Raw genomic sequence first — 57,671 nt, forward strand, 5'->3', positions numbered from 1 at the left:
CTGGCCTATAATAACGATTATGGGTGAGCAATAAACCCAATAGCCTCATAAACCTTATCTAAGGTTGTTTGAGCGCGCGCTTTCGCCTTATCGGCACCTTCTTTCATGATTTTATTTAATAGTGCTTCATCATTACGGAAGGTGTTAAAGCGTTCTTGAATATTTGTCAGCATATCTGATACAGCCTCAGCAACCGCGCCTTTTAGATGACCGTACATTTTGCCTTCAAATTCAGCTTCGAGTTCAGGGATAGTTTTACCTGTTACACCCGCTAAAATATCTAATAAGTTAGAGACACCGGCTTTGTTTTCTAGATCATACGCAACGCGAGGTGGCTCTTCTGAGTCTGTAACAGCACGTTTTATTTTTTTCGCCGCCGCTTTGGGATCTTCAAGTAAAGCGATAACATTATTGCGGTTATCATCAGATTTAGACATTTTCTTAGCGGGATCTTGTAGTGCCATCACGCGTGCGCCACCTTTTGGAATAAAAGGATCGGGTACGGTGAAAATGTCCCCATAGATGGCATTAAAGCGTTGGGCAATATCACGGCTTAATTCAAGATGTTGTTTTTGGTCAATGCCAACCGGTACTTGGTTGGTTTGATAAAGGAGGATATCGGCTGCCATTAAGACGGGGTAATCAAATAATCCTGCATTGATATTTTCAGCATGACGAGCTGATTTATCTTTAAATTGGGTCATACGGCTTAATTCACCAAAGTAGGTGTAGCAGTTTAGCGCCCAGCCTAATTGTGCATGTTGTGGAACATGAGATTGTACAAAAATTGTGCTTTTTTCAGGATCAATGCCACAAGCGAGATAAAGAGCCAGTGTATCTAAGGTTCTTTTTCGCAGTTCGGTAGGATCTTGGCGTACAGTGATGGCATGTTGGTCAACGATACAGTAAATGCAATCGTAGTCATCTTGCATTTGTACCCACTGACGTAGTGCTCCCATATAGTTCCCGATAGTTAACTCACCAGAAGGTTGTGCACCACTGAATACAATAGGCTTTTGAGCCTTTTTTTCTACTGAAGTCGTCATGTTAGTTCTGTTCCACTGTTGTCATTGACGTAATATCAAGGATAGAGAGCAAATCAGCAAAATCGTCGAGTATAAAATCGGGTTTGCTATCTGCAATGGGTTCACCGTAGTTATAACCATAAGTTAACCCCACACAAGGGCACTGTGCTGCTTGAGCGGCGATAATATCGTTACGGGAATCTCCGACAAAAAGAAGCTCTTCTTTTTTAACACCAAACGTGCCCATTGTTAAATATAATGGTGCTGGATGGGGTTTTTTTTGTTTTACATCATCACCACCAAGCACCAATGAGAAGTCGTTGTCTATACCTAATTGCTTTAACAGTGGTTGGATAAAAGGAGTGGGTTTATTCGTCACTATGCCTAAGGAGAGAGAATACGAAGCAAGTTTTTCTAGTGTCTCTTTAACGTGTGGAAATAGATTGCTTCCTGTTTTGACAGAGTTTGCATAGCACTCATCAAAGAGATCACGTACCTCTTTTAATAAAGTATCGGTGACATCTTTAACACCACTATGGTGCAGGGCGCGCTTTAATAGCATATCAACACCATTACCAACCCAAATGGTGACATGGTGTTTATCCACTGTTGGGAAGCCTTTTGCTTTTAGTGCATAGTTTGTGGCTTCTGTTAGCCCAACAGCGCTGTCAGTTAGTGTACCATCAAGATCAAAAGCGATAGCACGAATACCTTTGAGTTTTTTTTCTGTCATTTCGATACCTTATCTAATTCTCGGCGCATATTGTCGATAACCTGTTTATAATCTGGCTGATTGAAAATAGCAGAGCCAGCAACAAACATATCCGCACCTGCTTGAGCAATTTCGGCAATATTATCAACTTTGACACCGCCATCAATTTCTAAACGAATGTCATAGCCACCATCATCAATCATCTTGCGAACTTGACGTAATTTATCGAGTGTCTTTGGTATAAATGATTGACCACCGAAGCCAGGGTTTACTGACATCAGAAGAATAAGATCTAATTTATCCATTACATAATCGAGATAGTTGAGAGGCGTGGCAGGATTAAGGACTAAACCTGCTTTACAGCCACAATCTTTGATTAATTGAATAGTGCGATCAACATGCTCACTGGCTTCGGCATGAAATGAAATATAGGTTGCTCCTGCTTGTGCAAAATCAGGAATAATACGATCAACCGGTTTTACCATTAAGTGGACATCAATAGGTGCTGTGATCCCGTAGTTGCGTAGCGCTTTACAAATTGGTGCACCGAACGTTAAGTTAGGGACATAGTGATTATCCATTACATCAAAATGAACCACATCAGCACCTGCAGCGAGCACTTTCTCCGTATCTTCACCAAGGCGGGCGAAATCTGCAGATAAAATAGAAGGGGCAATCAGAAAATCTTTCATCGCGTTCTCCTGACAACACTCCCATTGTCGGGAAGTGTTAACGATTATTTATATAAGGCTAGTAATTCGTTCACTTTGCTACGACCTAGTGTGTTGCTACTAATTGTTCTTCTGACTTTCACACTATGTAGCTCTTTCGCGTCTACATACCACTCTTTTGTTAACGCAGTTTCATGATTTGATATTAACACGGGTATCTGTCTCTCGTAAGCCAACATTGAGGCAAGTTGAGCTAGATGCTGTTGTTCTTGGAAACTAAAGCTATTTGTATGGTATGAGGTAAAATTTGCCGTCGGTGATAACGGTGCATAAGGTGGATCACAGTATACAACAGAACCTTTGGTGGCATTTGTCATGGTTGATGAATAGCTTTGGCAGACAAATAAGGCTTTTTGCGCTTTTTCTGAAAACCAAATCAATTCGTCTTCTGGAAAATAAGGTTTTTTGTAGCGACCAAAAGGAACATTATATTCACCTTTGGAGTTGTAACGGCATAATCCATTGTAGCAATGACGGTTTAAGTAGAGAAAAAGCACACTGCGTTGGTATGGATCTGTTGATTGATTAAAGTCTTGTCGTAGTTGATAAAACTCTTCTGCATTATTCATCTGAGGGGTGAATAATAGTTGAGCATCCTTCATAAATTTTTCAGGATACAGTTTTACCGTATTATAGAGATGGATGAGATCGCTATTTATATCGGCAAGAATATATGAATCATATTCTGTATTTAAAAATACAGAGCCAGCACCCATAAAAGGTTCAATTAAACAGTTACCTTGAGGTAGATGACGCTTAATGTCATCTACCAAAGGGTATTTACCACCAGCCCATTTTAGGAATGCGCGTTTTTTTTTCATGCCGTCCAAATTTCTCAATCGTTTCAGAGTCGCCGATTGTACTCTGTTTCAGACAGCATATCAGCGGTGAACATCGTTAACTTATTTTTTTAGATCCTGATGAACATGTTTCATAGGTCTAACCCAAGGTTTTTTAGCTTGCACAGCCGCCGGTAATGAAGCCACGGCCTGTTTTGCTTCGCTTATATTACGATAGTTACCATAGATGAGTACATACCAAGGATTACCATTACGCTGGGTTTTATAAATAGCGTAGTTTCCATTAAGATTTTTTTTAGCGAAAGCCTCTAACGTATCTTGGCGACTCGCACCACTTAACTGCAAAGTATAATTTGTTGCAGGAATGGCTGCTAGGTTATTTGCTGATAAAGCTCCTGATGCAACGGGTTTTGTGGTTGGTTTTGCCACAGGCTTAGTCTGTGTGGTTGCAGGAGGTGTTACCGGCTTGGTTGGTGTAGGTTTGACCTCTGGTTTTTGTGTTGGTGCCGGTTGCGGTTTGGTCACCGGAGTTTGTGGCGTTGTCGGTTGGTTTTGTGTATTTTGCTGTTGTTGATTAACAGCTTGGTTAACACCTGCTTGTTGTTGATTGAGTGAATCAACAATATCTCCTGGGATCTCAACACGTTGACCTTGAGAGTCAATCATTGGGGGGAGATTTTGAGATGGCTGCGTTGTAGGCTGCTGTATTTGTTGGCCCGTCAGCTCCTGAGGTGTGGATGTTTGATTGTCTGTTGATGTTACTGAAGGCTGAGACAGTTCAATATTCTTTTCTGTTCCTGTTGTTGAGGCCGTTGTTTCTTTATCACTGTCTGGTGATTTCAGTGCAGAGCTTATCGCAATAATTAAAAGAATGAGAACCAGTACCCCAACACCTATCATCATCTGTTGACGGGATACAGAGAAACGAGCATTTTTTAATGGGTTATTACGAGGTCGATTAGTGCGACGTTCGGGTCTATCCGAAGTATCAGGTTTGAGTGAGTTATCGCCACTCTTAATTTCATTTTCAGGTTTGAACTCGTCCATTATGCCCTCCGTCAGAGCGTCAAAAAGCGAAAGTTAGCCATTACCTCTAGTATAAGGATGAAACGCTTTTTCTGAAACGTCACATTTGAGATTATTAACCAGAATTTTCCTTAAATAGACTTTCCAGTTTATCTCTCGTTAGGTGATGGTATGCTTAATTTGCATTAATGCATGATGTTATCGCTTTATACACTTGTTCGCGAGATATATCCGCACGTAGTTCTGATTGACCGATACCTTTTGGTAATACAAGGTGCAATTTACCCGCGGAAACTTTTTTATCTCGCATCATATGAGGTAAATAGTCTTCAGGTTGCATCTCATCAGGGCCATTGACGGGAAGATTTGCTGTTTTAAGTAATTGGATCACTCGCTGAGTTTCTGCCTGAGTAAATTGACCCAAATCTTGTGCGGTTTTAGCCGCCATAACCATACCCGCAGCGACAGCTTCACCATGTAGCCACACACCATATCCCATATGTGCTTCAATTGCGTGACCATAAGTATGACCTAAATTAAGTAAAGCTCGTAGACCACTCGTCTCTTTTTCGTCTGCTGCGACTACTTGTGCCTTAAGTTCACAGCAACGGCGAATACAGTAAGCCATGGCTTTAGGTTCAAGCGCTATCAGTTTATCAATATTGTTTTCAAGCCAGATAAAGAAGTCTTTATCTAAAATAATGCCATATTTAATCACCTCCGCTAAGCCTGATGACAACTCACGAGGAGGAAGCGTTGCAAGACAATCGAGATCGATAACAACAGATGCCGGTTGATAGAAAGCACCAATCATATTCTTACCCAGTGGATGGTTAACTGCTGTTTTTCCACCGACAGAAGAATCGACCTGTGATAATAACGTGGTAGGAACTTGAATAAAACGTACACCACGTTGATAACTTGCAGCCGCAAAGCCTGTTAAGTCACCAATAACACCACCCCCTAGTGCGAGCAGTGTTGTATCTCGATTGTGATTTTTTTCTAATAATGCAGTAAAGACATCATTCATTACCGTCAGGGATTTATACTGTTCCCCATCAGGTAAAATCACGCTATCAACCAAAACACCTTGTTGTTCTAAGGTGTTTGTTACCTTGTCTAGATAGAGCGGCGCAAGTGTCACATTTGTGACAATCATCACTTGTTGCCCTTTTTTTAAAGGTAAAAAGGTTTCAGGCTGGTGAAAAAGGCCAGAAGCAATGGTAATGGGATAGCTTCTTTCACCTAAAGTCACAGTGATTTTTTCCATAGCAACGGCCTTCTTCAAGTAGTCTTTACTTTCATCTCATCTAAAGAATTTATTAGTTTTTCTCTAATAATTCAATAATTTGATTTGCAACGATTTTTGCACTCTGATCATCAGTATGAATGGTGATATCAGCAATCTCTTCGTAAAGAGGATTACGTTCTTCTGCGAGGGTTTCCAGTACATCACGTACGGGTTCAACACCTTGCAATAAAGGACGTTTTTTATCTCGCTGAGTACGAGCAAGTTGTTTTTCAATGTTGGTTTCTAAATAAACAACAACACCGCGTGCTGATAGTCGGTTACGGGTTTCTCTTGATTTCACCGAACCACCACCTGTTGCCAGTACAATGCCTTGCTTTTCAGTAAGTTCGTTGATTATTTTTTCTTCACGTTGACGGAAGCCTTCTTCGCCTTCTACATCAAATACCCAACCTACATCTGCACCTGTACGTCGCTCAATTTCCTGATCGGAATCATAAAATTCCATACTAAGTTGTTGAGCTAACTGACGACCAATAGTGCTTTTGCCGGCACCCATAGGCCCAACCAGAAAGATATTACGTTTCTCTGCCATGTTTTTGGTATTACTAAGATATTCGTTAATGATAACCCGCCCCGCCAAATTCATTCAGCGACGGGACCTAAACTGAAATTTATGAGTGTTTATTTCATTCACGCCTGATAACGTGTGTATCTACTCTCATATTAAAACTGAGTTTTTTCAGTAGAACGCTATTAAATAACCACGTGTTGTCGCAAGCGACAACACAGGATAAAAATCCCTTTGCCTACAGTACATAACAAGATATGACCTATAAAAATTATATTATCTTTGTTGGCAATGCGGAGATTCTAACACAATTTAGCCGGAAAACCGCATCTGATCACTTTGTCTTTTCTGTCATCAGTTGATCAATATTACATATAAAAAGCCCTACCTCCAAGAAAGAGGAAGTGCATAAAATGTATCCGTATTATCGTTGTGATGTTTCAGGCCCACTCAATTAGCTAACCCTTGTAAGCTAAATCGTCCTCAGCGTCAAATCTATAAATAGAGATTATAAGAAAAAACAATGAATAACTTACAGTTTTATCTTGGCGGAAATAAGGTAATTGTTTGTATTATAATAAAAAAATAAATCACACTAAGAAAATTAGATTAATTTGGGTGTAATAAAAATAACCAATTCATGACGACTATGTTGGTCACGCTTATGGCTAAAAAGTATCCCTAGTAATGGCAGTGAAGATAAAAAAGGAATTTTTGCTGCATGCTGTTGCTGCTTTTGTTGAAATATTCCTCCTAACATCAGAGTCTCACCATCATGAATAGTAACTTCTGTCATTATTTCTTGTTTATCTATTGAAAGGTGTTCACTACCTCCTTGTACTAAGGCAATACCTGGTGTGTTTTGACTAATTTTTAATAGCAATCTAATTTTATTGCTTCTTTGAATGATCGGCGTTACCTCCATCCCCAAAACAGCCTCTTTAAATTCAACTCGGATGGTGTCGTTATCTCTGCTGACATAGGGAATTTCGGTTCCTTGCTTGATAGATGCCGTTTTTTCATGTGCAGCCGTTAATCGAGGACTGGCAATGATGGCGAGTTGTTTCTCTTGTTCTAAGGCGCTTAGTTCTAATTCTAAAAGACGACTATTAATTCTGGCGATATTAAAGGCTATGTAATGTAAGGGGTTTTTTGTTTTTTGATGCAGTGCCAACGCGGCAAGAGAAGGTGCTGTGAGCGGTGCTGATGCTATGTTATGGGGTGTTGTAGTATTGTTTGATGTACCTTCTAAATTTGCCGATTTCATATTGAGTAATCCCCACTGCGTTCCTAACTCATTTAACGCATCCTGACTGCTACTGATGATATGTGCGGTAATATGTACCTGTTGCTGTGGTGTTTCTTTAATTTTTAACCAATCAGAAATTTCAGTATGTGCTTTTTCTGTATCAATAATGGATAAGCTATTTGAATCTTTATCTATGGCTATTCGTCCATGATCACTGAGTAATGAAATTCCATAGTTCGTTAACTGCTGTGCCACGGTGGTTACATCAGCATACTGTAGTGGGTAGATACGATGGTGTAATGTGCTGTTTTGGTGTTGAAGAGTTTCACTATTATCTGTTTTATCAATGAAATGGTGAGTGTTATTACTATCAATAGGTTGTTCTGGATAAAAAGGATCTCTGGATTGAGCAAAACCAGCAAAGCACAAGATAGATAGTAGTAACAGCAAATAAAAAAAGACGCTTTTCATAATATTTCACTCTGACTTCAAAGGCGCTAGAACATTTGGTGTCGTTATGTCGACTAAATTCAATTCAACTGAGAGTAAATCAGGGGGGATAGGCGAAATGAGCAGTGCAGAAAGAGCGCAACCTGCTTGATGTAGATGCGCTAATAACGTTAGTAATTGTGAGTAAGAGAGTGAAAAACGTAGCTTAAAACTATTATCGACACTATGTTGCCAACTATGAGGTATCAAGTGATGGTTATCGATTATCTGTTGTAAACGCTGATAGGCTGAGCCTGTTTGTGGTGGAAGTTTATAGTCATGTTGTAACGCTTTTAATAAGGCTATAGCAGGAGACGAATGCAATATCGACTGCAGTTGTTGTATCTGCGTTTGGTGTTGGCTAATAAGCTGTTGTTGCGCGGTTATGTCCTGCTGATAGCCCGAAAAGCTGAATAGATAACATAACAAACTCACTATTATAGAAGGGGCTAAACTTAAGAGTGCCTTTTGCCAAAAAGGTAAAAGGGCGAAATAAATTACCCAATTAGTCTTTATTTTCATTGTTATCGACATCCTGTTCGCTATGCCTATGTTGAGATACTTGATATTGCCAACTCTGCCACTTACCAGAAAACCTTATTTCGCTGTAACGGGGATCTTGTTTGCTCTGTTGAAAAGAGGAGAGTGTTAATGATGTCAGGTTGGGGTGTTGGTTAACTTTAGATATAAAAGTAAGTGCCTGCTCACAAGGAAGCCGCACCTGAAGCGAAAATGTTGCATCATTTTCAGAAAACTGCGCGATATAACCTTCCGTAGGGAGCAGTGTTTCTAGTGCTTGAAAGAAAGCGAGGTAATTTAAATAGTGAAGCCAATGTTGATAATAATGCCAATAACGCTGTTGATATAAGCGGGTGACTTTCTGTTCATGTTGGTCATTGTGATATTGCTTTTGTAGTGAGTACTCACGTTTTTGATATTGTGATTGTAAAAGTGAGAGTGTTTTTACTTGTTGTACTAAATAATAAGCGTAGTAACCGCAAGCACTGAATGTAATAACAACGAGTATCATGCTCCAATAAAGCCACCGTTGTGCTTGATGTCGATATAAGGCTTGACGCCAAGGAAGAAAATTTATTTGATACATGCTGTCTCCCAAGGACGCAAAGCTAAACCAATGGCAATTAGAGGTAGCGTCTTTTTGGGCGGTATAGACATAAATAGCCGCTCTTTTTGGGTTGGCCAAATAGGCATTTGTTGGCGAAAGTATTCTGCATTGTCACCTGAGAAATAACATTGCTCCTGTGGCCAATGATGCTTGATGAGTAATTGCTGTAATTGTTTTTCTTGCTCTTGGTGGTCTTGATAAGAAAGAGTACCGTAATGGGGCATCTCTTTATCTGCACAAACCCAAAGCATTTGATTATTTTGACAAAAAATTAATATGCTGTGAGGCGATATGTTGAGATGTGTGGCAACATAACGCAACGCACAAGCTGGAATATCAATCGCAGTGATGGTTAAGTTTATTTTGGCGAATAAGGCAATATAAGTCTCTATCAGTGTCTTGTTATGTAAATGGATGGCGAGATGTTGGTTATGTTGCCGATAATCGAATTGTACCGCTTGTTTGGTGACTTGTTGATGAGATGTGGCTCGGAGTTGTGCTAATCGATAATAGGCTGCTGGTGTCAGGGAAATCAGGTTAGATAAGGCAATGGTATGATAACTTGCCACTGTATCGGGTAATGCCAATGCAATACGGTTGATTGGCGGTAGAGATTGTTGCCATCGTTTTAAGATAGTTCTTAAATTTATATCACCTATATTATCATTAAGAGGTAAAGGGAATTGCCAAAATGCATTGATCTTCCATTGCTTATTCTGCTGAAATACTAAAACGGCATTGATATGATTGATATTAATTTCAATACCAATCTGATAATTATCTGTTTTCATAAATGATATCCATATCTATTGAATGTGTAATAGCCTATTTTCCAAGAGGCGTTACCTTTATACTACGCACTGTTTGTTTATAAACTGCCCAATTCACATTACATGGGAAATTTAAGGTGAAGTTCTTAAAATATTTTTTCATCTTCGTTTTTGCTTGCATAATTTTGGGAGCAGCCTCGATATATGGCATGTATAAATATGTCGAGCCTCAACTACCCGATGTCGCGACATTAAAAGATGTTCGTTTACAAACTCCTATGCAGGTCTTTAGCGCAGACGGAGAGTTAATGGCGCAATATGGCGAAAAACGTCGTTTGCCTCTTACCTTGCAGGAGATGCCTCCGCAATTAATTAATGCCTTTATTGCCACTGAAGATACGCGTTTTCGTGAACATCATGGTATTGACCCTATTGGCATCTCTCGTGCTGTTGTTGTTGCGTTAACATCGGGGCAAGCATCGCAAGGTGCCAGTACCATCACGCAACAATTAGCGCGTAATTTCTTCTTAACACCTGAGAAGAAATTAATGCGTAAAATCAAAGAAGCCTTTTTGGCTATCCGTATTGAGAAAGAGCTTACAAAAGATGAGATCTTGGCACTTTATCTCAATAAAATTTATCTAGGAAATCGCGCTTATGGTGTGGGTGCTGCTGCATATGTTTACTTTGGTAAAAGTGTGCATGATCTTAGCTTAAGTGAGATGGCTGTTATTGCAGGTTTACCTAAAGCCCCTTCGACACTAAACCCACTTTATTCGTATGATCGTGCCTTAAAACGCCGTAATTTAGTGTTACAACGCATGTTGGAAGAGAACTATATTACCCGCGAAGAGTATGACAGTGCTAAAGCTGAGCCTATTGTGGCTAAATATCACGCCCCACAAATTGATTTTTCAGCGCCTTATTTGACTGAAATGGTCAGAATGGAGATGTATCAGCGCTATGGCGAAAATGCCTATACGGATGGTTATAAAATTTACACTACAGTTATCCGCAAAGATCAATTAGCCGCTGAACAAGCGCTACGTAATAATGTTATTGATTATGATATGCGCCATGGCTATCGCGGTGCTCAAGAGGTGCTGTGGCATGCAGGGCAAACTCCTTGGGATGATAAAGCCATTAACGATAAGCTAAAGGGTATACAGACTTATGGCCCATTAATCCCCGCAGTGGTGTTATCCGCTGATGCTAAAGAAGCTCAGGTGGTATTAAAAAATGGCGATAAAATAACACTCGATTTAAAAGCGGTTCGTTGGGCGCGTAAATTTATTTCTGATACGGCTCAAGGGGCCACGCCGAGCAAAGTTGATGCTGTTGTACATGCTGGTGAGCAAATTTGGGTACGACAAAATAGTGAAAATGATTGGTTATTAGCACAGCTTCCTGAGGTTAATGCAGCTTTTGTCGCATTAGATCCACTTAATGGCGGTATTATTGCGCTGGTGGGAGGTTTTGATTTTGAATTGAGTAAGTTTAATCGCGTATCTCAATCGTTACGTCAAGTTGGTTCAAATATCAAACCTTTCTTATATGCGGCAGCATTAGATAAAGGGTTAACATTATCGACATTACTAAATGACTTACCTATTAGTCGTTGGGATGCAGGAGCTGGAACTGATTGGCGCCCTAAAAACTCACCACCTACTTATGCAGGGCCTATTCGTTTACGTCAAGGTTTAGGTCAATCTAAAAACGTAGTTATGGTACGCGCTATGCGGGCGATGGGAGTTGATTACGCTGCAGATTATCTATTGCGTTTTGGTTTTCCTAATCAAAATATAGATAGAACAGAGTCATTAGCTTTAGGCTCACCTTCATTTACACCAATGCAAATGGCTCGAGGTTTTGCGGTAATGGCAAATGGTGGGTATCTCATTGAGCCATATTTTATTCAGCGTATTGAAAATGCTGATGGTGAAGTGATCTTTACTGCTGAGCCGAAAGTCGCTTGTCCTGAATGTACCGATATCCCCGTGATTTATGGTGATACTACGCGCTCTATTGCATTATCTGATGATTATATGGAAAACGTCGCACAATCTCAGCAAGCGCAACCGGCAGAAACGGCGCCTGATATTGAGTTAGAGCAAGCACCTCTTGCTGAAACAGTCAAAGAAAGCCCATATGCTCCTCATGTGATAAGTACGCCACTGGCGTTTCTAATGCATGATGCGTTAAGAACCAATCTCGTTGGTGAGCCGGGATGGTCTGGTACAGGATGGCGTGCATTGCGAGATTTAAAACGTCAAGATATCGGTGGTAAGACAGGAACGACCAATAGTTCTAAAGATGCTTGGTTCTCTGGATATGGTGCTAATATTGTGGCGACTGCATGGATTGGTTTTGATGATAGTAGTCGCAATTTAGGGCGAACTGCCGCAACGGGTGGTGAAGCGGGTGCCAAAACGGCACAACCTATTTGGAATGACTTTATGAAAGTTGCTTTAGAAGGTGTTCCGGTACAAATGATGCCGATGCCAAAAGGCGTTGTTGCTGTTCAAATCGATCGCAATACCGGTAAGTTGGCGGGAGATGGACCATCAATGAAAGAGTATTTTATTGAAGGTACTCAGCCAACAGAAAAAGCAAAAAGTGAAGTGGGTACACGGATCTTTGAGGATAATGGCGAATCTAACGAGCTATTTTGATTAATATAATAAACAAAAAGTTAGATTAAATAGCGATCTAACGAATAACTAAAGCGGGATAACAGATTGTTTTTCCCGCTTTTTGTTATCTAATAAATAGATATAGATACATCTCATCTTCCAACATGAAAATATTTCATGTTTTGTGTGTAAATCTATTTTGATCTCTCCACTCTTTCCCGTTATAAATAACTATCTAAACGTCTAGATGTCTAAATACATGTTGGTATATAGTATAAGTAGTCCCCTTGATAGCATAATAAAAACATTAAACTTAATAATAACAATAAGTTATAAACAATAAGAGTGACATGGTCGATTATTGGAGAGAAGATGAGAAAATTATTATTAGTGGTGCTTTTGGCCTGTACTTCATTGGTTTTAACCGCTTGCTCACCAGATGAAGGTGACAAACCGTTAAAAGTGGCAATTAATACAGGGCCAGATCAGCAAATTTGGGATGAAGTTGTTAAGTTGGCAAAAGAAAAGCAGGGATTAGATATCAAGGTGATCACCTTTAATGACTACGTGTTACCTAATGAAGCTTTGCGTAATAATGATGTTGATGTGAATGCGTTCCAAACCGTACCTTACTACGAAGCTCAAAGCAAAGAGCGTGGTTATCAATTTGAAATCATAGGTAAAACGTTTATTTTTCCTATTGCAGCTTATTCAAATAAAATCAAAAATATAGAGGCGCTTCCTGATGGTGCTACCGTCGCCATTTCTAATGAAGCAACCACCCTAGGTCGTAGTTTATTATTACTGCAGGCTCAAGGATTGATTAAATTAAAAGATGGGGTGGGGTATTTACCAACGACACTTGATATTATTGAAAACCCTAAGAAACTTAAATTTGCAGAAATTGATACACCACAACTGACTCGGACGTTAAGTGATCCTAATATTTATCTTTCTATCATCAATAATAACTTCTCTTCACAAGTGGGACTATTAGCCAAACGAGATGGTTTATTTATGGAAAATACCGATTCTCCTTATGTTAACTTGATTGTTGCTAGAGCCACAGACAAAGATAACGAGCGATTAAAAAAACTCGTCGCGGTTTTCCAAAGTGATGAAATTTTGCAAAAAGCGCAAGAAGTTTATAAAGGTGATGCGGTGAAAGCGTGGTAACGCGCTATTTTCTAATAAAAAGAGATGATAGATATCAAGGCCTCCCTATTTGGTGGCCTTAATTTTATCTGGATATCGCGAGCCAATTATTATTTTGGACAAACTTGTTGCAAATAACGTTGTGCTAAAAAGAGTGCACTGACATTACGAGCTTCGGTAAAGTCGGGATGATCTAATAAGTCCATCATCTTGGCGATAGGCCAACGTATTTGAACTAACGGCTCAGGCTCATCGCCTTCTAATTGTTCAGGATAGAGATCTTGAGCAATAACAATGTTCATTTTGCTGGAAAAATAGGAGGGCGCCATAGACAGTTTAGCTATCTCGGTTAAAGAGCCGGCACCGTAGCCAATTTCTTCTTTTAATTCACGATTGGCCGCTTGTAATGGGGTTTCACCCGCATCAATAGCCCCTTTGGGAAAGCCAAAGTCATAATTTTCGATGCCAACAGCATATTCACGAATAAGGATCAGGTCATCATTGATGATAGGGACTATCATTACCGCTTCCCGGTTAGCGGGTTTCATTCGTTCATAAATACGTTTTTCGCCGTTGCTAAATTCCAGATTAACGGATTGGATCTGAAATAACCGAGAACGGGCAATGTTATCAATATTGAGTATATTCGGTTTTTTTAGTTCTTTCATAACAGCCCCTGATAGGAATAGAGATTAACCTGAATTTAACACATTAATGATAAAATAAATCCAACAATTAGATTTAGCTTTTTAGTGAAAATTGAGTACACTCCGCTACTAAACCCAGTTATTGATTGATTTTTTGGGAGTATTATTATTTATTGATGCGCTATTTTATCTGAAAATGGCATGGTTGGCGGATATAAAATTGATAATATATATAAATTATAACGCAACAACACAAATATAATTCATTGTATTTTAATAAAAAAATAGAACTAAAGAATAGGAATTGCCTTATGTTAGGTGGCATTTCAAATTTGTTATTGTTACTAAGCAACACCAGCATGAGTATGGGGAAAAAATGAGATTATCAGTCATTATATTGGCTATCTTCATGATTAGCCTATTTATAATGGCCGCCTTTCTATTCTTTAAAAGAAGGCGGCTTGATGGCTCATATCATCTTCCATCCCTCGCCAAACCGACTTACCGTAAACTAACACAAGATGATTATGGGGTAATTAGTGACTATTTGTCCTATTTTGGCACCTCTAAGTTTTCTTCTGGGTATTCGTTACAAAACTTTCCTGAAATACCCACTAAAGGTGAAGTCGTTACGACACTGCGTAATATTGTTAACCGGTTTGCGGGATCATCAGAGGGGCTCAATCATTGGCGCTATTACATTGATGCGGTAGAGATCCATATTCCTCCATTACTGGTGCCTTATCTGCAACAAGAAAATGTCCTCGATGTCGTTTGTACTCCTTCTATCCCCATTGTCATTGGTGTGAATGGCCATTTTCTTAAAGATGAAAAATCACATTTTTCTGCGTTAAGTTTAAAACAACTTTCTGAACCCATACTGTCAAATGGCACTTCCACTATCCAGAAAAATGAAGGTGATGCGGCGCATTTATTACATATTCGCCAAGAAACCAACGAAGAGTATCGGTTACATCATTCTTCAGGTTTTTGGAATGGCTCGTTAATTTGCTTAGGGTTAATCTTATGGTTAACGGCATTAATGATGCCACAAGTCTTTCTCCCTTGGATAATGGCTGCAGGAGGGACTTTTCTTGTTTTAGGCTTGTTTCTTATTTATCGACCCATCATCAAATCACGAAAACAAGAAGTACACTGTTTTAAAGGGCGTTTAAAACGCTGGGGACTGTTTGGTAATTTTGATCATGGGCAGGTAAAAAATATTTCGTTGGGGGGAATTGATTTAGTTTATCCTCCACATTGGGAACCTTATATTCAAAATGATATTGATAAGGTGACCTATTTAGAAATGTATCCTAATCATCATGTTATCAAGCAAGGGCCTTATTTATCATTGCATGATGAAGAAAAAAACTAATCCGTATAAGCGTTACATTAAAAATATTATCTTTGTTGTTTGTAGCCTATTTATTATAGGTATGCTGTATCTCTATCAACCGTTATCATTATCAATGAAGTTAACTTTTTCATGGATAAAAGAGAGTGAACCTCATTTAGTGACTAACTTTACGGAGTTAGAAACGGCCAAGCTGCATGTAGGGGATATTATTCAGGCCAAAGGTGTCGGAATGTGTTATATGCCTCCAAACCTTTCCAGTAAGAATAATAAAACAATATTTGCACCTTTTGATTGTTCGGGGATTTATTGGAACAACAGCAACCCAATGCCAATGCCTGAGTCTAGTACGATTGAAAAAGCGGCAGCATTATTATATTTGGTTGAAGAGCAGCTACACCCCGTTTCTAACAACCGTGTAAACCCAAGCTTAGGTCAAGCTATTACTAAATCTGGCATGAATCTTTTGGATAATTTTGATGGCATTATCTTGAAAACACAAGATTTATGCCCGAGAGAAAATGAATGTATTCGGCTTAAAATGGCCTTGGTAAACCTAAGTAATGTCAATGATTGGCCATCATTAGTTCAACGTGCAGAAAGTGGCAAATTAACAGGAACCAATGTTTTATTACGTGCTGTTAGTGCTGAGGCCTTGGAAAAGCTCGTTGACACCACCACATCATCTTTTATCTACCGAGAAATAGATAAGGCCGCAATACTGTTAAATAGTCCACCACCGGGTGGTGTGCTTTTAATCAGTGATGAAAGAAAACAGCTCGTTGATTATGCTTCAAATACCAATTCTGTATTTGAACCTACACCATTAGAGCAATGGCGAGAATTACAGCGATTATCTGATATTTTATTACACACACCTTTTAATACTGGAGGTGTAATAACGGGGATGGTAATTGATGCGAATGGCACGTTACAAATCTTTTTGCATAGCATGCCTGACTCAATGACCCTGTTATATTATATCGGTAATACGTTATTATTATTCTTTGCTATTGGATTTTTGATCCTGAATTTATTTTTTATCATCCGGCGCCGGCGACAAAATAATCAACGCATGCATAAAATCAGTCAATATTACGAGCACTGTTTTTATCGCCCTCCTCAGTAAGTTCCTTGTTGTGGAAGGCAATGTGTTTACTCTATCGCCTTCATGAAGAAGTTGAAGTTAAGGAGAGAAAGGGATGAGTCAACCATCGCAAGAAAGCGCTGTCCGTTTAGATAAATGGCTTTGGGCTGCACGTTTTTATAAAACGCGTGCCATTGCTCGCACTATGATTGAAGGGGGTAAAGTCCATTACAATGGTGTGCGAGGCAAGCCAAGTAAAAATGTTGAAGTTGGGGCTGAAATACGCTTACGACAAGGTAATGATGAACGGACAGTTACAGTCTTAATGGTGAGTGCACAGCGCCTAGGGGCGGCCCAAGCACAATTGCTCTATTGTGAAACACCAGAGAGTATTGCCAAGAGAGAAAAAATCGCTCTAGCAAGAAAAATGAATGCGTTAACGATGCCTCATCCCGAACGTCGACCTGATAAAAAGGAAAGACGCACCTTACTTCGCTTGAAACAGACAAATTTACCAGGATCGGATTAAACCGCTCCCCAGCAATGAGAGAAGATTATGTCTAAAAAAGACGCTTTATCACGCTTTTTATTTGAAAAAAGCGCGGTACGTGGTGAATTAGTTACCGTAACGGAAACCTATCAATCAATACTTGAAAATCATCATTATCCTGAGCCAGTTCAACATCTGTTAGGTGATTTATTGGTCGCGACAAGTTTGTTAACAGCTACGCTGAAATTTGATGGTGATATTACCGTTCAATTACAAGGTGATGGCCCAGTACGATTAGTGGTTATTAACGGCAATAATGAACAACAGATGCGCGGTGTTGCACGTTTTAGTGATGATGTTAAAGCCGGTAGCAGCTTAAAAGAGATGATGGGCAATGGCTTTATGGTTATTACCATCACACCTAAAAAAGGTGAGCGTTACCAAGGTATTGTAGCGTTGGATGGTGAAACGATAGAAGCTTGTATTGATAACTACTTTAATCAATCAGAGCAGTTACCTACCCGTGTCTTTATCCGCACAGGTCTGCAAGATGGAAAAGCGGCGGGTGCAGGTATGTTATTACAAGCCTTACCTGCGAGTGCAGAACATAGTGCTGATGAGACAGCAGAACACTTTGAGCTATTAACACAACTTACGCACACCATTAAAGCTCAAGAGCTGTTTACACTTGATACTAAAGAGATTTTACATCGCTTATATCATGAAGAAGATGTGACATTATATGATCCACAACCGATAGCATTCCATTGCACGTGCTCTCGTAAACGTTGTGAAGATACATTAGTAACATTATCTAAAGAAGATGTAGCTCATCTGTTACAAGAACAGGGTAAAATTGATATGGAGTGTGAATATTGCGGTGCTCATTATATCTTCACTGAAGAAGATATTAATAATATCAATAAATTATCTAGCTCTAATTTGCACTGATTCGATTTAGCAACGTAAATCACCCTAAAGGACGCTATTTTGCGTCCTTTTTTATTCAACAATTTTTCTGTAGATTTGTGCATTAGTTCTCGTTATTAACATAAAAAAAATATAAATTTTCAAAATATTGATAACAATCGCTGTTAATTAGTTGTAACACCTTAATAATGCTCATAGAAAAGCCTATTTATCAGGAGCAAAACTATGAACGTTAAAGGTCTTACCCCTAAGGATCTCGAGCAGTACGGTATTCATGACATTAGTGAAGTCATTTATAACCCTAGCTATGACTTATTATTTGAAGAAGAAACTAAGCCAGGATTAACAGGTTATGAGAAAGGCACATTAACCTCGTTAGGCGCTATTGCTGTTGATACGGGGATTTTTACTGGACGTTCTCCGAAAGATAAATACATTGTTCGTGATGATGTTACTCGTGATACTGTGTGGTGGGCTGATCAGGGCAAAGGTAAAAATGATAATAAACCACTCTCACCGCAAGTATGGGCTGATTTAAAATCATTAGTTACTGAGCAGCTATCAGGCAAACGTTTGTTTGTCGTTGATGCCTTTTGTGGTGCTAATGCAGATACGCGATTAAAAGTGCGTTTTATCACCGAAGTGGCTTGGCAGGCGCATTTTGTTAAGAATATGTTTATTCGCCCTACGCAAGAAGAGTTAGAAAATTTTACACCTGACTTTATTGTGATGAACGGTGCTAAATGTACCAATCCAAATTGGAAAGCGCAGGGATTAAACTCTGAAAATTTCGTTGCTTTCAACTTAACTGAACGCATTCAGTTAATTGGTGGTACTTGGTATGGCGGAGAGATGAAAAAAGGTATGTTCTCTATGATGAACTACTTCCTGCCATTAAAAGGTATTGCTTCTATGCACTGTTCGGCAAACGTTGGCGAAAGTGGTGATGTAGCCATTTTCTTTGGTTTGTCAGGGACAGGTAAAACGACATTATCAACAGATCCTAAGCGTAAACTGATTGGTGATGATGAACATGGCTGGGATGATGATGGTGTATTCAACTTTGAAGGAGGTTGTTACGCTAAAACTATCCATCTATCAAAAGAAGCTGAGCCAGATATTTACGGTGCCATTAAACGTGATGCCTTATTAGAAAATGTCGTGGTATTAGCAGATGGTAGTGTTGATTTTGATGACGGCTCAAAAACAGAAAATACCCGTGTATCTTATCCTATCTATCATATTGATAATATTGTCAAACCGGTATCGAAAGCGGGTCATGCTAAAAAAGTTATTTTCTTAACCGCCGATGCTTTTGGGGTGCTACCTCCGGTTGCTCGTTTAACACCCGAGCAAACTCAATATCACTTCTTATCAGGCTTTACTGCGAAACTTGCTGGAACAGAGCGTGGTGTGACAGAGCCAACACCGACATTCTCTGCGTGTTTTGGGGCAGCATTTTTATCACTCCATCCAACACAATATGCTCAAGTGTTAGTAAAACGTATGCAGGCTTGTGGAGCACAAGCTTACTTAGTGAATACGGGCTGGAATGGTACGGGCAAACGTATTTCAATTAAAGATACTCGAGCGATAATTGATGCCATTTTAAATGGTGATATTGATAAAGCGGAGACTCAAACTCTGCCTGTATTTAATTTGGCGATCCCAACAGCGCTTCCTGGCGTTAATAGCGAAATTTTAGATCCTCGAGACACCTATGCGGATAAAGCACAATGGGATGTTAAAGCGGACGATCTTGCTGATCGCTTTGTGAAAAACTTTGATAAATATACTGATACGCCAGTAGGGCAAGCGTTAACAAAAGTGGGCCCTAAACGCTAGTTACTGGTTTTATTGATAAAAAATTCCCTGAGATGAAAGACATCTCAGGGAGTTAACAAGAAAACAAAGTGAAATAAATTGTTTGAGAAAAAGTGGCTTTAGGTTGGTAGCCCAACTATGCTGTTACAGGAGGTAAGTCAAACAGCAAGACTTCACTGTCTTCATCACCAACGAAATAGATAATATCTTCATTCGCGATGGCGATGCCATCACTGGTGGTCGCAATAATGTCATTAATTGCTATCTTTCCTTTAACGACTTGCAACCAAACATTTCTTCCTGCTTCTGGCTGATATTGTGCCTCTTCTCCTTTTTTTAGGTTCCAACGCCACAGCGTCATATCTTGGAACACTTTTAACGAGCCATCACGTGCATCTGGTGACAAAATAAGCTGTTTACTCTCTGTGGTATTAAAACGACGTTGATCGTAACGTGGTGTAATACCGGTGGTATCAGGCATGATCCAAATTTGATAAAAATGCAGGCCTTTATCACTATTTGGGTTGTACTCGGAATGAGTGATACCTGTACCTGCGCTCATTATTTGAAATTCACCGGCGGGTACATTTTCTTTATTACCCATACTATCTTTATGCTCAATATTACCTTCAAGCACATAGGTTAAAATTTCCATATCTTTATGAGGATGGGTACCAAAACCCTCACCGGGCATCACTCTATCTTCATTAATGACGCGTAAGGCGGAAAATCCCATAAAGTTAGCATCGTAATAGCTTGCGAAAGAGAAGGTATGCCAGCTATCTAGCCAACCATGATTAGCGTGGCCTCTTTCATTTGCTTTGCGTAAATAAATCATAATGTGTTTCCTTCTCTGAAGTTGTTGAACACAGTTTACGCAATTAAGCTAAGTAAAAAAGCGGAGGAATTTAATCTGAGGATCCAAATAATTTGAATAAGGGAGCATTGAGTTGATACTGTGCATATATAAAGTATGAGGCTACTATTACTTAGGTATTAATTGAAACTTCTTTCAGGAGGGGGCTTCTTATCTTTTCTTTTAACTAGCTCTGAAGTAAAAATAATCGCTAAATAAGTTTAGATTATTACTTTCTGAAAATGTAAGTGATTAGTTTTTTTATTTTTATTTTTATAAATACATATGTTATTTTGTTTGCTAGATATAGACTACCAAATGAATGGTATGCGCTAAATATATAGATAAAAGATATCATCCCACCGCTAAGTGCAATTTTATATTTTAGAGGTAAGTTTTCGTTGTTGATAAAAACTAATGAAATCAATGAAATAAATAAAATAACTTGAATGTTACATTTTACATTAAACTTTATATTCTTATATTTATTATTTTTAATTAGCTGATCTCTATCATTTTTATTTAGCATGTTTATCTTCTTGCTTTTATTGGTTTTTATATTTATTAATGAATGAGCACTAATGTTGTATAAGAAGAAATATCATAATAATAATATGATAAAATGTATACACATTCATTTTTATACTAAAAATTAGGTAATTAGCCTAAATTAGTTTTTCGTTATTAGAAAAATCAAGAATAAAAGATATAAAAATATGGCCTCTTTCTTTACCAGTTTCACTGGTTTCTAAAATTTTTTAATATCATATCTATTCATAGATAATGAGCATAAAGTTATATGAAATATATATATTTATTATATGGATGTTGATATTTTGTCCATTCTAACAAAAAGAAAAAGCCAGCACCCGGCTGGCTAAAGTAAAACACTGGAAGCAATGTGAGCAATGTCGTTCTTTCATATGACCCTGAAGGTGGTGCATCTGAAAGTGATTTAATGATAATAGTTCTCACTATCATTTGTAAAGTGTTTTTTTTAATCAAAACAGAAAAAAATAATGCCAATTTCGTTAACTCACTGATTAACGAGTTATTTTATTTTGTTTTTAAAAAAATCATTATAACCAATAAGTTAGCCTATACTTTGTGTGGTTATTTATAAAAATAACGCGCCTACTTAGTCATGTGTCGAGAGATCAATGCTTGGGCACAGGCATAAGCAGAGCTCCATGCCCATTGGAAGTTATATCCTCCTAACCAACCTGTGACATCAACCACTTCACCAATAAAATAGAGACCTGTTATCTTTGTCGCTTCCATCGTTTTAGAGGAGAGATTACGGGTATCAACACCACCTAGGGTGACTTCTGCAGTGCGATAACCTTCTGTACCATTAGGTAAAACAAGCCATGCTTGTAGCAACGTCGTTATTTGTGTAATACGTTCATTGCTAAGTTGAGCCAGTGAGGTATCAGGCAGTTGATTATTTTCAATCATTATCTCTATAAAACGCTTCGGTAGTAGGCGAGAAAGTGTATTTTTTAATAATTGATTTGGCTGTGCTTGTCGTTTTTCTTGTAAATAGCCTTCCAAATCCGTGTCAGGAAGTAAGTTAATGCTCACATTCTCTCCCGGATGCCAATAACTAGAGATTTGTAAAATAGCAGGACCGGAAAGCCCACGATGAGTAAAAAGAATATTCTCTTTAAATTGGGTGCCATTTTCAGCGGTGACAATAGCAGGGATCGCCACACCAGAGAGCGGGCTGAGTTGTTCAAGTTGTGGCTTGTGTAATGTAAAAGGGACTAAGCCTGCACGAGTGGGCAATACATTAAGGCCAAATTGTTGCGCAATTTTATAGCCAAAAGGGGTGGCACCTAAACCGGGCATTGAAAGTCCTCCGCTGGCAATCACTACAGAGGAGGCGGTTATTGTTTTCCCTCCTACCAAAAGAGTAAAGCCTTCGGCGGTTTTCTCTATTTGAGTCACCTCACTACGTAAGCGAATACTTACTTTTCCTTCATGGCATTCTGCGAGTAATAAATCAACAATTTGCTGGGCAGAATCATCACAAAATAATTGCCCTAATGTCTTTTCGTGGTAAGCAATATGGTGCTTTTGTACTAACTCGATAAAATCCCATTGTGTATAGCGAGCAAGTGCTGACTTACAAAAATGAGGATTATCGGATAAGTAAGCTGATGGCTCGATATACATATTGGTAAAATTGCAACGTCCACCACCAGACATTAAAATTTTTCTGCCGGCTTTTTTGCCATTATCTAAAACTAAAACAGATAATCCCGCTTGTCCTGCTAAAGAGGCACAAAAAAGTCCAGCGGCCCCTGCACCTATAATAACTGTATCGAATGATCCCACAATGATGTCTCGTTCTTGGTTGTCTCTGACTACTTAATCAGTGATCTTCGTGTAAAATCAGAGTATTTTGTAAAATTATATGGAGAAATCTGTATTTTTCACCTAAATTCGTATTTGCAAGCAAAAAATTTATCAGAAATTTACTTTTTTTTTATGTTTATTAATTAAATGATATATAAGGAATTATCTTAAAAACCCGTCATTTTCCTTGGTTATCAAATCAAAAAAAGGTTAAATTTCGCTTCCACCGTTCGCATTTGTCGCTGATAATGCGCCGCGTTCATGTCCAACTAACTGGCTTAACGTCTATGCTACATTTGTTTACTGACCTGGAATTTCATACAGGTTTAATGTTGGTTTTAGCACTGATTTTCGTGCTATTTTATGAAGCCATTAATGGCTTTCATGATACCGCAAATGCGGTAGCAACTGTTATTTATACTCGTGCTATGCGTGCGCAATTTGCGGTCGTGATGGCGGGTGTATTTAACTTCCTTGGAGTTTTGCTCGGTGGATTGAGCGTGGCTTACGCTATTGTTCACTTATTACCGACAGATCTTCTGCTAAATGTGAGCTCGGCTCATGGCCTTGCCATGGTTTTTTCGTTGCTGTTAGCTGCCATTATCTGGAACTTAGGTACATGGTATTTCGGTATTCCAGCATCCAGTTCACATACGCTGATAGGTGCTATCATTGGTATTGGTTTAACAAATGCTATCGTGACAGACTCGTCAATCGTTGATGCATTAAACATACCTAAAATGATCAGTATCTTCCTTTCTCTTATCCTTTCCCCAATTATTGGCTTGGTGATTGCTGGCGCGATGATTTTCTTGTTACGTCGCTATTGGAGTGGCACGAAAAAACGTCGTCGTATCCACCTAACCCCTGCCGAACGTGAGAAAAAAGATGGTAAACGCAAACCACCATTTTGGACTCGTACCGCGCTGATTTTATCTGCGGTAGGGGTGAGTTTCTCACATGGTGCGAATGATGGTCAGAAAGGTATTGGTCTTATCATGTTAGTTTTAATTGGTGTCGCCCCAGCAGGGTTTGTCGTCAATATGAATGCTAGCGGATACGATATCACTAAAACTCATGATGCCGTTGTACACTTACAACAGTATTATGAGAAGCATCAACCAGCTCTACAACATGCGATTGAAAATACCCCGGTAGTATCAGCACAAGCTGATCCTAACGACACGGATTTTCATTGTAATAGCGCAAGAACGCCAATTGTTCTCAATCAAACAGAACAAATGTTGTCTGGTATTAGCTCTTATGATGAGCTGAGTGCAGACCAGCGTGCTCAAATGCGTCGCTTACTGATGTGTATTGCTGATACAGCTACGGAAGTTGCTAAACTACCAGAAACTAGCGCCCAAGATGCACGGTTCTTAAAAACATTGAGTCGTGACCTGCTAAATACAGTGGAATATGCACCAATTTGGATCATTATCTCTGTGGCTTTAGCGCTCTCTATCGGGACAATGGTAGGTTGGAAACGCGTTGCGGTAACTATCGGTGAGAAGATTGGTAAAAAAGGTATGACTTATGCGCAAGGTGTTTCTGCTCAGGTAACTGCTGCAGTTTCTATCGGTGTAGCAAGTTATACAGGTATGCCAGTATCAACAACACAAGTGTTATCATCTGCGGTTGCAGGTACGATGATTGTTGATGGTGGTGGGGTGCAGACCAAAACCGTGAAAAATATTGCGCTGGCCTGGATCTTAACATTACCAGTGAGTATTGCTTTATCCGGTGTGCTTTATTGGATTTCACTTTCACTGCTGGTGAATAGCTGATAATAATAAGCATCCTAATAGTATTGAGAAACGGTGACTAACTCGTCACCGTTTTTTTATCCCTATAAAACCTACCAAATAATCATGGCGATCAAGCTTGCTACAGCAAGAATACAAAAGCGACTTACTAGGTAGAATTGTCGATAAATCCGTTCACAACGCATAATCACTTCAGGATCATGGTGGTTAGTATATTGGCGTTGATTTATATATCGAATAAGTCTTAACTGTTTTGAAAATTGACCATGCATAGTGAAAAATCCATTCCCATCGACAGATTGGTAAAGTAATGGATCAGATTGGCGCAATATGGTGAGTAATACCCGAATTGATGAGAAATAACGCATCATATTAATCAGGCAAAGAATACACAACGCCCAAAAGATAACAATGACACTAAACATAATCCCCTCCCTAGAATAGCTGATTCTGAGATGAGAAAACCTTTTGCATTTACATGGAAAGGTTAATTTTTCTCTTATTTAAGTCTAGGTGATATTAAGCAAGAAATAAAAGCGAGTTGTTCAAGTTGTTCGCTTTTTCAAAAAAATGATTAAAAAATAACTCTAATAGGGTGTTTTTATTGTGCCTTGTGCATTATTCACATTAATATGTGGATATTGTCGAAGAACGACTCCTCACTTATTTAAAATGGTGTATATTGTTGTTACCGATAGATGCTTTCTTTGATGGTATTTGCACTAAGTTGTGATCAAGGCAACATCTAACTTTCATCATAAAACGTTATATTTAATGTAAAGGATATAGGCGTAATAGCCTTTCCGACCGATTAATCAGCTTATGGAAGGAGTTTACGATGGCTTATAAGCATATTCTAGTTGCAGTTGATTTATCCCCTGAGAGCAACGTCTTGGTGCAGAAAGCTGTATCTATGGCAAAACCCTATAATGCCAAAGTTTCCTTAATTCACGTTGATGTTAACTACTCTGATCTGTATACCGGTTTAATTGATGTTAACCTTGGTGATATGCAACAACGCATCACTGATGAAACACGTAATGCACTAAAAGATCTCTCTGATAACTCAGGTTATGAGATCCAAGAAACACTCAGTGGTAGCGGGGATTTAGGCCAAGTTCTTGTTGATGCGATTAAAAAATACGATATGGACTTAGTGGTTTGTGGTCATCACCAAGATTTCTGGAGCAAATTGATGTCATCAGCACGTCAACTAATTAATACCGTTCATGTTGATATGTTAATTGTTCCTCTGAAAGATGATGAAGAGTAATCAACTGATTATTTAAGCAAAAAAAATGCCTGCTTATGCAGGTTATTTTTTTGTCCAAAAATCCTGATTTTATTAGCCTTTAGTGAGGTCAAGCTTTTTTTTTTGTCTAATTATAAAAAAAATGTCTTGAAGTAGGAATACATTTTAATGATATATTCAATAGGCAAAACAATATCAACCTCACATAAATCCCAAAAATATTCCGAATAAATGAGGTTATGCCAACATCACATTACATAAAAAGGAATAGCTGAATGAATAGATCTGGCTCATTATCTTCGTTTTTAGAAGAGGTAGAAAAATATAACGCTCATCAACCTGAATACCATCAGGCGGTACGTGAAGTTTTTACCACTCTGTGGCCTTTTTTAGAGAAAAATCCACAATATCGTGAACAATCATTACTTGAGCGCTTAGTTGAGCCTGAACGTATTATTCAGTTTCGCGTCTGTTGGTTAGATGATAAAGGACAAGTTCAAGTTAATCGCGCATGGCGGGTACAATTTAACTCTGCTATTGGTCCCTACAAAGGTGGAATGCGTTTTCATCCATCGGTAAACCTCTCTATTCTAAAATTTTTAGGTTTTGAACAAACCTTTAAAAATGCACTGACAACACTGCCGATGGGAGGCGCTAAAGGGGGATCTGATTTTAATCCCAAGGGGAGAAGCCACGCAGAGGTAATGCGTTTTTGTCAGGCGTTAATGACTGAGCTCTATCGTCATTTAGGGGCTGATACTGATGTCCCCGCGGGAGATATTGGTGTGGGAGCAAGGGAAGTTGGCTTTATGGCCGGAATGATGAAAAAGCTCTCGAATAGCAATGAATGTGTCTTTACGGGTAAAGGTTTATCATTTGGTGGCAGTTTGATCCGCCCAGAAGCCACAGGGTACGGTTTAGTCTATTTTACTAACGCAATGCTTAAACGTCACGGCATGTCCCTTGAGGGAATGCGTGTAGCCGTTTCTGGTGCTGGCAATGTGGCACAATTCACCATTGAAAAATGCCTTGAGCTGGGTGCGAAAGTGGTCACCGCTTCAGATTCTGGCGGAACCGTGGTGGATGAAGCTGGATTTACAACCGAAAAACTGGCTCGCTTAACTGAAATTAAAAATAATTATGGTCGTATTGAAGAGTACGCCAAAGAGTTTGGTTTAACTTATCTTGAAGGGCAACAGCCTTGGGCTGTCGCTGTTGATATTGCACTACCTTGTGCTACACAAAATGAATTAGATTTAGACGCCGCAAAAGTGTTAATTAAAAACGGTGTTAAAGCTGTTGCCGAAGGCGCAAATATGCCAACGACCATTGCGGCAACCGATGCTTTTATTGAGGCGGGAGTCTTGTTTGCACCGGGTAAAGCCGCTAACGCTGGAGGGGTAGCAACTTCGGGATTAGAAATGGCGCAAAATGCAGCACGCTTGAGTTGGAAAGCTGAGAAAGTTGATGCTCGCTTACATCATATTATGCTGGATATTCATCACGCTTGTGTAAACTATGGCGGTGAAGGTAAACAAACTAATTATATTCAAGGAGCTAATATTGCAGGTTTTGTTAAAGTTGCTGATGCAATGTTAGCGCAAGGCGTGCTGTAATTTTTTAAGTTAGTGCGAGTGCATAGCGCTCGCTCTGACCGTTTCAATCATTTTCTCTTCCCCCTTAGGCCTAATTTTCATCTGCTATGCTTAAAAGAGTGACTATTTATTTTTAAGCTGGAGGTTATATGGCTACGCAAATTGATTTTACTCTCTCGAATAAAGTGGCTGTTATTACTGGTGGTGCGGCTGGAATTGGCTTATCTATCGCACAGATGTTTATCGAAAAAGGGGCTAAAGTCGCTTTGTTGGATAGATCAGAGCAGGTTGAGCAAGTGGCGCATCGTTTAAATAGTGCGGTGGGGATCTGGTGTGATGTTTCAAGTGAAGAGTCCGTAAAACAAGCGGTACACTCAGTCATTGAAGAGTTCGATCGCATTGATATTCTTGTTAATTGTGCAGGTATTGTCGCTTTAGCTCCCGCCGAATCGTTATCTCTTGAAGATTGGAATAAAACCTTATCAGTTAATTTAACGGGGACTTTTTTACTGTGTCAGCAAGTGGGGCAGCATATGCTACAACGCGGGCAAGGTAAGATAATTAACCTCGCCTCTCAAGCAGGTATTATCGCTTTACCAGAACATATTGCCTATTGTGCAAGTAAAGCCGCCATTATCAATATGACAAAGGTGATGGCGCTAGAGTGGGGACCCAAAGGCCTACAAATCAATGCGATATCCCCTACTATTGTGATGACCGATTTAGGTAAAAAGGCTTGGGAAGGTGAAAAAGGTGAACAGATGAAAGCGCAAATACCGGCAAGGCGATTTGCTGAGCCAGAAGAGATTGCTGCCGCGGCTGTATTTTTAGCAAGCGGTGCAGCGGATATGATCAATGGCCATAATCTGGTGATTGATGGTGGATATACTATTCAATAGATAGCGATATTATAATTAAAAAGTTATGGCAAAAGAGGGGGAGACACGCCCCTCTATGGGTTATCTATGGTTAGATACAAGGATAGATATCAAAACGGTGATTTTTGGTGGTGACACTTGCATGTGCGGGTTGATTGTTTAACGGCTCAGCATAATCAGGACGCTTAACAACCACTCGTTTTTTAGCCAGTGCCATGGCTGGTGCTAATAGTGCATCAGCATCTTCATCCGCACCGACAAGAGATTGGAATACCCGCATCTCTTTTTTCACTAATGCGCTTTTGGTTTTATGGGGATACATAGGATCAAGATAGACTACATCAGGTGCAGGGCTAATTTGCGTGAGTGCCTGTGCAGATGAAGCATAAATGAGCTTCATACGCTGTTGCATCCACTCACCAATATCCGCATCGAGATAAGCGCGTTTCAAGCCATCTTCAAGTAATGCAGCCACCACAGGATGACGCTCAACCATTCTTACGTTACAACCAATAGAGGCTAATACAAAGGCATCACGGCCTAATCCTGCTGTTGCATCAACCACATCGGGTAGATAATCCTTTTTAATACCTACTGCTTTTGCTACCGCTTCACCACGACCACCGCCAAATTTACGACGATGAGCCATAGTTCCCGCGACAAAATCCACGTAGATCCCACCAAGTTTAGGCTCATCTTGTTTACGCAATTCAAGGTGAGTGGGCGTTAAGACTAACGCCATAGTTTGTGTGGCGTCGTGAATTAATCCCCAACGTTGCGCTAAAGCAGATAAGGCGCTGTTATCAGCGCCTTCTTCACAAAGTAAACAGATATTCACATATCATCCTTTAATACCGTAGCCTTTGAGCATAGCATCAAGTTTCGGCTCACGACCACGGAAGCGTTTGAACAGCTCCATTGGCTCTTCTGAACCACCACGGGTTAAAATATTATCAAGGAATGATTGACCTGTTTGGCGATTAAAAATGCCCTCTTCAGAGAAGCGAGAGAAGGCATCAGCAGCCAGTACATCAGCCCATAAATAGCTGTAATAACCTGCTGCATAACCACCGGCAAAAATATGGCTAAAGGCATGAGGGAATCGCGCCCAAGGTGTTGCAGGTACTACCGAGACTTTCTCTTTTACGCTATTTAGTATTTCCATGATACGAGCACCTTTAGCCGGATCATATTCAGCGTGTAGGCGGAAATCAAACAGACCAAATTCTAGTTGGCGTAATACAAACATCGCAGACTGATAATTTTTTGCTTTGAGCATATTATCAAGCATAGCCTGCGGTAATGGCTCGCCAGTTTCATAATGACCAGAAATAAAGGCTAACGCTTCTGGCTCCCAGCACCAGTTTTCCATAAATTGGCTTGGTAACTCAACCGCATCCCATGGTACGCCATTAATACCTGATACATCAGCGGTATCAATTTGCGTTAGCATGTGGTGTAGACCATGACCAAACTCATGGAATAGCGTGGTTACTTCGTTATGGGTGAAGAGTGCGGGTTTATCACCTACTGGTTTATTAAAGTTGCAGGTAAGATAGGCGACAGGATTTTGTAGTGTGCCATCAGCATGACGCATTCTACCAATGCAATCATCCATCCAAGCACCACCGCGTTTATGTTCACGAGCGTATAAATCAAGATAGAAGCTACCGCGCAATGTGTTGCTTTCATCATATAATTCAAAGAAACGTACATCATCGTGCCAAGTGTCGATATCATGACGCTCTTTAGCCGTTAAACCATAGATACGGTGAACCACTTCGAATAAGCCACTTAATGCACGGTGCTCTGGGAAGTAAGGACGTAACTGTTCGTCATCAATGGAGAATAGGTGTTGTTTTTGTTTTTCGCTGTAGTAAGCCAGATCCCAAGGCTCTAGTTTCTCCACACCATAATGTGTTTTGGCAAAGTGCGTTAATTCAGCCAGCTCTTTTTCACCTTGAGGATGAGCTCGAGAGGCTAAATCAGTTAAGAAATTAAGTACTTGTTCTGGTGATTCTGCCATCTTAGTGGCAAGTGATTTTTCGGCATAATTTTTAAAACCGAGCAACTGAGCTAACTCATGGCGTAATGCTAAAATTTCCGCCATCACTTCACTATTATCCCATTGACCTGCATTAGGGCCTTGATCAGAGGCGCGAGTGCTATAAGCAATACTCATCTCTTTTCTAAGCTCACGATTATCAGCATAGGTCATAACAGGTAGATAGCTTGGCATATCGAGCGTTAATAGATAACCTTGTTGCTCTTTTGCTTGTGCCATTGCTTTGGCTGCGTCAATGGCGCTTTGTGGCATACCAGCAAGTTCACTTTCATCGGTGATAAGTTTAGACCACCCCATGGTCGCATCTAACACATTATTACCAAATTTGGCGCTCAGTTCTGATAGGCGTGCACTGATTTCACCAAAACGCTGTTGTTTCTCTTTTGGTAAACCGATACCGGATAATTCAAAGTCACGTAACGCATTCTCAACGGCTTTTTTTTGTGGTTGAGTCAGTAAGGCAAAATCAGCGCTTTCTTTGATAGATTTATAGGCTTGATATAATCCTTCGTGCTGACCCATCCAAGTACTGAACTCAGACAGTAAAGGTAAGCTTTGCTCGTAAGCTTCGCGTAATTCAGCGCTATTTTTAACGGAGTTTAAATGGCTAACAGGAGACCAAACACGAGAAAGTTTATCACCCGCTTCGGCTAACGGTTGGCAAAGATTATCCCAACTAAAAGCGGTGTTGTCAGCGAGAAGTTTTTCTACGGTTGCACGATAATTAGCTAAAACTTCTTTAACGGCAGGTACAACGTGTTTTGGTTCTATCTGGGAAAATGCAGGTAATCCCGTTGTGCTAAGTAATGGATTTGACATAAAAAACATCCTGTATCTGGGTTTACAGTGACATGGCATACATCACTGAGTTTATTCGTCATAGGTAATAAGATGAGGATGAAAGTGCATAAGTTCAATAGTATCGCGTTAATTATCAGTTTTTTTACTCAAAAGCGGGATTATTTTCTTTGAAAGAGGTTTTATTGATTTAGTGCACTTGGGAATGATTTTATTTCAGCGTATAATCATCACGTTATTTCATACAAATAATCCTATATGGAAGATCATCGTCCCCGGTGGGGCGGCTGGACTTCAAATCCAGATGGGGCCGCCAGCGGTCCTTGGCAGGTTCGACTCCTGTGATCTTCCGCCACTTAAGTTCAATACACCTCCCAAAACTCAATCAATCCCTTAATGATCAGTTATTAAGCTATTTTTAGTTCAACAAATGTTAAAACGTTTGCAAGAAAATTGACTCACAGGAGTGCTATTAGGCAGAAATGTGAAAAGTAAGCATACTCGTACATGTTCGGTGAATGGTATTGATAGTGATAGTAAATTGAATAAGGCGCTATGGGTGATGACTGAAAAATGTACGAATATTATTCAGAAAGATGGATAGTATAGGGGATCGTATTACATTGTTTTTTCATAAAATAATGTGCTTGCTATCTATTTGCTGGTGGCCTTATTTTTTTGTTAAATATGCTATATTGTTGTTCACAGTTTATGCATAACGTATAGAGAGTGGAGGCCATGTAATGAGTGATAATCTTCCTGAAGCACCACAGGGTGAATTTGTTTTGTTCCGCAGTGAAGATGGTCAAACTCGCGTCGAATGCCGCTTTGAGTCTGATACTCTGTGGTTATCTCAATCATCAATTGCTGAGCTGTATGGAAAAGACGTTCGTACAATTAACGAGCACCTTGTTAATATTTTCTCTGAAGGGGAACTTGCTCAAAACGCAACCATCCGGAAATTCCGGATAGTTCGATTAGAGGGAAATCGTCAGGTTTCCAGAGAGATAGACCACTATAGTTTACCTGCCATTATTGCTGTTGGTTACCGTGTCCGCTCTGTCCGTGGTACTCAGTTTCGTCAGTGGGCAACGCAAACGCTGGAACAGTATCTGATCAAAGGGTTTGTGATGGACGATGAACGGCTGAAAAATCCGCCTATCGGTCAGTCAGTCGTGCCGGATTACTTTGATGAGATGCTCGAACGCATCCGTGATATTCGCGCCAGTGAGCGGCGGGTGTATTTACGGGTGAAAGAGATCTTCACCATGGCAGCGGATTACGAACCATCCAATAAAGAAACAACTCGTTTCTTCCAATCTATCCAAAACAAATTACATTTTGCTTGTACCGGCATGACTGCCGCTGAGCTTATAGCTAGTCGCGCAGATGCCAGTCAGCCGGATATGGGCTTAACCAACTATAAATTTGATGAGGTGCGTAAAACCGATGTCACGATTGCGAAGAATTATCTACGCGAAAATGAGCTGAAAGAATTAAACCGTATCGTCAATATGTGGCTGGATTTTGCTGAAGACCAAGCGCTGCGCCGTAAGCAAGTTTTTTTACAAGATTGGGATACTAAGCTAGATCAGTTTTTAAGTTTCAATGACCGTGATGTATTACAAGGCGCAGGTGGGATTAGTAAGAAAGCCGCTGATGAAAAAGCCAGAGAAGTATTTGATATTTATGCTCAAAAACGTCGACAATTAAAAGAAGCTGAAGGGGCGAGGGCGAATATTGCAGCATTGAAAGATTTGCTAAAAAAAGGTAAGTAAGATAATAAGATAAGTAGTGTATTTACCATCCTCTAAAAATAAGTGAAATTACCACTACGGGTAGAATGTTCTTAGATAAAAATCTCTACGCTGTGTCACTCAGAACCTCGGCTGACGTTTAGTCTTAAAGACTAAGCTTATTTTTTAACACTTCATACGGTGTTTTACCAGCATGCGCTGAGTGAGGGCGATGACAATTATAAAAAGCCTCCCATTCAGCTAATTTTTCATGTAAATCGACATCATTCTTATAATCGATATATTGATAAACTTCTTACCATATTATTAATGCAAAGAAAAATATTTTTGCATAATTATATATATTATTTTTATTAAAATAACTTCTTAGGCATTTAATTACCGTTAAAGATTAATAAAAATATAATAACAGAATACTATTATTGATCTAAATCAATAATCTAGTTAATCAGTAATATAATTACTTATTAAAATTGATCTCTATTTTCATTAAAATGTGTTTTTACACTTTATATTAGTATTAATGGAATTAAAAAAGATATTTAAAATCATGTGATTACTTTACAAATATATTGATACTAATTCTTTGATTAAGTGCTATTTTTGGACTTAAGTGTTCTTCATGAATATAATTACAGGATATTCAACCAGAAATGCGCTTTTATCAGAGTATTATAGTACTCTAATTATTAGTACTTAAATCGCTATTTGATGAATTATGTAACAAATTGTAAATGTATATGATCAAATATATCAATTAGGCTATATCAATAATGCGTTATTCTTTATTTTTCTGCAATTCTATAAAAAATATATTTTTTAAATTATTTTTTAATTAAAGACTTAATTTATTTAATTATCATATAATTAATAAAAATCTTTTCTTTTAAATACAAATTATTTGCGTAAGCTAATAAATTAAATCGATCAATAACTAATATTTGATAGGTTATAGCTATTAAGTTAACTAACTTCGATCGGTATAAACGTTTTTACTCTTATTTTTATATATTTATGATTGATTTAAATGAAATGTTTAGTTAACAATTTTCTATTGGAGTGTAATTAATGAAATCTAATATGATTAGTGGTCATGTTGGTATTTTTTTAAGAAAAGCACGTAAAGAAAAAAATATGACAGGAAAGCAGTTGGCAAGATTAATGAATGTTAGCCAACAACAAATTTCACGATATGAAATAGGAGCTACTGCAATTACCGTTGATCAATTAGCAAATTTTTTATTAATTTTAGATAAAAAATGGGTAGATGTATTTAAATATCTTGAAAATGAATTTTCCGATGAGAGAGAAATAAACAAAGTCGATAATAAAAAGAAATATATTTTATGGAAAGGTTGTCAAACAAAAAACTTCATAAATAACTTTTAATTACATTAAAAATTAATAAATCACATAAAATAATTATCATTGCAATTATTTTATTAATTATATTTTATAAAAAGCACAATTAAAGGTGTTTTTTATACTATGTAATTGTTTTTTATAAATCAAAATTAGAGAGAATAATATGTTAAATAAAAAAATAGCATCGGTGATGCTATCAACAATTATTGCTGCTTCTTTTGCTACGGCTGCTAATGCAGATACTCGTGTTGCACAAGCAACCGCGACTTGGCAAGCAACTGCAATTAAAGATACAACCAGTATGTTAGTTGTCACTCCATTAAAAAGTCTGACTTTTAATTATGCTGAAGGCCAAAAATCATTTAACCAACAAAATGGTGCATTTGATATTGCTATTCAAGGCCAATCTGGCGCAACCGATTTTAAATTATCATCAAAACTGATTGCTAATACGTTAGCAAGAACAACTGATGATTCAACATTAACAGTTGGTGTTAAATGGAATGGGGAAGACCTTTCTAAAACAACTGATGTCGTGTTAATTGATACATCAAAAGGGTTAACCTCAGGTTTAGATAATTTAGCTGCTGATGGTATTTACAATGGCTCTGAGCGCGCTACAGATCGTGGTGAATTCACTTTTGTAATTGCCAGTGCACAAGCAGCAGGAGCAACAGCCGATTTTAAATCACTGGCTGATGGTGTCTGGGATGGTGATGTAAAAGTGCAATTTACTGCCACTTGGGATGGTGACTTTTCTACCGTTAAACCTAATCCAGAACCTTAATTCTCCTTTATTGGCTAATTGATATTACGATAAAGATACTATAGGGAAGTAATATCTTTATCGTTATTTATTTTAGAAACTGACTATTATGAATAAGATAAAATTAATCCTTTTTTTATTATTGTGGTTTCCATTAAAAAATAGTTTTGCAGTAAATGTAGGTAATATAACAGAGATAATATCTTCTGATGAAAGTACTCTTGCCAAAGAAATTGAAAATACAGTAAATACGGCAAGATTAGTCAATTTGACAATAGAAAAATTAGACTCACCACTTGAAAATGGGAAAGTTATTCCGGTTACTGATCCCAATGAAATTCTATCAACACCGGCTAATCTGATTCTTCCCGGTCATGCAAGTGATGTATTTAAAATCATTTATCAAGGGCCTAAGGATGATAAAGAGCGTTATTATCGATTAAATTGGAAAGATGATCCTATTGCTGAAAATGGTATAACACAAAGCTCAAAATCAGCGACAGCAACAACATCTGCAACTATTAGTACAATTTTAGTGGTTGCACCCAGAATTGAGAATTTTAATTATCAGTATCATGATAATAAAGTTTCTAATATCGGTAATAGTTCATTTCGTGTTGTGGCTTCAGGCCCTTGTCTAGCAGAAAAACAACAATATGGTGTGGAGGGGATGTGTCGCGAGCGTTATTACCTTATGCCACATTTAGCCGTTAAATTACAACTTGTCGATCTCACAAATAAAAAATCTAGCGTAGGCATTTGGCACAAAGGAGAGTTCATTGTTGTCAAATAAAAAATAAAGAATGGGCTAAATCATGCGTAAGAGTATTATCGCTTTATCAATATTAGGTATTATTTTTTCGAATACGATTAATGCTAATGAAATAAAAAGAATTAAAGTGGGCGGATATATTATTCCTCCGGCATTTGTTAATGCTTTAGAGGAAGGTATGTCGGTGCCCGTTTTCTTACGACTTAATGATGCAAATAAACAAAACCAAAGTGAAAAGAAAATTGCAGATGCGATTATTGTTATCGATAATGATAAAATAAAACTATCAAGTATTCAATTAATCGAAAATAATCAAGGCGCAACACTAAATCAGTTATTAGTTGATAAAATTGAAGGTAAAAAAAATGCTATCTTTAATGAAAATAATAGTATAGCTATTGATAGTAATGCTATTCTTCAATTAAATGTCTCTTCATTTAATTTATCATTAGATGTTGATAAGTCAGCTTTTGCACCCAAAGAACATGCTAGACAATCCATATTAGGAAATTCATCTGTTAATTCATTTTCTGCTGTGGCCAACTATGATTTAGGCGTCTTTCAAAGTCGTGTTAAAAACGCCCAAGATTCATCCAGTAGCTACTTTAATTTAGACACGTTATTAGCTAAAGCTGAACACCATTTTAATATTAATGCATCTGCCTATAGTATAGGTAAATCCAATTCCAATATTGAACTCTATAGAGCAATGTATGAACGTGATTTTAATGGATTGCGTTTTGCTATCGGGTTAATGAGCACTTGGAATTTACAGTCCTTAGCCAGCTTAACAGTATTGAGCAGCAGTAAAATTTATGCAGCATCAATCGGGAATAATTCATCAAGTAGGGTGGTGAATAAACAGCAATCATTAACTCCGATTTATGCTTTTTTAAATAGTCCAGGTGAAGTTCGTATTTATCGCCAAGGTAAATTATTAAATATTCAAAATTTCCCGATGGGTAATTTTGAAGTTGATACCAGCATGTTGCCTTATGGTATTTATGAAGTAACGATTGAAACCGTTATTGATGGCAAGGTAGTGACAACACAACATCAAACCATTAATAAGTCTTTTGGCACCGCTAACGGTAATTTTGACCAATTAAATTGGGAAATTTATGGTGGCTATATTGATTTTGATAAACGTCATTATATCAAAGAGGGTGGCGCTTATAACCAAACTCCCGAAAAAAGTTATTTAATCGGTAGCTCTTTTGCTTATAACTTTCCTCTGTTATCCGGTATTCGTTTTCAAATGTCTAACTATGGATTTGATAAATTTATTGTACAGGAGACGAATATCAGTGTAGCGGTAAATAACTATCTTTCTATTGCTTGGCAAGGAATGTTAGAGAATCATGGTAGTCACCGTAATATTAGTACGCTTTCTATTAATATCCCAGAAGGCTATGGTTCATTATGGGCATCTAAAGAGAAAACTATCGTAAGAGGTGATTTACCGCTATATGAGGCTGACAGTTACTCTTATGGAGGAACTGTCAATTTCGATAAGATAATGGATAGAACGGGTTCATTTACTATCAGCAATACCAAAGATAAGCGAGTTGGTAGTGATTCTATTAATTATGAATATGCAAATACATTATTTTCGGGACGTTATGGCACGGTAGGATTAAGAGCTGGGGTTCAGCGTTATCATTATGATAATCAAAATAGCACTAATGAAAAATTTATTAATCTTGATTTCTCTTTACCTCTTTCAACGTGGTTAAGTACTGGGATCTCTTCAACCAATGGCAATGTAAAAGCCAATATTTATGTGAATAAGAATTTTGAAAACTCCGTGATCACTAATGCGGGCGTTTCTGTTTCTAAGTTAGTACATGATAAAGATAATGGTGAATCTGACTTCTCAACACTAGGTTACGCTTCTTATGATACGAAGTATAACTCTGGTACGGTGACCATTAATCGCCCTGATAATAAACGACTCAATGGTAATTTAACTTCTCGTGGCTCTATAGCTTATAGTGAAGGGATGATCACACCCAGTGGTCAACAAGGTAAATCTGGCATTATTATCAATTCAGACATTAAAGGTAGTGGCAGTATGCTCGCTAAAGTTAACGGGCAAAATTACCCGATTAGTGGAAAAAATACCTTTATTCCATTATCTCCTTATTCAGATTATGACATCCAATTAATGAATGATGGCAAATCGAAAGACAGCTTTGACATTATTTCTGGCCGAAATAAATCCGTCACATTGTATCCAGGAAATATTGCCTTTTATCAACCGGAAGTGAGGCAATTAGTCACGGTTTTCGGACGTCTGAAATCCCCTAATGGTGAACTTTTAAAATATGCTTCAATTCGAAACCATATTGGTCGAACTAAAACAGATCAAAATGGTGAGTTTTCAATGGATGTAGATGTCCGTTATCCGGTGATCTCGTTACTACAAGAAGATCAGCAAACAATCTGTGAAGCAGACTTAGATCTTAAAGGTGCACAAGGGGCTATGTGGGTCGGAGAGGTAACTTGTCAACCTCAGTCTAGTTTCGTAAAAAGATAACGAGAACTTTATTATGAATAGCAAAATATTTTTTTTACTCGTAGCACCTTGTCTTTTAAATTTATCGCTGTCTACAACCAGTCAAGCCGCTACGGTAACTAATAGTTACGTTTTTATTGAGAATAATGTGGATAATGAATATTTTATTACCCCAAGAACAACCGATCCGCGTTTTTCGGGTGCCAATAAATATACGCGTTATTCAAAATCTTCACAGCTCAGTTTAGGTTATATGGGGTATACCAATACATCCATTCAGGCCAATCAATATGTCGATATTTGGCTAGAAAATTCTCAAATAGATAAGCCATTTGTGGGTAACCGATGTATGAGGCGTTATTGTACAGATGATAGTGGCTATTGGCCTGCGCAATATATAGGTAAAGATGGGGCTTATAAAATAGTTCAGACTAATACTAACGGTGAATCGGCTTATGCTCGGGGGATATTTAGTGATTCGGCATACCTGTATTTTCGCCAATTGCCTGTAGGCACTATAGAGACATATAGTTATAGAGCCTGTATGACAAAAACAGACTATGATCCCAGTAAAGGCGGATCTTGCCAAAGTGTTGGTGGCAGAATGCTTGCATCACATGAATTTAATATCACTAAGTCAGGGCATATCACGTTAACTTCAACAGGTGCTTTACAAGAAATATTTATTGATAGTAACGGTAATCCCACGATTGGCTTAGGCTCTCAGTTTTGCCGAGTGGGTATTGTATCAAACCAAAATGGTATTATTTGTCAGGTGATTGATCATGAAACTACTGGGGATATATTTACCAATATTAGGCTTAATTTAAAAATTAATAATACACTGATCCCTTTTACGCCAGCGGCAAATACAATAAAAATTGGCCCCGATGATGGCAGTAATAACTGGTATAATTATAATACAACATATCCCGCTAATTATTATTTTAAAGTTAATAATAAAAATGTTTCTATCTTTTTATCTAATACCTTTTTAAAAAGACTCGTCTCTAGTAATGTCGATTTTAAAAATAGCCAAGACTTTTTTACCTTTTCATTTACCAATACAGCCGTGCCTCAATCTGGGTATTATGAGTTCACCCCCTCAAATACACTTATTCTGAAACCGAGAGATTATGGCATAAGCATTATTCCTGCTGATTTTAACCCTCATCAATCTAAAACGGGAAAAGTGGGTAATGAAGAGCCACCCATTGAGTTTAATTATATTGTTACCACCAGTGGCCCTAGACAAGCAGACTCTATTACTGCATCTGTAGAAGGACCACAAACAACATTAAAAGGGCAATCCTATTGTTTATTCTCCTCCAGTGATAACCGACTTAATGTGCCTTTTCCGGCTTATCTCTCATTTAAAAATAGTGATGGCACGGATGCAAAATATAGAGCGAGTTGTGATAGTCATGAAATTTCATTAAAAAATGCGTTATGGACAGAAACACCATGGGATAGACCTGATGAAGACTTAGGCTCTTTTTATAGAACGAACCTAGATTTATCTTTTCCAATGAATGATGCTAACTCATTTTTCACTTTAGATGGTATTGATTGGCTAGGAACAGTCTCAGCCAGTGGAACGGTAACAGTTAAGGCTATATGGACTGGGCCTGATATTAACTAAAGTTGATTATTTTTATGTTATGGCGACTGATAAGAACGTACTGGTTTTTTATTTCAGTCGCTTTCTATTATAACGAATACTGAAATTTTAATATGAAACTAATATCTTGGTTTAAGATACTTTGCGGGATGTTGTTAGTCTTCTTTTATCACCATGCATATGCACTTTATATTAGTGCAGATATTTCCTCTATGGAGTCGGGGGAACCTTTCTTTTCTAAGCCCTATATTAATGATACTAAAAAAACCAATTTGTATACATTTAGTGTTTACCAAATTGATAGGCCGGGTTATCAAGAGCAGGGCACACCTATTCAGAATGGAGAAATTCTTTTTACTCCCCTTAAAAAAATTCTATTACCCGGGGAGCAGGAATTTTTTAAAATTTTCTATCGAGGAGAGGCGGATGAGAAAGAACGTTATTATAAAATTATTATTAGTGAAACGCCACTTGATATAAGAAATGATGAAGGGAAAAAAAAACAACCACTGTTCTACCCCACAGTAAGTTTAGAAACCTATTTTGTTGTTAGACCTAAAGATCCAGATTTCAAATATGATTTAAATATTAACCAAGGAATATTAAAAAATACAGGCAATACTTATTTTAGGGTTTTGTTACATCAAAATTGTGATGGTGATGATGACTCAGAGCCTTATGTATTTTATTTATTACCCAATCAACAAATTAAAGATCTGCGCATAAGTCAAAAAAGTCGTAAGTATATTGTTATCTTTGATAAATATTACTCTATAGGGAATTGTGAGTAATAGTGTGACTTTAAAGTGTATTGGCCATGATGATCATGGCCAGTGTCCGAGTCACCTATAAGAATGATTGTGGGCATAATATTAGCTATATAACAGGAATAAATTTCTATTTATAATTTTGCATTAAGTGAAGCTCTTTTCTTAGCTATCTCCTCCTCAATCGATAAAACGCATCGGCGTTGTTACCTCTAGATTGACTTGATAATACCAATATATAAATTTAAACAATTTCAACATTTCTGATAGCGCGATAGTCAGTTATCGATAAGATAAAAATAATAGTTTTACTAATATATAGAGTAGCGGGGGATATGAATTATTGGCAGTGTATTAACGTTCTATAATAGATTAACACACTGCAGTATCTGATTTATTTCTCAGTCGCGATAACGATTAGATCACTTTTTCTTATTCAGCATTGCTTTTAAATCAGCAAAAGGGTTATAGGTTGCTTGCCCAACATCATCTTGGGCATCTTCCCCTGCTACAACGGTAGAGCCGTACTCTTCTGCTTCTGTGTATTTTGAGTGCTCATGATCATGACAATACAGACACAGTAACTCCCAGTTACTGCCATCTTCGGGATTATTGGTGTGGTCGTGATCAATATGATGAACGGTTAATTCACGCAGATTTGAATAGACAAATTCACGAGCACAACGTCCACAAACCCAAGGGTAGAGTTTTAGCGCCTTTTCGCGGTAACCGCTTTCTAGTTTTGCATAGTTTTTGGGGATCACAGCCATGGTTTATTTTGCCTGTTATAAATGATAGAGAAAGTTTTTTGGTTACTTCTCAATATACCCTAATGCATTAAGGGAGCCAATGTGATTAACACAACGCTTACTCAGCAAATAACATCGATATGGTTATGAGTGTTATTATGATAATTTGCGTTGTTGTAACGAGATGCAGTCTTAAAAATTACAGGTATAATTTCGGGCATTATTGAGCAAAATTAGGCATAAAAATGGCAAAACTTACCTTACAAGAGCAGATGCTAAAAGCGGGATTAGTGACAAATAAGAAAATGGCTAAAGTACAAAGAACGGCGAAAAAATCGCGGGTTCAGGCCAGAGAAGCGAAAGAGGCTGTAGAAGAAAAGAAACGTTTACAGCTTGAGCGTGATAAACAACTCAGTGAACAGCAAAAACAAGCAACCTTATTAAAAGAGTATAAAGCGCAAGTTAAACAACTTATTGAGATGAATAGAATTACCCCTGCTAAGGGCGATATTGATTTTAAATTTACCGATAATAATGTGATTAAAACGCTTGAGGTGGATAAAGTAACACAATCTCAATTAATTAATGGTCGTTTAGCTATTGCACGTTTAGTGATTGATAGTGCCGGAAACAGTGAATATGCCATTATTCCTGCGAGTGTGGCAGATAAAATCATGCAAAGAGATGCAGATTGTATCTTATTAAACAACACATTAAGCCAAGCAGAACAAGACGAAGATGATCCTTATGCTGATTTTAAAGTGCCAGACGATTTAATGTGGTGATTTTAAGGGTGGCTTGATATTAAAACGGCGAAGGTGGATAAATATCCATCGGTTGCTCACTAACAGGGTGAATAAAATGTAACTCACAGGCATGCAACATTAGCCGTGGGGTATGCTCTGTTCCTGATAATAATAGGCCACCATACAAATCACACCCTAAAATAGGGTGCCCTATATATTGGCAATGGATACGCAATTGATGTGTTCTGCCTGTTTCTGGCGTGAGTCGCACGCGCGTTAAAGGTAAGCGAGTGCCATCAGCAAGAGTCTGATAAAACCGTTCGATAACTTGATAGTAAGAGCGCGCAGCTTTGCCTTGTGTGGTGCTAATCGACATACGTGGAAAGTGTTGTGGATCTTTCGCGATAGGCGCTTCTATAACACCACTATCATTTTGCAAATGGCCACATAATAGGGCGTCATAAGCTTTAGTGACGGTTCGCTGGCTAAATTGTTGACAAAGTGCACGGTTAATCGCTTTATTCAGGGCAATAACCATCACCCCCGATGTGCCAAAGTCTAAACGATGAACTAATGTGCACTCGGGAAACAATGGTACTAAGCGATAATGAACAGAATCGATATTTTGCGGGTTTTTACCTGAAAGGCTTAGTAAACCTGATGGTTTGTTTATTACCAGTAGATGTTCATCTTGATAAAGATACTCAATCTTGTCATGGCAAATGGGGGCAATAAAGGTATCAATAATCGTCGACATCAAATTATCCTGATCACAAAAGTGCACTGATCATAGCTAAATTTCAGCCGATTGGCGACTTAAACCACAATATGCTTAGTGACTCAATTTAAAGACTAATAGGCAAAGGCATAGTCTGAATGCAGATTGTGCTTTATACTGCATAGAGAAAATTGAGTAATAATGATCATGTAGGCGGTAATGGCAATGAATGGAACAATCACAAAATGGTTTGAAGATAAAGGTTTTGGATTTATCAAAGATGAAAATGGGGATAATCGCTATTTTCATGTGATTAAGGTTGCCAACCCTGATCTTATTAAAAAAGATGCAATAGTCACGTTTGAACCCACGACCAATATGAAAGGGTTATCAGCCTATGCAGTAAAAGTGATCCCAGACAGTAAATATATCTTTATTGCCGGAGAGCGCGTTAAGTTAACGTCAATTAAGTCTTATCGTGTTTATAGCGAACAAGTACCCGTTAAAACGCATATTGATAAAGAAAATACAATATTATCAGTTGGTATGCTAATGAACAGTATTAAGCCTAAATCTGAGTCGGCAGCAGATCAAACGCGTACTTTGAAAAAAATTGATATCATTACTTATCACGGCAAAGTATTAACCTTTACTGATGATGAAGTCGATATTGATGCAACAGTCAAAGTGATTAAGGCTTAATTGAGATAATGCGCATCTGTTTTTAACTCAATAGTGCAATGGATCACCTTTGTGATTAAGCATATTATGCAGTAGAGTGTAATATGCTTAACTGATTGTTTTATCATGATTATTAATTGATTAGGTGAGATATGCTGGATTTTTTAAAAAATTATGACAATTTAACCGTCAGTGAAAAGAAAGTATTAAAGTATCTTACCGATAATATCGCCGATATCCCCTATTTAAATATTAATGATTTAGTCGCTAAAACCTTTGTATCAAAAACGGTAATTATTAATTTATCGCAGAAGTTAGGTTTTAGTGGCTTTAAAGAGCTAAAGTTTCAAATTAATAATTATATTCTTTCGCGTAATAAAATAGAAAAGAGTGATCACTCATCTTATAAAAAACAACTAGAGAAGAATATTAATAAAAGCTTTACCCTCATCAATGAAGAGCAAATTAAAGAGTGTGCTAAAACCCTGCGCCATTCTCGTAATATTTTTATTGTGGCAAGGGGAACAAGTAAAGCAGTCGGTTATTATCTTGAACACTTATTGTTTGCACTGGGCCTGCATTGCTTTTTTATTAATGATTATAACTTATCAGATTCATTTACACGTTTAGTGAATGAAGATGACACGGTTATTTTTATCTCTCTTTCAGGGGGAACTAAAAAGATCATTGAAACGGCAAAAATTGTGCAGTTAAAAGAGGCAAACATTATCAGTATGACAGCCTTTAATACCAATGAGTTAACCAGTTATGCGACGCATACGCTATTTTGTTTCGCGGATAATCATGATACGAAAAAAGATGATACCAAGTCACGAATTGGTTTTTTTATTTTGGTTGATTTGTTAATAAATGAAATAGAAAATCTACTTTAAACATTATTTTTTAGTCTCAGAATGATCTCTTCAAGATTAACTTTTTCACGGCCTTATTCTTTACTATATTAACAAATTTAATGTGTTTTAAGCTAAAATAACAATTTATTTTAAAAACACCTTTATTTTCAATTTGTTCAATATCTCTTTAATGGGCTATTTATTAATAATAGAACATTCTATCTTCAAAAATTTATTATTTATTAAATTATTTTTTAATTTAAAAGACCTAGGTCATAATAAATGACCTAAGATAATATTTAAAACTAGCCCGCCATTCATTTTATAGATAACTCAATGCTAGAGTACTTTTGTCATTTTTCTATATTCGAGAAGTCATAAGGAAAAAATATGGCCAAGAAAAAATTCAGCGAATCCATACAGCGCTTTGGTAGGACCCTACTCCTGCCAATCGGTGTTTTAGCGCCTATCGGTATGATACTGGGTATCAGTGGCGCTTTAGTTCAGTCTTATATGATTGCACGCTTTCCTTTCCTGGGGAATGAAACAGTCAATGCATTATTAGTGAGCATCCGCTCTATTGCAGGGGTCGTGTTTGATAATATTCCACTGCTATTTGCTATGGGTGTGGCTTATGGTATGAGCCATAAAGACAAGGGGATCGCCGTGTTTGCCTCCGTTGTCGGCTATTTAACCTTGATTAGCACCATTAATATTTGGCTCGTTTTGACGGGGAAACTCGCTGATCCTGCCGTAATGACTCAAGTGGGGCAGATCAAGGTGTTAGGTATTCAAACCATGAATATCAGTGCCGCAGGGGGGATTATCACCGGATTAATTGCCGCTTGGGCGACAGATAAATTCTATAACCTTGAACTTCCTACCGCTTTTGCCTTCTTCTCCGGTAAAAAATCCGTTGCCATTATTATGGTGGGATTAATGATTGGCGTAGGGGCATTACTACCCTTTATCTGGGAAGTCTTGGTGATGGGATTAACAAAACTTTCCGCGGTCTTCCTGAGTCCTGTCGGACCATTCTTTACAGCAGGGGGAGAGCGACTGTTTATTCCATTTGGTTTACACCATGTATGGAACGTGTTGTTTAGATTTACCGAAGCAGGTGGCTCTTATGTTATTGATGGACAAACCTATGTGGGTGTTGTTCCTGCCATGACAGAAGTGTTGTTTAACCAAGGGCCAAGTAGTGAATATTGGTCAATGATGCCAAGCTTAACGCGTTTTATGGCACAACAACAAATGCTGGTCACTCTGTTCTTATTCCCAGCAATTGCCTTAGCAATTTATAGAACGTCGAAAAAAGAGAATCGCGCAGAAGTTAAATCTATGTTGGTGACCATGGTATTAACCGCCATGTTAGGTAACGTCACTGAGCCACTCGAATTTACCTTTGTGTTTATTGCGCCACTTTTATATCTGATTTACGCCATTATTGTTGGTATTGGTGCGGTTTTACTCTCTTTTGCTGGCGTGGCGATTGGCTATATCCGAGGTACGGTATTTGACTTCACCATCTTTGGTCTGCTCTATGAACATACCAACTGGATCTACTTAGTGATTATTGGTTTAGGTCTGGCGGTTGTCACTTACTTCATTTTCTACTGGGCCATTATTAAGTTTGATATCAAAACACCGGGTCGTGAAGAATCAAGCAATATGAAAAATACGCTTATTAAAGAGAAGCGTTATGGCGAAATTGCGGAGATCTTAATTCGCGCTTTAGGCGGAAAACAAAATATTCGTAACGTTGATAACTGTATTACTAGACTCCGTGTCGATATCGGTGAAGTAAATCAAATTGATAAAGAGTTAATGTTGGAATCAGGTTGTACAGCATTCTTTATTCCTGCAGCGAACCATGTCCATATTGTTTATGGACCAAAAGTTGAGTTTGTTCGCAATGCTGTTGATGAAGCAATGAAGAAATAACAAAGGATACAAAATGAGAGCGTTATACGATTCTAAAAGTAAAACAATCGATGATCGCGGTATTAAAGCGCTGTTATCCAATGAAGCTAAATATTCAACTTGGTTGATGTTTGAGGCGATGCTCGCTCAAGCTCAAGCTGAACACGGTTTTATTCCACAGTCAGCGGCTGATGAAATTAAAGAAAAAGCGGTTATTGAGAATATCGATTTTGAAGAAATGAACCGCATTTACCAAAAAATCGGTCATGGTTTCGTGCCCTTTTTAAAAGTGTTAGTTAAGGCATGTTCCCAAGAGAGTGGTAAATATGTGCACTACGGCATTACCACGCAGAATATTCAGCAAAGTTCACAGCTTTATATGATGAAGACAGTGCACCATAAATTTATGTTGCTACTTGGGGAGATCATCGAAAATTTAGCTAACTTGGCAGAAAAAACCAAACATATGGTCATGCCCGGTAGAACACATGGCCGCCATGCTATTCCTATTACTTACGGCTATAAAGTATCGGTCTGGATCAGTGATTTTATCGACTGTTATCAGCGCATGAGAGAGTGTGAAAAACGCGTCTTTACTATCATGATGGGCGGTGCTGTGGGTGCATTTAACTCAATGCCAGAAGTGGGTATGAAGGTGCAAAAACGTGTGGCTGAATTAGTCGGTATGGAAGCGATGGAGGTGCCCTCTCGTAACCTTAGTACACATAAATTAGAGTATATGGCTAATTTGGCATTGATGGCTAATATCTGCCATAAAATTGGTGAAGAAGTTTATAGTACGACACTTGAGGAAATTGCGGAAGTTTCGGAAGGGTTTACCAAAGGTACTGTTGGCAGTAGCACTATGCCGCATAAAATTAATCCTAAACTGGCTAAAGGGATCATCGCTAACTCACAAAAACTGTATTCTTTACCCAGTGTGGGTATGTATTCTGCGGTAAGACCTTATGAAGGGGATAGTAGCTCCTATATGTTATTTGATGGGTTACTGGAAGAGGCATTAGAGCTGACAACAGAAATTCTATTAAGAACAGAAGAGCTTTCCAGAACAATAGTACCGCATGAAGAGAGAATGCTACATAACGTCATGAGAAATAAAGGATTAGATAATACAGAGTACGTTATGATGAAAATGGCAGAAAAACTAGGCAAAGATAAAGCACACTCTTTATTGTATGAAGAGGCGATCAAAACAGCAGCAGATGGCGAAGATTTCTATACTAACTTGATAAAAAATCCCGTTATCTCTGCGGCATTTAGCCCAGAAGAAATTAAAGCAATGCTTGATCCAAGAGCCTATATCGGTTTATCGGTGGAAATTGCGGAGAAAGAAGCTAAACGCGGGCATGTGGCTAGCCAAGAAATTAAACAAAACTATCAATAAGTCTATTAATAAATAAAGTTATCAAGTATCCAAACATCGGGGATAATTAGTCAGAGAGCTTCTTAAATAAGAAGCTCTCTTTTTGTTTTTTAACCAATCAAACCATGTACCAATATTATACCGATACAGATAGGGCCGATATAACGCCAAACTAATAATAAGCATTGGCGTTTTGCTCCAGTAATATTATCTGGAATAACCGCATTGGCTCTACGTGACCAGCCAAAAATTAAACACATCGCAATACCAAACAGTGGCATTAAGATATTGGAGGTTAAGTAATCCAATAAATCAAAGAGTGTTTTGCCCCCTAAAGTTACATCACTCATAGGACCAAATGATAATGAAACTGGGATACCCATTAACATAATAGAGGCTGTGACCACTAAGCCAGCTCTACGGCGAGTCCACTGAAAACGCATTTGTACATAAGCGACGATATGTTCGAGTAATGAAATTGCAGAGGTTAATGCTGCCATTAATAATAAAACAAAGAAAGTGACCGCCAAGATATTGCCACCAGGCAAGTTAGCAAAATAGACTGGCATGGTCATAAAGGTTAAGCCTGGGCCAGCATTTGGCTCTAATCCAGCAGCAGTTAACGCAGGGAAAATCATTAAGCCTGCTAAAACACACACTAAACAAGAGAGGATCACAACCCACATACTAGAGTTAGCAATAGTCTTATTATCCGCTAAATAGGCGCTATAGGTAATATGAATACCCAAACCGATAGACAGCGAGAAGAAGGCTAATCCCAGCGCATCTAATACCCCTTGTGGGGTTAATTTACTAAAATCAGGATATAAGAATAATTTTAAACCTTCTGAAGAGCCGGGTAAGCTAATACCGACAATAATCAAAATAATCATGATAATAAACAGTAATGGCATCATGATCTTGACGGCTTTTTCTAATCCGCGTTGAACACCCGCTAATACGACAAAACACGTTAATCCGGCAAACACCAAGTGAGCAAGAATAGGCCATAAAGGGTCACTGATAAAACGGGTGAAGATCCCTGTTAATTCACTGCTATCAGTAATATTTAATTCACCAGTAGCTGCCATAATGGTGTAACCAATGGTCCACCCCCCGACAACACTATAAAAGCTATAGATACACCATGAACTAAATACACCAATGACACCGATAATTACCCAATTACGTCCCATCATCTTTTTGAAGGCATTCACGGCTTCGGCATGGGTGCTACTACCCAAAATATTTTCAGCTAATAAAACAGCTAATCCGATAATAAAGCTAAATAACAGAAAGACGACGAGGAATGCACCACCTCCATTATTGGCGGCGACATAAGAGAACTTCCAAATTGCACCAATACCAATGGCAGAGCCAGCGGCTGCTAAAATATGGCCTACACGAGATGTCCATTGTTGGCTCATTTTGCCTCCGATTTCATTATGTTAATGATAGAAACGGTTGCCGAACAATAGTGTATTGCAAAGGTGTGATAACCCTTAATCCTTGTAGTGGAACGAGACATCATAAAAACTCCCCTAAAAACAGTTCCACCAGCAGGGTTATAAAAAAACCACCTTACTGGTGGCTTTAGCAAAAAATGAACGAGCTTGGCCACCCTAATAAAGTAGGAGTAGATATAGGCCTAGAAGTCGATTGTTAGTGTTAATGTTCATGTTTTTGCTCTTTATTGAAATGAATTTGGTTTGTTGCACTGATTTATTGAATGCCACTGCTAACAAATAACTATTTTGTTATATCATAAAAACAAATTAATGAAAGCCCTTTTTTTAAAAAACTTGATAACGTTTTGATAACTTTTGCTCAGAAAATCTTGTCGACAAAAATGTCGATATAACCTTGGTAGCCAGTGACAGAAATACTATCTACTTATTTTTACATGGTTTTTTACTTGGCATAAATCGTGCTTAGTTGGATGTTCTTTATGACTCTTTTACTCCCTAGTTAGGGGAAAGGATATCAAATGAACAAAATCAACTCCGTCTGTCCTTATTGTGGCGCTGGCTGCAAAATCAATCTCTGTGTCGAAAATGGTCGAATAATCAAAGCTGAAGGTGCCAATGGCGTCACTAACCAAGGCGAGCTTTGTTTAAAAGGTCTCTATGGATGGGATTTTTTAAATGACAATAAATTACTGACAGCCAGAATTCATCAACCGATGATCCGCCGACAAAAAGGGGCTGATTTTGAAATTGTCAGTTGGGATGAAGCGATTGAGTTTACGGCTAAAAAGTTACTCGCAATTAAAGAGAAATACGGTGCTAAATCTATTATGTGCACCGGCTCCTCTCGGGGTACAGGTAACGAAACCAATTTTGTGATGCAAAAATTTGCTCGTGCTGTACTGGGTAATAATAATGTTGATTGCTGTGCCCGTGTTTGTCATGGCCCTTCTGTTGCTGGTTTACAAGAAACACTAGGCAATGGGGCAATGAGTAATTCCATTGCTGATATTGAAGATTCAGATTGTTTGTTGGTGTTTGGTTATAACTGTGCCGACTCTCACCCTATTGTGGCGCGTCGTGTGGTGAAAGCGAAACAAAAAGGGGCCAAAATTATTGTTTGTGATCCTCGTAAAATAGAAACAGCGAAGATTGCTAATCAATATCTTCCCTTAAAGAATGGCACCAATATGGCGTTAGTTAATGCATTTGCCTATACGCTGATTGATGAAGATCTTTATGACAAAGAATATGTGAGTCGTTACACCGAAGGTTTTGAAGAATATAAAAAACAGCTGGTGGATTATAGCCCTGAAGCAGTAGAACGTATTGTTGGGGTTTCTGCAAGCGAGATCCGCCAAGCTATGCGCACTTATGCAGTCGCAAAAACAGCCACCATTATGTGGGGAATGGGGGTAACACAATTTGGTCAAGCGGTAGATGTTGTGAAAGGGCTAGCGAGTTTAGCGTTATTGACGGGTAATTTAGGCAAACCACATGCAGGGGTTGCTCCTGTTCGCGGGCAAAATAATGTACAAGGTGCTTGTGATATGGGGGTTTTACCCAATATGTTCCCCGGCTATCAAAGTGTGACAGATGAAGGTATTCGTCAAAAATTTGCTCAAGCTTGGCATATTCCGGTTGAAAAACTCGATCCGCAAGTGGGTTATCGCATCACTGAAGTCCCTCATTTAGCCATTGAAGGTAAAGTGAAAGCTTATTACATCATGGGAGAAGATCCACTTCAAACTGAGGCAGATTTAGGTCTGGTTAGAAAAGGTTTTCAAGCGCTCGATTTTATTGTGGTTCAAGATATCTTTATGACGAAAACGGCAGAGCAAGCAGATGTTATTTTACCTTCTACCAGTTGGGGTGAGCACGGTGGTATTTTTACTTGTGCTGATAGAGGTTTTCAACGTTTTGAACAGGCAGTACAAGCACGTGGTAACGTTAAACGTGATTGGGAAATCATTAGTTTATTAGCCACGGCTATGGGCTATCCAATGTCTTATACAGATAATGAAGAAATTTGGCATGAGGTAAGAGCATTATGTCCGCTATTTTTCGGTGCGACCTATGAAAAATTAGCGGGATTAGCCCATATACAATGGCCTTGTCCTGAGCTCGATCATCCGGGAACACCCTATTTATATTCAGATAATCGATTCACAACGCCATCAGGTAAAGGCCAGCTTTTTGCTACCGCATGGCGCGCTCCTGCAGAATTGCCTGATGAAGAGTATCCAATGATTTTATCAACGGTACGTGAGGTAGGGCACTACTCTTGTCGCTCAATGACGGGTAACTGTAAAGCATTAGCATCATTAGCAGATGAACCGGGGTATGTGCAAATTCACCCTGATATTGCTAAAGCGGCAGGTATTGCTGATCAAGAAATTGTTTGGGTTGCATCTCGTCGAGGTAAGGTGTTGTCACGGTGTAATCTAAACGAAACCGTTAATAAACAAGCTATTTATATGACTTATCAATGGTGGATTGGTGCATGTAACGAACTGACACAAGATAATCTCGATCCTGTCTCAAAAACTCCAGAAACTAAATATTGTGCTGCACGAGTGGTGAAGATTGACGATCAAAAATGGGCAGAAAGCCAAGTCGCTCAAGATAATCACGCCATGAGAAGTCGTTTAATTAATTTAGTCGAGCAAGCAAAAACAGCGACACACTAAATTAATCACTCAAGAGAAATATAACAAAATCAATGGAGGCTATTTAGCCTCCATTTTTATTCTGTTTATTTATCATCATGTTATATCAATTTGGTCATTGTTTGATCTTCTTCACAGATCGTAGTTTTTTCGATTGAGAAATAAAACTCCGTAAAATAATATAATTCGGAGTTACATTTCAAAAAAAGAGAGCAGTGAGTTCAACATGGCACTAATTGAAAAGATGACTAAAGATATTCAACAAAAAGGTGGGTTAATTGTTTCTTGCCAACCTGTTGATAATAGTCCAATGGATAAACCTGACATTGTAGCCGCAATGGCTCAAGCAGCAGTAAATGCAGGTGCCGTCGCAGTACGTATTGAAGGAATTGATAATTTAAAAGCAACACGTCCTCTTATTGATGTGCCAATTATTGGAATTGTAAAACGTGATTTGCCTGATAGCCCTGTCAGGATCACGCCTTGGTTAAATGATATTGAAGCATTGGCTGCAGCTGGTGCAGATATTATCGCTTTTGATGGTACTGATCGCCTACGCCCAGTTCCCGTGAAAGCATTGCTAGAGCATGTTCATCGTTTAGGAAAACTAGCGATGGCAGATTGTGCCACTTTTAATGAAGGGATGTATTGTCATCAACTCGGTACCGAATTTATTGGCTCAACGATGTCAGGTTATACCGGTGGGGAAATACCAAAATTACCCGATCTTCAACTGGTGACCGCATTAGCAGAGCAAGGATGTCGAGTGATTGCGGAAGGGCGTTATAACACACCAATGATGGCGGCAAGGGGTATGCAAGCGGGAGCTTGGGCTGTCACCGTTGGCTCTGCATTAACTCGTCTTGAACATGTCTGTGAGTGGTTTACTCAGGCATTAAAGTGGCAGCAGGAGTTAGATAGATGAATACATTAGCGATTGATATTGGAGGAACCAAAATCTCGGCAGCATTAATTAGCCGAGATAACCAATTGACACAACATCGACAAATAGCAACACCAGCAAGTCCATCTCCAACACAACTTTATGAAGCATTAGTTAGCATTATTACACCATTAAAAAACCATGCCGATAGTGTTGCCGTTGCATCAACAGGGATCATTTGTAATGGCATTTTAACCGCATTAAACCCCGATAATTTAGGTGGATTAAACGATTTTCCTTTAATGGAAACACTATCAACCCTTACCGGATCACCTTGTTGGTTACTTAATGATGCCCAAGCTGCCACATGGGCTGAGTATTATCATCGTCGTGACACTATATCTGATATGGCGTTTATTACGGTCTCAACCGGCGTTGGCGGAGGCATTGTTCAGCAAGGGCAGCTACTAATAGGAAAACGTGGTCTTGCAGGCCATTTAGGTCATACCTTAGCTGATCCTCGAGGCCCTCGTTGTGGATGTGGCCGCTATGGTTGTGTTGAAGCCATCGCATCGGGGCGTGCGATTGCCTCACAGGCCGAAGGGGAACTTGCTGGTAAAGATGCTAAGGCAATTTTCAGCGCTTTTCATCAGGGAAACTTACAGGCTACCACCATTATTAAACGCTCTGCCAACACCATAGCTAATTTGATCACAAATATTAAAGCTACAACAGATGCTGATTGTGTTGTGCTTGGTGGCAGTGTGGGGCTTGCTAATGGCTATCTCGAATTGGTTCAAGTTGCTATGGCACAACAACCATTAGCATTACAAGTGCCGATTGTATCAGCTCACTATCATCATGATGCTGGATTATGGGGCGCAGCCCTATGGTCTAGAGAGCAATAAAAAAACTGTCGTAAAACTTACCTTTTACCCTACATATGGCAGGACTAAAAAATGCAATTACATGATTTTGGTTTTATTAACTATGCAGTGCTGTTTGGCTATTTGGCAGCTATGTTACTCGTGGGTGTTTATTTTTCTAAACGTCAAAAAACTGCGGATGACTATTTCCGTGGTGGAGGGCGAGTTCCTGGGTGGGCCGCTGGAGTGTCTGTATTTGCGACCACATTAAGCTCGATTACATTTATGTCCATTCCTGCTAAAGCTTATACTTCTGATTGGACCTTTATTATTGGACAGTATTTAGCTATTGCAATTTTACCTTTAGTTTTTTATTTCTATATTCCTTTTTTTAGAAAATTAAAAATCACCTCCGCTTATGAATATCTAGAAGCTCGTTTTGATGTTCGTAGTCGTTTATTTGCTAGCCTTTCATTTATGTTATTCCATATTGGGCGTGTTGCTATTATTACTTATTTAACCGTACTAGCTTTACGTCCTTTTATGGGGATTGATCCGGTCGTGTTAATCGTATTAATAAGCTTATTATGCATTATTTATACTTGGATGGGGGGCATTGAAGGCGTTATTTGGACGGATGTTATTCAAGGTTTATTACTTTCTGGTGGTGCTGTACTGATCTTTATTATGATCTGTTTTAAAGTTGATGGTGGTATTAGCGAAATTTTTACTACTACAGCACAAGCAGATAAATTCTTTCCTACCACACAATGGCGCTGGAGTTGGACAGATAGCACTATTCCTGTATTAATGATTGGGTTTTTATTTGCCAATATTCAGCAATTTACTGCTAGTCAGGATGTTGTGCAACGCTATATCGTTACCGATTCTATTAAAGAAACTAAACGTACATTGATAACTAACGCTAAATTAGTGGCTATTATTCCTATTTTCTTTTTTGCCATCGGCTCTGCATTGTTTGTTTACTACCAACAAAACCCAAGTTTATTACCCGCAGGATTTAATACGGGGGGAATTTTACCACTATTTATCGTGACGGAAATGCCTATCGGTATTGCAGGGTTAATTATTGCAGCTATTTTTGCTGCTGCACAATCAAGTATTTCTAGTAGTTTAAATAGTATTTCAAGTTGCTTTAATTCTGATATTTATACTCGTCTTAGTAAATCATCCCCTAGTCCTGAACAAAAAATGAAAGTCGCAAAGTTAGTTATTATTGTGGCAGGGATATTCAGTAGTTTAGCGGCAATTTGGTTAGTTTTATCCGATGAAGCTGAAATTTGGGATGCATTTAATAGCCTTATAGGTCTTATGGGCGGACCAATGACAGGCCTATTTATGCTGGGAATTTTTGTAAAACGTGCTAATGCCGGTAGCGCCGTTGTTGGGATCATCGTGAGTATTATTGCAGTATTGGCTGCACGTTATGGCAGTGATCTTAACTTCTTCTTCTATGGAGTCATTGGTTCAATGTCAGTGGTGATTGCAGGAACCATTACGGCACCACTTTTCGCACCAGCAAAACAGCTTTCCTTAGATGACAGTGAAACATCAGAGAACTAAGAAGGAATAATCTATGTTATTTGGACATTTATCTGATTTGGCGACTATGCCAGAAATGAATCCAGCGTTACGTCATGCAATGGAAAAAGCATTAGCACTTGATCCCGCGTCACTTGCACCGGGCAGCTATAAAATTGATGGTGAGACGTTGTTTATGAATGTTATGACTTTTGAAACCGTGCCTCGTGAGCAAAAACAAGCCGAATTGCATCAGCGTTATATCGATATTCAGATCTTACTATCCGGTGAAGAGACAATTGATTTTGGAATACAAGGTTCGGCACAAGATGTGACACCTTATAATGAAACGGATGATTATCAGTTGACTGATAACATCATACATCGTCAAACATTATCCCTTACACCAAATATGTTCGCCATTTTTATGCCTTATGAGCCACATAAGCCAGGTATTGCGCAGAAAAATGAGGCCAGTACATTAAAGAAAGTGGTTATTAAACTAGATGTTGCCGCGTTAACTCACTAATCATTATTATTTAATAAAACGCTTTATTTCTCATGTATCAGTTAGTTGGAGTTATAGTGATACTGAGAATAAGGCGTTTTGTTATTATCACATTATTGTCTTAACAAGGCTTTTTTTAACCTGTTGGAATTGGTACTCTTGTGGGCAAAATTCTATTCTCGTGTATTTGCTGCAAGCAAGGATAATGTCCATGACAGAACAGGCAACAACTCGATTAAAGCCGGGTAAAATACTTGATACGCTAGGCGCCATGAAAAATAGCTTAACTCGCGTATCGCAACGTATTGCAGACTATATCCTGTTCCATCCTACGGAAGTGACTCAGTTGTCTATTGCCCAACTCTCTCAAGCAACCAAAGCAGGTGAAGCGACGGTTGTCCGCTTTTGTCGGACATTGGGTTATAAAGGTTTTCAAGACTTTAAAATGGATTTGGCGATTGAAATGGCAACATCAGATAATGATGAATCGCCAATCCTTGATGCAGAAGTCAGTCACCAAGATGATATCCACACTATTGGCCTAAAATTGCAAGCAACAATAAATAATGTGTTATCAGAAACATTAAATTTGCTCGATATGCAGCAAGTGCAAGGGGCGGTCAATGCACTATTATCAGCAAACTATGTTTTTATCTGCGGCGTTGGCTCTTCGGGGATCACTGCGGAAGATCTGAAAAATAAACTTATGCGTATTGGTTATCGTGTTGATGCCGTAACTAATAACCACTTTATGTATATGCAAGCCTCATTATTAAAATCTGGTGATGTCGCTATCGGTATTAGTCATTCGGGTAATTCATTAGAAACGGTTCATGCATTGAAATTGGCTAAAGAAGCGGGCGCAAGCACGATTGCATTGACGCATAATTTAGGCTCACAAATTATGGAATATGCAGATCACCATTTAATTAATGGTAATCGACAAGGGAAATTACAAGGCGATTCTATTGGCACAAAAACAGCACAACTTTTTGTTTTAGATTTGCTTTATACCTTGTTAGTTCAGGCTAAACCTGAAACAGTAAAAGAGCAGAAATTACGTACTCTCAATGCGTTAAAACAGACGCATTCAGCATAAGTTTATTGCTATTTTAAAGCATCTTGAGCAGAAAGTAGCTAAAGATCACAATTTCACCTTTCTCTTTCCTTCAGAGCTATTTTCGTTATTGCGTTATGACTAGTCGCTCTCTAATATAGAGTTAAACTCCATAAGTTAATTAATAAAGAAATTAATCTCCATAGGAAGTGATCATGAACAAACTCTCTGGACTGATTGCCGCGCCTCATACTCCTTTTGCTGCGGACGGTAGTGTTAATTACCCTGTTATTGATGATATTGCTAAGCACCTAATTGCGACAGGGGTAACAGGGGCTTATGTCTTAGGTACTACTGGTGAAGGTATACATTGCTCGGTTGAAGAGCGTAAAAAAGTCGCTGAACGTTGGGTTACAGCGAGTCAGGGACAACTTGATCTTATTATTCATACTGGTGCATTAAGTATTGCTGATACGTTAGAACTTGCTCGTCATGCTGAAACATTAGATATTAAAGCCACATCAGTGATTGGCCCTTGCTTCTTTAAACCTAGTCATGTTGATGATTTAGTAGAATATTGTCGTTTAGCGGCGGCAAGTGCACCCTCAAAAGGT

At 38.5% G+C, this 57,671-nt stretch carries 49 protein-coding genes, 1 tRNA gene and 2 pseudogenes (1 of these 52 only partly in view); 31 read left to right on the forward strand and 21 right to left on the reverse strand.

What is annotated here, in order from left to right; translation table 11 throughout:
• Positions 1-17: 17 nt before the first annotated feature.
• The 11 genes from trpS to HMPREF0693_RS16055 all read right to left on the reverse strand — a co-directional run bounded on the left by trpS (position 18) and on the right by HMPREF0693_RS16055 (position 9,769).
• A complete protein-coding gene (gene trpS / locus HMPREF0693_RS16005) occupies positions 18-1,046 on the reverse strand; it encodes a tryptophan--tRNA ligase (protein WP_004246627.1) in 1,029 nt (342 codons plus the stop codon).
• Position 1,047: 1 nt separating this feature from the next.
• Entirely contained in the window at positions 1,048-1,758 is a 711-nt protein-coding gene (locus HMPREF0693_RS16010; RefSeq protein ID WP_004246628.1) for a phosphoglycolate phosphatase, read from the reverse strand.
• Positions 1,755-2,429 carry a ribulose-phosphate 3-epimerase gene (gene rpe, locus HMPREF0693_RS16015; protein ID WP_004246629.1) on the reverse strand — a complete coding sequence of 225 codons (675 nt, stop codon included), beginning with the start codon at positions 2,427-2,429 and terminating at the stop codon, positions 1,755-1,757. Before rpe ends, HMPREF0693_RS16010 begins: the two co-directional genes overlap by 4 nt.
• Before the next feature lie 44 nt (positions 2,430-2,473).
• A complete protein-coding gene (gene dam, locus HMPREF0693_RS16020) occupies positions 2,474-3,289 on the reverse strand; it encodes an adenine-specific DNA-methyltransferase (RefSeq protein ID WP_004249858.1) in 816 nt (271 codons plus the stop codon).
• 81 nt (positions 3,290-3,370) lie between these two features.
• Positions 3,371-4,315 (reverse strand): SPOR domain-containing protein, encoded by a 945-nt coding sequence (locus HMPREF0693_RS16025; protein ID WP_004246636.1) that lies wholly within the window; start codon positions 4,313-4,315, stop codon positions 3,371-3,373.
• 154 nt (positions 4,316-4,469) lie between these two features.
• Positions 4,470-5,564: a 3-dehydroquinate synthase gene (aroB, locus tag HMPREF0693_RS16030; protein ID WP_004246637.1), complete on the reverse strand. Its 1,095-nt coding sequence runs from the start codon at positions 5,562-5,564 to the stop codon at positions 4,470-4,472.
• A 52-nt stretch (positions 5,565-5,616) separates the two neighbouring features.
• Complete coding sequence (gene aroK, locus HMPREF0693_RS16035; RefSeq protein ID WP_012368596.1) at positions 5,617-6,138, reverse strand: shikimate kinase AroK; 522 nt, start codon at positions 6,136-6,138, stop codon at positions 5,617-5,619.
• 580 nt (positions 6,139-6,718) lie between these two features.
• The gene (locus HMPREF0693_RS16040) at positions 6,719-7,834 is read right to left on the reverse strand and encodes a secretin N-terminal domain-containing protein (protein ID WP_004246639.1); all 1,116 of its coding nucleotides are present in this window, start codon (positions 7,832-7,834) and stop codon (positions 6,719-6,721) included.
• Between the two features lie 6 nt (positions 7,835-7,840).
• Positions 7,841-8,374 (reverse strand): hypothetical protein, encoded by a 534-nt coding sequence (locus HMPREF0693_RS16045; RefSeq protein ID WP_004246640.1) that lies wholly within the window; start codon positions 8,372-8,374, stop codon positions 7,841-7,843.
• Entirely contained in the window at positions 8,358-8,957 is a 600-nt protein-coding gene (locus tag HMPREF0693_RS16050) for a PilN domain-containing protein (protein WP_004246641.1), read from the reverse strand. Before HMPREF0693_RS16050 ends, HMPREF0693_RS16045 begins: the two co-directional genes overlap by 17 nt.
• Positions 8,945-9,769 (reverse strand): hypothetical protein, encoded by an 825-nt coding sequence (locus tag HMPREF0693_RS16055; protein ID WP_004246643.1) that lies wholly within the window; start codon positions 9,767-9,769, stop codon positions 8,945-8,947. Before HMPREF0693_RS16055 ends, HMPREF0693_RS16050 begins: the two co-directional genes overlap by 13 nt.
• A gap of 116 nt (positions 9,770-9,885) precedes the next feature.
• On the opposite strand from HMPREF0693_RS16055, the gene mrcA reads away from it, so the two are divergent.
• On the forward strand, positions 9,886-12,420 hold the full coding sequence (gene mrcA / locus HMPREF0693_RS16060) for a peptidoglycan glycosyltransferase/peptidoglycan DD-transpeptidase MrcA (RefSeq protein ID WP_012368592.1): 2,535 nt from the start codon (positions 9,886-9,888) through the stop codon (positions 12,418-12,420).
• 333 nt (positions 12,421-12,753) lie between these two features.
• On the forward strand, positions 12,754-13,557 hold the full coding sequence (locus HMPREF0693_RS16065; RefSeq protein WP_036932495.1) for a MetQ/NlpA family ABC transporter substrate-binding protein: 804 nt from the start codon (positions 12,754-12,756) through the stop codon (positions 13,555-13,557).
• A gap of 89 nt (positions 13,558-13,646) precedes the next feature.
• Here the strand turns inward: HMPREF0693_RS16065 and nudE are convergent, their stop codons facing one another.
• Positions 13,647-14,204 carry an ADP compounds hydrolase NudE gene (nudE, locus tag HMPREF0693_RS16070; protein WP_004246647.1) on the reverse strand — a complete coding sequence of 186 codons (558 nt, stop codon included), beginning with the start codon at positions 14,202-14,204 and terminating at the stop codon, positions 13,647-13,649.
• Between the two features lie 355 nt (positions 14,205-14,559).
• Between nudE and umoB the strand changes: the two are divergent.
• From umoB to pckA, 4 genes and pseudogenes are all read left to right on the forward strand, one after another.
• Positions 14,560-16,669 (forward strand): annotated as a pseudogene (umoB, locus tag HMPREF0693_RS16075) (flagellar biogenesis regulator UmoB).
• Between the two features lie 73 nt (positions 16,670-16,742).
• Complete coding sequence (hslR, locus tag HMPREF0693_RS16080; protein ID WP_004246651.1) at positions 16,743-17,156, forward strand: ribosome-associated heat shock protein Hsp15; 414 nt, start codon at positions 16,743-16,745, stop codon at positions 17,154-17,156.
• A 27-nt stretch (positions 17,157-17,183) separates the two neighbouring features.
• Positions 17,184-18,068, forward strand: coding sequence for an Hsp33 family molecular chaperone HslO (hslO, locus tag HMPREF0693_RS16085; protein WP_004246652.1), 885 nt, complete (start codon positions 17,184-17,186; stop codon positions 18,066-18,068).
• A gap of 204 nt (positions 18,069-18,272) precedes the next feature.
• Positions 18,273-19,892 carry a phosphoenolpyruvate carboxykinase (ATP) gene (gene pckA, locus HMPREF0693_RS16090; protein WP_004246655.1) on the forward strand — a complete coding sequence of 540 codons (1,620 nt, stop codon included), beginning with the start codon at positions 18,273-18,275 and terminating at the stop codon, positions 19,890-19,892.
• A 115-nt stretch (positions 19,893-20,007) separates the two neighbouring features.
• Here the strand turns inward: pckA and HMPREF0693_RS16095 are convergent, their stop codons facing one another.
• Positions 20,008-20,709 carry a pirin family protein gene (locus HMPREF0693_RS16095; protein WP_004246656.1) on the reverse strand — a complete coding sequence of 234 codons (702 nt, stop codon included), beginning with the start codon at positions 20,707-20,709 and terminating at the stop codon, positions 20,008-20,010.
• 919 nt (positions 20,710-21,628) lie between these two features.
• On the opposite strand from HMPREF0693_RS16095, the gene HMPREF0693_RS16105 reads away from it, so the two are divergent.
• Positions 21,629-21,850 carry a hypothetical protein gene (locus HMPREF0693_RS16105; protein WP_004249847.1) on the forward strand — a complete coding sequence of 74 codons (222 nt, stop codon included), beginning with the start codon at positions 21,629-21,631 and terminating at the stop codon, positions 21,848-21,850.
• 11 nt (positions 21,851-21,861) lie between these two features.
• On the opposite strand, the gene HMPREF0693_RS16110 is transcribed toward HMPREF0693_RS16105, so the two are convergent.
• A complete protein-coding gene (locus HMPREF0693_RS16110; protein WP_004246658.1) occupies positions 21,862-23,067 on the reverse strand; it encodes a BaiN/RdsA family NAD(P)/FAD-dependent oxidoreductase in 1,206 nt (401 codons plus the stop codon).
• A 308-nt stretch (positions 23,068-23,375) separates the two neighbouring features.
• On the opposite strand from HMPREF0693_RS16110, the gene pitA reads away from it, so the two are divergent.
• Entirely contained in the window at positions 23,376-24,875 is a 1,500-nt protein-coding gene (gene pitA, locus HMPREF0693_RS16115; RefSeq protein ID WP_004246659.1) for an inorganic phosphate transporter PitA, read from the forward strand.
• 71 nt (positions 24,876-24,946) lie between these two features.
• Here pitA and uspB read toward each other — a convergent pair whose 3' ends face one another.
• Positions 24,947-25,279, reverse strand: coding sequence for a universal stress protein UspB (uspB, locus tag HMPREF0693_RS16120; RefSeq protein WP_004246660.1), 333 nt, complete (start codon positions 25,277-25,279; stop codon positions 24,947-24,949).
• 413 nt (positions 25,280-25,692) lie between these two features.
• Here uspB and uspA point away from each other — a divergent pair, with 413 nt between their 5' ends.
• The 3 genes from uspA to HMPREF0693_RS16135 all read left to right on the forward strand — a co-directional run bounded on the left by uspA (position 25,693) and on the right by HMPREF0693_RS16135 (position 28,600).
• Positions 25,693-26,127, forward strand: a complete 435-nt coding sequence (uspA, locus tag HMPREF0693_RS16125; RefSeq protein ID WP_004246661.1) for a universal stress protein UspA — start codon at positions 25,693-25,695, stop codon at positions 26,125-26,127.
• Between the two features lie 254 nt (positions 26,128-26,381).
• Positions 26,382-27,722 carry an NADP-specific glutamate dehydrogenase gene (gene gdhA / locus HMPREF0693_RS16130; RefSeq protein ID WP_004246662.1) on the forward strand — a complete coding sequence of 447 codons (1,341 nt, stop codon included), beginning with the start codon at positions 26,382-26,384 and terminating at the stop codon, positions 27,720-27,722.
• 128 nt (positions 27,723-27,850) lie between these two features.
• Positions 27,851-28,600 carry an SDR family oxidoreductase gene (locus tag HMPREF0693_RS16135; RefSeq protein WP_004246663.1) on the forward strand — a complete coding sequence of 250 codons (750 nt, stop codon included), beginning with the start codon at positions 27,851-27,853 and terminating at the stop codon, positions 28,598-28,600.
• Between the two features lie 70 nt (positions 28,601-28,670).
• Here HMPREF0693_RS16135 and rsmJ read toward each other — a convergent pair whose 3' ends face one another.
• Together rsmJ and prlC are read right to left on the reverse strand one after the other, a co-directional pair.
• Positions 28,671-29,417, reverse strand: coding sequence for a 16S rRNA (guanine(1516)-N(2))-methyltransferase RsmJ (gene rsmJ / locus HMPREF0693_RS16140; RefSeq protein WP_004246664.1), 747 nt, complete (start codon positions 29,415-29,417; stop codon positions 28,671-28,673).
• A gap of 3 nt (positions 29,418-29,420) precedes the next feature.
• Positions 29,421-31,463 carry an oligopeptidase A gene (gene prlC, locus HMPREF0693_RS16145; protein ID WP_004249995.1) on the reverse strand — a complete coding sequence of 681 codons (2,043 nt, stop codon included), beginning with the start codon at positions 31,461-31,463 and terminating at the stop codon, positions 29,421-29,423.
• A 239-nt stretch (positions 31,464-31,702) separates the two neighbouring features.
• Between prlC and HMPREF0693_RS16150 the strand changes: the two genes are divergently transcribed.
• Positions 31,703-31,797 (forward strand) — tRNA-Sec (locus HMPREF0693_RS16150).
• A 388-nt stretch (positions 31,798-32,185) separates the two neighbouring features.
• Positions 32,186-33,220: a virulence RhuM family protein gene (locus tag HMPREF0693_RS16155; protein ID WP_004246667.1), complete on the forward strand. Its 1,035-nt coding sequence runs from the start codon at positions 32,186-32,188 to the stop codon at positions 33,218-33,220.
• Between the two features lie 99 nt (positions 33,221-33,319).
• Here the strand turns inward: HMPREF0693_RS16155 and HMPREF0693_RS18680 are convergent.
• A pseudogene (locus tag HMPREF0693_RS18680) lies at positions 33,320-33,494 on the reverse strand (IS481 family transposase); the annotation flags it as partial.
• 773 nt (positions 33,495-34,267) lie between these two features.
• Here HMPREF0693_RS18680 and HMPREF0693_RS16160 point away from each other — a divergent pair.
• The 6 genes from HMPREF0693_RS16160 (at position 34,268) to HMPREF0693_RS16185 (ending at position 41,032) form a co-directional block, all read left to right on the forward strand.
• Positions 34,268-34,588, forward strand: coding sequence for a helix-turn-helix domain-containing protein (locus HMPREF0693_RS16160; RefSeq protein WP_004246668.1), 321 nt, complete (start codon positions 34,268-34,270; stop codon positions 34,586-34,588).
• A gap of 139 nt (positions 34,589-34,727) precedes the next feature.
• On the forward strand, positions 34,728-35,351 hold the full coding sequence (gene ecpA, locus HMPREF0693_RS16165; protein WP_004246669.1) for a common pilus major fimbrillin subunit EcpA: 624 nt from the start codon (positions 34,728-34,730) through the stop codon (positions 35,349-35,351).
• An 88-nt stretch (positions 35,352-35,439) separates the two neighbouring features.
• Positions 35,440-36,123, forward strand: coding sequence for an EcpB family pilus assembly chaperone (locus HMPREF0693_RS16170; RefSeq protein ID WP_004246670.1), 684 nt, complete (start codon positions 35,440-35,442; stop codon positions 36,121-36,123).
• 22 nt (positions 36,124-36,145) lie between these two features.
• Complete coding sequence (locus tag HMPREF0693_RS16175; protein WP_004246671.1) at positions 36,146-38,641, forward strand: TcfC E-set like domain-containing protein; 2,496 nt, start codon at positions 36,146-36,148, stop codon at positions 38,639-38,641.
• A 13-nt stretch (positions 38,642-38,654) separates the two neighbouring features.
• The gene (locus HMPREF0693_RS16180; RefSeq protein ID WP_004246672.1) at positions 38,655-40,262 is read left to right on the forward strand and encodes a hypothetical protein; all 1,608 of its coding nucleotides are present in this window, start codon (positions 38,655-38,657) and stop codon (positions 40,260-40,262) included.
• Between the two features lie 92 nt (positions 40,263-40,354).
• Entirely contained in the window at positions 40,355-41,032 is a 678-nt protein-coding gene (locus HMPREF0693_RS16185) for a hypothetical protein (RefSeq protein WP_004246673.1), read from the forward strand.
• A gap of 398 nt (positions 41,033-41,430) precedes the next feature.
• Here HMPREF0693_RS16185 and yajD read toward each other — a convergent pair whose 3' ends face one another.
• Positions 41,431-41,778 carry an HNH nuclease YajD gene (gene yajD / locus HMPREF0693_RS16190; protein WP_004246674.1) on the reverse strand — a complete coding sequence of 116 codons (348 nt, stop codon included), beginning with the start codon at positions 41,776-41,778 and terminating at the stop codon, positions 41,431-41,433.
• A gap of 224 nt (positions 41,779-42,002) precedes the next feature.
• Here yajD and HMPREF0693_RS16195 point away from each other — a divergent pair, with 224 nt between their 5' ends.
• Positions 42,003-42,542, forward strand: a complete 540-nt coding sequence (locus HMPREF0693_RS16195; RefSeq protein ID WP_004246675.1) for a DUF2058 domain-containing protein — start codon at positions 42,003-42,005, stop codon at positions 42,540-42,542.
• A 19-nt stretch (positions 42,543-42,561) separates the two neighbouring features.
• Here the strand turns inward: HMPREF0693_RS16195 and HMPREF0693_RS16200 are convergent, their stop codons facing one another.
• Positions 42,562-43,260 (reverse strand): RluA family pseudouridine synthase, encoded by a 699-nt coding sequence (locus HMPREF0693_RS16200; protein ID WP_004246676.1) that lies wholly within the window; start codon positions 43,258-43,260, stop codon positions 42,562-42,564.
• Positions 43,261-43,446: 186 nt separating this feature from the next.
• Between HMPREF0693_RS16200 and HMPREF0693_RS16205 the strand changes: the two genes are divergently transcribed.
• The 4 genes from HMPREF0693_RS16205 to HMPREF0693_RS16220 all read left to right on the forward strand — a co-directional run bounded on the left by HMPREF0693_RS16205 (position 43,447) and on the right by HMPREF0693_RS16220 (position 48,087).
• Positions 43,447-43,923: a cold-shock protein gene (locus tag HMPREF0693_RS16205; RefSeq protein ID WP_004249014.1), complete on the forward strand. Its 477-nt coding sequence runs from the start codon at positions 43,447-43,449 to the stop codon at positions 43,921-43,923.
• Between the two features lie 131 nt (positions 43,924-44,054).
• The gene (locus HMPREF0693_RS16210) at positions 44,055-44,795 is read left to right on the forward strand and encodes a MurR/RpiR family transcriptional regulator (protein WP_004246678.1); all 741 of its coding nucleotides are present in this window, start codon (positions 44,055-44,057) and stop codon (positions 44,793-44,795) included.
• A 351-nt stretch (positions 44,796-45,146) separates the two neighbouring features.
• Positions 45,147-46,703, forward strand: a complete 1,557-nt coding sequence (locus HMPREF0693_RS16215) for a PTS transporter subunit EIIC (protein ID WP_004246679.1) — start codon at positions 45,147-45,149, stop codon at positions 46,701-46,703.
• Positions 46,704-46,716: 13 nt separating this feature from the next.
• Entirely contained in the window at positions 46,717-48,087 is a 1,371-nt protein-coding gene (locus HMPREF0693_RS16220; RefSeq protein ID WP_004246680.1) for a class-II fumarase/aspartase family protein, read from the forward strand.
• Between the two features lie 89 nt (positions 48,088-48,176).
• On the opposite strand, the gene HMPREF0693_RS16225 is transcribed toward HMPREF0693_RS16220, so the two are convergent.
• Positions 48,177-49,493: a sodium-dependent transporter gene (locus HMPREF0693_RS16225; RefSeq protein ID WP_004246681.1), complete on the reverse strand. Its 1,317-nt coding sequence runs from the start codon at positions 49,491-49,493 to the stop codon at positions 48,177-48,179.
• Positions 49,494-50,053: 560 nt separating this feature from the next.
• Between HMPREF0693_RS16225 and fdhF the strand changes: the two genes are divergently transcribed.
• The 7 genes from fdhF to HMPREF0693_RS16260 form a co-directional block, all read left to right on the forward strand.
• A complete protein-coding gene (gene fdhF, locus HMPREF0693_RS16230; RefSeq protein WP_004246682.1) occupies positions 50,054-52,222 on the forward strand; it encodes a formate dehydrogenase subunit alpha in 2,169 nt (722 codons plus the stop codon).
• 205 nt (positions 52,223-52,427) lie between these two features.
• Entirely contained in the window at positions 52,428-53,126 is a 699-nt protein-coding gene (locus HMPREF0693_RS16235) for an N-acetylmannosamine-6-phosphate 2-epimerase (protein WP_004246683.1), read from the forward strand.
• Positions 53,123-53,992 carry an N-acetylmannosamine kinase gene (gene nanK, locus HMPREF0693_RS16240; RefSeq protein WP_004246685.1) on the forward strand — a complete coding sequence of 290 codons (870 nt, stop codon included), beginning with the start codon at positions 53,123-53,125 and terminating at the stop codon, positions 53,990-53,992. The genes HMPREF0693_RS16235 and nanK overlap by 4 nt, the downstream gene beginning before the upstream one ends.
• Positions 53,993-54,043: 51 nt before the next feature.
• Entirely contained in the window at positions 54,044-55,534 is a 1,491-nt protein-coding gene (locus HMPREF0693_RS16245; protein WP_004246686.1) for a sodium:solute symporter family protein, read from the forward strand.
• 13 nt (positions 55,535-55,547) lie between these two features.
• The gene (gene nanQ, locus HMPREF0693_RS16250; RefSeq protein WP_004246687.1) at positions 55,548-56,021 is read left to right on the forward strand and encodes an N-acetylneuraminate anomerase; all 474 of its coding nucleotides are present in this window, start codon (positions 55,548-55,550) and stop codon (positions 56,019-56,021) included.
• 190 nt (positions 56,022-56,211) lie between these two features.
• Positions 56,212-57,099, forward strand: a complete 888-nt coding sequence (locus HMPREF0693_RS16255) for a MurR/RpiR family transcriptional regulator (protein ID WP_004246688.1) — start codon at positions 56,212-56,214, stop codon at positions 57,097-57,099.
• A 173-nt stretch (positions 57,100-57,272) separates the two neighbouring features.
• On the forward strand, positions 57,273-57,671 hold the 5' portion of the coding sequence (locus HMPREF0693_RS16260) for a dihydrodipicolinate synthase family protein (RefSeq protein ID WP_004246689.1). The gene runs 495 nt beyond the window's last position; the window shows 399 of its 894 coding nt (coding positions 1-399); its start codon is at positions 57,273-57,275; its stop codon lies beyond the right edge, outside the window.

The sequence above is a fragment of the Proteus mirabilis ATCC 29906 genome, from assembly GCF_000160755.1.
Taxonomy (GTDB): domain Bacteria; phylum Pseudomonadota; class Gammaproteobacteria; order Enterobacterales; family Enterobacteriaceae; genus Proteus; species Proteus mirabilis.

Bases quoted from the DNA above. Each gene is read 5' to 3' on its own strand.
- fdhF (WP_004246682.1), top strand. From the start codon at position 50,054: ATGAACAAAATCAACTCCGTCTGTCCTTATTGTGGCGCTGGCTGCAAA.
- HMPREF0693_RS16210 (WP_004246678.1), top strand. From the start codon at position 44,055: ATGCTGGATTTTTTAAAAAATTATGACAATTTAACCGTCAGTGAAAAG.
- HMPREF0693_RS16135 (WP_004246663.1), top strand. From the start codon at position 27,851: ATGGCTACGCAAATTGATTTTACTCTCTCGAATAAAGTGGCTGTTATT.
- HMPREF0693_RS16235 (WP_004246683.1), top strand. From the start codon at position 52,428: ATGGCACTAATTGAAAAGATGACTAAAGATATTCAACAAAAAGGTGGG.
- HMPREF0693_RS16065 (WP_036932495.1), top strand. From the start codon at position 12,754: ATGAGAAAATTATTATTAGTGGTGCTTTTGGCCTGTACTTCATTGGTT.
- aroK (WP_012368596.1), bottom strand. From the start codon at position 6,138: ATGGCAGAGAAACGTAATATCTTTCTGGTTGGGCCTATGGGTGCCGGC.
- HMPREF0693_RS16055 (WP_004246643.1), bottom strand. From the start codon at position 9,769: ATGAAAACAGATAATTATCAGATTGGTATTGAAATTAATATCAATCAT.
- HMPREF0693_RS16200 (WP_004246676.1), bottom strand. From the start codon at position 43,260: ATGTCGACGATTATTGATACCTTTATTGCCCCCATTTGCCATGACAAG.
- HMPREF0693_RS16225 (WP_004246681.1), bottom strand. From the start codon at position 49,493: ATGAGCCAACAATGGACATCTCGTGTAGGCCATATTTTAGCAGCCGCT.
- nudE (WP_004246647.1), bottom strand. From the start codon at position 14,204: ATGAAAGAACTAAAAAAACCGAATATACTCAATATTGATAACATTGCC.
- HMPREF0693_RS16160 (WP_004246668.1), top strand. From the start codon at position 34,268: ATGAAATCTAATATGATTAGTGGTCATGTTGGTATTTTTTTAAGAAAA.
- HMPREF0693_RS16170 (WP_004246670.1), top strand. From the start codon at position 35,440: ATGAATAAGATAAAATTAATCCTTTTTTTATTATTGTGGTTTCCATTA.
- hslO (WP_004246652.1), top strand. From the start codon at position 17,184: ATGTCTAAAAAAGACGCTTTATCACGCTTTTTATTTGAAAAAAGCGCG.
- ecpA (WP_004246669.1), top strand. From the start codon at position 34,728: ATGTTAAATAAAAAAATAGCATCGGTGATGCTATCAACAATTATTGCT.
- pitA (WP_004246659.1), top strand. From the start codon at position 23,376: ATGCTACATTTGTTTACTGACCTGGAATTTCATACAGGTTTAATGTTG.
- HMPREF0693_RS16045 (WP_004246640.1), bottom strand. From the start codon at position 8,374: ATGAAAATAAAGACTAATTGGGTAATTTATTTCGCCCTTTTACCTTTT.
- trpS (WP_004246627.1), bottom strand. From the start codon at position 1,046: ATGACGACTTCAGTAGAAAAAAAGGCTCAAAAGCCTATTGTATTCAGT.
- HMPREF0693_RS16195 (WP_004246675.1), top strand. From the start codon at position 42,003: ATGGCAAAACTTACCTTACAAGAGCAGATGCTAAAAGCGGGATTAGTG.
- HMPREF0693_RS16025 (WP_004246636.1), bottom strand. From the start codon at position 4,315: ATGGACGAGTTCAAACCTGAAAATGAAATTAAGAGTGGCGATAACTCA.
- HMPREF0693_RS16175 (WP_004246671.1), top strand. From the start codon at position 36,146: ATGCGTAAGAGTATTATCGCTTTATCAATATTAGGTATTATTTTTTCG.
- rpe (WP_004246629.1), bottom strand. From the start codon at position 2,429: ATGAAAGATTTTCTGATTGCCCCTTCTATTTTATCTGCAGATTTCGCC.
- HMPREF0693_RS16185 (WP_004246673.1), top strand. From the start codon at position 40,355: ATGAAACTAATATCTTGGTTTAAGATACTTTGCGGGATGTTGTTAGTC.
- HMPREF0693_RS16180 (WP_004246672.1), top strand. From the start codon at position 38,655: ATGAATAGCAAAATATTTTTTTTACTCGTAGCACCTTGTCTTTTAAAT.
- yajD (WP_004246674.1), bottom strand. From the start codon at position 41,778: ATGGCTGTGATCCCCAAAAACTATGCAAAACTAGAAAGCGGTTACCGC.
- HMPREF0693_RS16095 (WP_004246656.1), bottom strand. From the start codon at position 20,709: ATGATTTATTTACGCAAAGCAAATGAAAGAGGCCACGCTAATCATGGT.
- uspB (WP_004246660.1), bottom strand. From the start codon at position 25,279: ATGTTTAGTGTCATTGTTATCTTTTGGGCGTTGTGTATTCTTTGCCTG.
- HMPREF0693_RS16050 (WP_004246641.1), bottom strand. From the start codon at position 8,957: ATGTATCAAATAAATTTTCTTCCTTGGCGTCAAGCCTTATATCGACAT.
- hslR (WP_004246651.1), top strand. From the start codon at position 16,743: ATGAGTCAACCATCGCAAGAAAGCGCTGTCCGTTTAGATAAATGGCTT.
- nanK (WP_004246685.1), top strand. From the start codon at position 53,123: ATGAATACATTAGCGATTGATATTGGAGGAACCAAAATCTCGGCAGCA.
- HMPREF0693_RS16215 (WP_004246679.1), top strand. From the start codon at position 45,147: ATGGCCAAGAAAAAATTCAGCGAATCCATACAGCGCTTTGGTAGGACC.
- gdhA (WP_004246662.1), top strand. From the start codon at position 26,382: ATGAATAGATCTGGCTCATTATCTTCGTTTTTAGAAGAGGTAGAAAAA.
- prlC (WP_004249995.1), bottom strand. From the start codon at position 31,463: ATGTCAAATCCATTACTTAGCACAACGGGATTACCTGCATTTTCCCAG.
- HMPREF0693_RS16205 (WP_004249014.1), top strand. From the start codon at position 43,447: ATGAATGGAACAATCACAAAATGGTTTGAAGATAAAGGTTTTGGATTT.
- HMPREF0693_RS16040 (WP_004246639.1), bottom strand. From the start codon at position 7,834: ATGAAAAGCGTCTTTTTTTATTTGCTGTTACTACTATCTATCTTGTGC.
- aroB (WP_004246637.1), bottom strand. From the start codon at position 5,564: ATGGAAAAAATCACTGTGACTTTAGGTGAAAGAAGCTATCCCATTACC.
- HMPREF0693_RS16155 (WP_004246667.1), top strand. From the start codon at position 32,186: ATGAGTGATAATCTTCCTGAAGCACCACAGGGTGAATTTGTTTTGTTC.
- uspA (WP_004246661.1), top strand. From the start codon at position 25,693: ATGGCTTATAAGCATATTCTAGTTGCAGTTGATTTATCCCCTGAGAGC.
- dam (WP_004249858.1), bottom strand. From the start codon at position 3,289: ATGAAAAAAAAACGCGCATTCCTAAAATGGGCTGGTGGTAAATACCCT.
- nanQ (WP_004246687.1), top strand. From the start codon at position 55,548: ATGTTATTTGGACATTTATCTGATTTGGCGACTATGCCAGAAATGAAT.
- HMPREF0693_RS16010 (WP_004246628.1), bottom strand. From the start codon at position 1,758: ATGACAGAAAAAAAACTCAAAGGTATTCGTGCTATCGCTTTTGATCTT.
- HMPREF0693_RS16255 (WP_004246688.1), top strand. From the start codon at position 56,212: ATGACAGAACAGGCAACAACTCGATTAAAGCCGGGTAAAATACTTGAT.
- pckA (WP_004246655.1), top strand. From the start codon at position 18,273: ATGAACGTTAAAGGTCTTACCCCTAAGGATCTCGAGCAGTACGGTATT.
- HMPREF0693_RS16245 (WP_004246686.1), top strand. From the start codon at position 54,044: ATGCAATTACATGATTTTGGTTTTATTAACTATGCAGTGCTGTTTGGC.
- HMPREF0693_RS16220 (WP_004246680.1), top strand. From the start codon at position 46,717: ATGAGAGCGTTATACGATTCTAAAAGTAAAACAATCGATGATCGCGGT.